The 57671-nt window shown below is 35.3% G+C and carries 40 protein-coding genes (2 of these 40 cut by a window edge); 17 read left to right on the forward strand and 23 right to left on the reverse strand.

Annotation, left to right across the window (positions count from 1 at the left end; all coding sequences use genetic code 11):
* The 3 genes from HHU12_RS03295 to HHU12_RS03305 all read left to right on the forward strand — a co-directional run.
* On the forward strand, positions 1-1944 hold the 3' portion of the coding sequence (locus HHU12_RS03295) for an MGH1-like glycoside hydrolase domain-containing protein (protein WP_169654976.1). Its footprint begins 756 nt before the window's first position; the window shows 1944 of its 2700 coding nt (coding positions 757-2700); its start codon lies off the left edge, out of view; its stop codon occupies positions 1942-1944.
* Between the two features lie 8 nt (positions 1945-1952).
* Positions 1953-2864 (forward strand): myo-inosose-2 dehydratase, encoded by a 912-nt coding sequence (gene iolE, locus HHU12_RS03300; protein WP_169654978.1) that lies wholly within the window; start codon positions 1953-1955, stop codon positions 2862-2864.
* Positions 2865-3232: 368 nt separating this feature from the next.
* Positions 3233-4840 carry a cation:proton antiporter family protein gene (locus HHU12_RS03305; RefSeq protein ID WP_169654980.1) on the forward strand — a complete coding sequence of 536 codons (1608 nt, stop codon included), beginning with the start codon at positions 3233-3235 and terminating at the stop codon, positions 4838-4840.
* A gap of 89 nt (positions 4841-4929) precedes the next feature.
* On the opposite strand, the gene HHU12_RS03310 is transcribed toward HHU12_RS03305, so the two are convergent.
* From HHU12_RS03310 to HHU12_RS03320, 3 genes are all read right to left on the reverse strand, one after another.
* Complete coding sequence (locus tag HHU12_RS03310; RefSeq protein WP_169654982.1) at positions 4930-5877, reverse strand: succinylglutamate desuccinylase/aspartoacylase family protein; 948 nt, start codon at positions 5875-5877, stop codon at positions 4930-4932.
* Between the two features lie 128 nt (positions 5878-6005).
* The gene (locus tag HHU12_RS03315; protein ID WP_169654984.1) at positions 6006-6521 is read right to left on the reverse strand and encodes a DUF3124 domain-containing protein; all 516 of its coding nucleotides are present in this window, start codon (positions 6519-6521) and stop codon (positions 6006-6008) included.
* Between the two features lie 155 nt (positions 6522-6676).
* Positions 6677-8440: an AMP-dependent synthetase/ligase gene (locus tag HHU12_RS03320; protein WP_169654986.1), complete on the reverse strand. Its 1764-nt coding sequence runs from the start codon at positions 8438-8440 to the stop codon at positions 6677-6679.
* A gap of 306 nt (positions 8441-8746) precedes the next feature.
* Between HHU12_RS03320 and HHU12_RS03325 the strand changes: the two genes are divergently transcribed.
* A complete protein-coding gene (locus tag HHU12_RS03325) occupies positions 8747-9367 on the forward strand; it encodes a class I SAM-dependent methyltransferase (RefSeq protein ID WP_169654988.1) in 621 nt (206 codons plus the stop codon).
* Positions 9368-9461: 94 nt separating this feature from the next.
* Here HHU12_RS03325 and HHU12_RS03330 read toward each other — a convergent pair whose 3' ends face one another.
* Positions 9462-9902: a BLUF domain-containing protein gene (locus HHU12_RS03330; protein ID WP_169654990.1), complete on the reverse strand. Its 441-nt coding sequence runs from the start codon at positions 9900-9902 to the stop codon at positions 9462-9464.
* A gap of 122 nt (positions 9903-10024) precedes the next feature.
* Complete coding sequence (locus HHU12_RS03335; protein WP_169654992.1) at positions 10025-11017, reverse strand: AraC family transcriptional regulator; 993 nt, start codon at positions 11015-11017, stop codon at positions 10025-10027.
* A gap of 156 nt (positions 11018-11173) precedes the next feature.
* On the opposite strand from HHU12_RS03335, the gene HHU12_RS03340 reads away from it, so the two are divergent.
* Entirely contained in the window at positions 11174-12682 is a 1509-nt protein-coding gene (locus tag HHU12_RS03340; RefSeq protein WP_169654994.1) for a DUF1254 domain-containing protein, read from the forward strand.
* A gap of 130 nt (positions 12683-12812) precedes the next feature.
* Here HHU12_RS03340 and HHU12_RS03345 read toward each other — a convergent pair whose 3' ends face one another.
* The gene (locus tag HHU12_RS03345; RefSeq protein ID WP_169654996.1) at positions 12813-13892 is read right to left on the reverse strand and encodes an LA_2272 family surface repeat-containing protein; all 1080 of its coding nucleotides are present in this window, start codon (positions 13890-13892) and stop codon (positions 12813-12815) included.
* Between the two features lie 257 nt (positions 13893-14149).
* The gene (locus HHU12_RS03350) at positions 14150-14869 is read right to left on the reverse strand and encodes a chalcone isomerase family protein (protein WP_169654997.1); all 720 of its coding nucleotides are present in this window, start codon (positions 14867-14869) and stop codon (positions 14150-14152) included.
* 255 nt (positions 14870-15124) lie between these two features.
* Here HHU12_RS03350 and HHU12_RS03355 point away from each other — a divergent pair, with 255 nt between their 5' ends.
* A complete protein-coding gene (locus HHU12_RS03355; protein ID WP_169654998.1) occupies positions 15125-15535 on the forward strand; it encodes a DoxX family membrane protein in 411 nt (136 codons plus the stop codon).
* Positions 15536-15851: 316 nt separating this feature from the next.
* Complete coding sequence (locus HHU12_RS03360) at positions 15852-17030, forward strand: MFS transporter (RefSeq protein WP_169654999.1); 1179 nt, start codon at positions 15852-15854, stop codon at positions 17028-17030.
* A gap of 88 nt (positions 17031-17118) precedes the next feature.
* On the opposite strand, the gene HHU12_RS03365 is transcribed toward HHU12_RS03360, so the two are convergent.
* The 4 genes from HHU12_RS03365 to HHU12_RS03380 all read right to left on the reverse strand — a co-directional run bounded on the left by HHU12_RS03365 (position 17119) and on the right by HHU12_RS03380 (position 22264).
* Complete coding sequence (locus tag HHU12_RS03365) at positions 17119-17931, reverse strand: DUF4249 domain-containing protein (RefSeq protein WP_169655001.1); 813 nt, start codon at positions 17929-17931, stop codon at positions 17119-17121.
* Between the two features lie 15 nt (positions 17932-17946).
* Entirely contained in the window at positions 17947-20271 is a 2325-nt protein-coding gene (locus HHU12_RS03370; RefSeq protein ID WP_169655002.1) for a TonB-dependent receptor, read from the reverse strand.
* A gap of 170 nt (positions 20272-20441) precedes the next feature.
* Positions 20442-21203 (reverse strand): LytR/AlgR family response regulator transcription factor, encoded by a 762-nt coding sequence (locus HHU12_RS03375; protein ID WP_169655004.1) that lies wholly within the window; start codon positions 21201-21203, stop codon positions 20442-20444.
* The gene (locus HHU12_RS03380) at positions 21200-22264 is read right to left on the reverse strand and encodes a sensor histidine kinase (RefSeq protein WP_169655006.1); all 1065 of its coding nucleotides are present in this window, start codon (positions 22262-22264) and stop codon (positions 21200-21202) included. The genes HHU12_RS03375 and HHU12_RS03380 overlap by 4 nt, the downstream gene beginning before the upstream one ends.
* A gap of 1311 nt (positions 22265-23575) precedes the next feature.
* Between HHU12_RS03380 and tpiA the strand changes: the two genes are divergently transcribed.
* Positions 23576-24337, forward strand: coding sequence for a triose-phosphate isomerase (tpiA, locus tag HHU12_RS03385; RefSeq protein ID WP_169655008.1), 762 nt, complete (start codon positions 23576-23578; stop codon positions 24335-24337).
* Positions 24338-24534: 197 nt separating this feature from the next.
* Positions 24535-25359: a hypothetical protein gene (locus tag HHU12_RS03390; RefSeq protein WP_169655010.1), complete on the forward strand. Its 825-nt coding sequence runs from the start codon at positions 24535-24537 to the stop codon at positions 25357-25359.
* Here the strand turns inward: HHU12_RS03390 and HHU12_RS03395 are convergent.
* The 3 genes from HHU12_RS03395 to HHU12_RS03405 are packed head-to-tail and all read right to left on the reverse strand — an operon-like array spanning position 25356 to position 28035.
* Complete coding sequence (locus HHU12_RS03395; protein WP_169655012.1) at positions 25356-26135, reverse strand: alpha/beta hydrolase; 780 nt, start codon at positions 26133-26135, stop codon at positions 25356-25358. The two genes, HHU12_RS03390 and HHU12_RS03395, sit on opposite strands and share 4 nt — an antisense overlap.
* 9 nt (positions 26136-26144) lie before the next feature.
* Positions 26145-26912, reverse strand: coding sequence for a LytR/AlgR family response regulator transcription factor (locus HHU12_RS03400; RefSeq protein WP_169655014.1), 768 nt, complete (start codon positions 26910-26912; stop codon positions 26145-26147).
* Complete coding sequence (locus HHU12_RS03405) at positions 26884-28035, reverse strand: sensor histidine kinase (RefSeq protein ID WP_169655015.1); 1152 nt, start codon at positions 28033-28035, stop codon at positions 26884-26886. The genes HHU12_RS03400 and HHU12_RS03405 overlap by 29 nt, the downstream gene beginning before the upstream one ends.
* A gap of 304 nt (positions 28036-28339) precedes the next feature.
* Between HHU12_RS03405 and HHU12_RS03410 the strand changes: the two genes are divergently transcribed.
* The 3 genes from HHU12_RS03410 (at position 28340) to HHU12_RS03420 (ending at position 34188) form a co-directional block, all read left to right on the forward strand.
* Entirely contained in the window at positions 28340-31471 is a 3132-nt protein-coding gene (locus HHU12_RS03410) for a SusC/RagA family TonB-linked outer membrane protein (protein WP_169655017.1), read from the forward strand.
* A gap of 73 nt (positions 31472-31544) precedes the next feature.
* Complete coding sequence (locus tag HHU12_RS03415) at positions 31545-32990, forward strand: SusD/RagB family nutrient-binding outer membrane lipoprotein (RefSeq protein ID WP_169655019.1); 1446 nt, start codon at positions 31545-31547, stop codon at positions 32988-32990.
* Between the two features lie 640 nt (positions 32991-33630).
* Positions 33631-34188 carry a DUF4136 domain-containing protein gene (locus tag HHU12_RS03420; protein WP_169655021.1) on the forward strand — a complete coding sequence of 186 codons (558 nt, stop codon included), beginning with the start codon at positions 33631-33633 and terminating at the stop codon, positions 34186-34188.
* A 67-nt stretch (positions 34189-34255) separates the two neighbouring features.
* On the opposite strand, the gene HHU12_RS03425 is transcribed toward HHU12_RS03420, so the two are convergent.
* The gene (locus HHU12_RS03425; RefSeq protein ID WP_169655023.1) at positions 34256-35488 is read right to left on the reverse strand and encodes a threonine/serine exporter family protein; all 1233 of its coding nucleotides are present in this window, start codon (positions 35486-35488) and stop codon (positions 34256-34258) included.
* Positions 35489-35671: 183 nt separating this feature from the next.
* Between HHU12_RS03425 and HHU12_RS03430 the strand changes: the two genes are divergently transcribed.
* Entirely contained in the window at positions 35672-38035 is a 2364-nt protein-coding gene (locus HHU12_RS03430) for an erythromycin esterase family protein (RefSeq protein WP_169655025.1), read from the forward strand.
* A gap of 31 nt (positions 38036-38066) precedes the next feature.
* On the opposite strand, the gene HHU12_RS03435 is transcribed toward HHU12_RS03430, so the two are convergent.
* Positions 38067-38426: a winged helix-turn-helix transcriptional regulator gene (locus HHU12_RS03435; RefSeq protein WP_169655026.1), complete on the reverse strand. Its 360-nt coding sequence runs from the start codon at positions 38424-38426 to the stop codon at positions 38067-38069.
* Between the two features lie 202 nt (positions 38427-38628).
* On the opposite strand from HHU12_RS03435, the gene HHU12_RS03440 reads away from it, so the two are divergent.
* Positions 38629-39228 carry a nitroreductase family protein gene (locus HHU12_RS03440; RefSeq protein ID WP_062618705.1) on the forward strand — a complete coding sequence of 200 codons (600 nt, stop codon included), beginning with the start codon at positions 38629-38631 and terminating at the stop codon, positions 39226-39228.
* A 68-nt stretch (positions 39229-39296) separates the two neighbouring features.
* On the opposite strand, the gene HHU12_RS03445 is transcribed toward HHU12_RS03440, so the two are convergent.
* Entirely contained in the window at positions 39297-40637 is a 1341-nt protein-coding gene (locus HHU12_RS03445; RefSeq protein WP_169655028.1) for an Lcl C-terminal domain-containing protein, read from the reverse strand.
* 285 nt (positions 40638-40922) lie between these two features.
* Here HHU12_RS03445 and HHU12_RS03450 point away from each other — a divergent pair, with 285 nt between their 5' ends.
* The gene (locus tag HHU12_RS03450) at positions 40923-42629 is read left to right on the forward strand and encodes a hypothetical protein (protein ID WP_169655029.1); all 1707 of its coding nucleotides are present in this window, start codon (positions 40923-40925) and stop codon (positions 42627-42629) included.
* Between the two features lie 353 nt (positions 42630-42982).
* Positions 42983-48805, forward strand: a complete 5823-nt coding sequence (locus HHU12_RS03455; protein WP_169655031.1) for an alpha-2-macroglobulin family protein — start codon at positions 42983-42985, stop codon at positions 48803-48805.
* 46 nt (positions 48806-48851) lie between these two features.
* Here HHU12_RS03455 and HHU12_RS03460 read toward each other — a convergent pair whose 3' ends face one another.
* The 6 genes from HHU12_RS03460 to HHU12_RS03485 all read right to left on the reverse strand — a co-directional run bounded on the left by HHU12_RS03460 (position 48852) and on the right by HHU12_RS03485 (position 57126).
* On the reverse strand, positions 48852-49799 hold the full coding sequence (locus tag HHU12_RS03460) for an Rpn family recombination-promoting nuclease/putative transposase (protein WP_205959764.1): 948 nt from the start codon (positions 49797-49799) through the stop codon (positions 48852-48854).
* Positions 49800-49949: 150 nt separating this feature from the next.
* Positions 49950-51182 carry an alanine dehydrogenase gene (locus HHU12_RS03465; protein WP_169655033.1) on the reverse strand — a complete coding sequence of 411 codons (1233 nt, stop codon included), beginning with the start codon at positions 51180-51182 and terminating at the stop codon, positions 49950-49952.
* Between the two features lie 21 nt (positions 51183-51203).
* Positions 51204-51641 (reverse strand): tRNA (adenosine(37)-N6)-threonylcarbamoyltransferase complex ATPase subunit type 1 TsaE, encoded by a 438-nt coding sequence (gene tsaE / locus HHU12_RS03470; RefSeq protein ID WP_205959765.1) that lies wholly within the window; start codon positions 51639-51641, stop codon positions 51204-51206.
* A gap of 172 nt (positions 51642-51813) precedes the next feature.
* Positions 51814-52509, reverse strand: coding sequence for a porin family protein (locus HHU12_RS03475; protein WP_169655035.1), 696 nt, complete (start codon positions 52507-52509; stop codon positions 51814-51816).
* Between the two features lie 231 nt (positions 52510-52740).
* Positions 52741-54258, reverse strand: coding sequence for an alpha-L-fucosidase (locus tag HHU12_RS03480; RefSeq protein WP_169655037.1), 1518 nt, complete (start codon positions 54256-54258; stop codon positions 52741-52743).
* 12 nt (positions 54259-54270) lie between these two features.
* Entirely contained in the window at positions 54271-57126 is a 2856-nt protein-coding gene (locus tag HHU12_RS03485; protein WP_169655039.1) for a glycoside hydrolase family 2 protein, read from the reverse strand.
* A 144-nt stretch (positions 57127-57270) separates the two neighbouring features.
* Between HHU12_RS03485 and HHU12_RS03490 the strand changes: the two genes are divergently transcribed.
* Positions 57271-57671 carry the 5' end (the start) of a hypothetical protein gene (locus HHU12_RS03490; RefSeq protein WP_169655041.1) on the forward strand. The gene runs 772 nt beyond the window's last position, so 401 of the gene's 1173 nt are visible here — the first part of the coding sequence; the start codon lies at positions 57271-57273; the stop codon falls past the right edge of the window.

Genomic DNA, 57671 nt, shown 5'->3' on the forward strand with positions numbered 1-57671 from the left:
TACTGTGAGAACCCTGATAAGTTATTCTTTGTAGATAACGAGACGAATAATCAAAAGCTCTTTAACTCAGAGAATAAAACACCCTATCCTAAGGATGGTATAAACGACCATTTGATTCATGGTACTGAATCTGTAAATCCAGAATTGAAAGGCTCTAAATCAAGTGCTTATTATTACTTCGAATTAGAAAGTGGAGCAACGCAAGAAATCAATTTAAGATTTACGGCGGATATGGATAACCAAGCTCCATTTGGTGATGCTTTTGAAAAAGTATTTACAGATAGAATTGCGGAAGCAGATACTTTCTATGAAAATATTTCTCCGGCTACTTTATCGGATGAGCAGAAGATGATCCAACGTCAGGCCTATGCAGGTATGTTGTGGAGTAAGCAATATTACTTGTATGTAGTTTCTGATTGGTTAAAAGGAGATCCTGTTGGACCTACACCTCCTGAAAGCAGAAATAGAAATAAAGAGTGGAGTCACTTTTATGCGGATAACATCTTAACGATGCCGGATAAATGGGAATACCCTTGGTTTGCGGCTTGGGATTTATGTTTCCAAACAGTGGTGTTCTCAAGAGTGGATATTGAGTTTGCGAAGAAGCAATTACTCTTCTTATCACATGAATGGTATATGTCGCCGAAAGGTGCAATTCCTGCTTACGAATGGTCGTTTAGTGATATTAACCCTCCATTACATGCGTGGGCTGCACTGAAGATCTATGAAATAGATAAGGAACTGAACGGTGATAAAGCTGATACTCAATTTTTGGCTGATATTTTCAGACACTGTTTGATGAACTTCACTTGGTGGGTGAATCAAGTAGATAAGGACAATAACAACTTGTTTGAAGGTGGATTCTTAGGTTTGGATAATATCTCTATCATCAACAGAAGTGACCTTTCTAACCTTGAAAGCAGACTAGGTGTTGGTGTCAATATGAATCAGTCTGACGGTACAAGTTGGGTAGGAATGTTCTGTCTGAAAATGATGGACATTGCCAATGTATTGAGTGTAGAAAATCATTCAGAATACGCTCACTTAGTCAGTAAGTTCTTCCAGCATTTTGTGTTTGTAGCAGATGCGATGAACATGAATAGAACGGAGTGCAATATCAACTTATGGGATGATGAGGACGAGTTCTATTATGACTTCCTTACGGTTTACGAACAACCTACAAAGTATCATTCTGTAAAGCTGAGATCTTTGGTGGGTGTGATTGCTTTATTCCCAGTTGCTACTATTGATTTTACAAAATTAGAAGAACACAGTGCGAAATCTTTACAAGAGCGATTGGACTGGTTCTTAGACAAGCATCCTGAACTGTTAGACTTGGTGAAAACCACTTCTGATACAGACAAGAATAAAATGTTGTTGTCTTTTGTGAATCCAGAAAGGCTTGTGAAAATACTATTAAGAGTATTTGATGAGTTAGAATTCTTAAGTCCGCATGGTATCCGCGGTATTTCAAAAGTATATGAAGACAATCCGTATACTTTGGATTTACAGCGTAATAATGTGACGCTTCAAGAGCAATATGCGCCAGCAGAATCATTGAATCACGCCTTTGGTGGTAACTCCAATTGGAGAGGGCCTGTATGGTTCCCGATCAACTTCTTGTTGATTGAAACACTATTAAAATACAATGAATTCTTAGGAGAAGATTTCCAAGTGGAATACCCTTCGAAGTCTGGAAATATGATGCACCTAGGCGATATCGCAAAAGATCTTTCGAAGCGTTTGATTGGCATTTTTGAAAAAGATCAAAATGGCAACCGTCCAGTTTTTGGAGGAAATCAGACCTTCCAAAAAGATGAAAGATGGAACAACAATATTCTGTTCTATGAATATTTCCATGGTGATATCGGTGCTGGTATCGGTGCATCACATCAAACAGGCTGGACAGGTCTGGTTGCTGAATTACTTCAAACTCTTAAATAACGAAAACAATGAAAACTCCATTCAATAAAGAAAAAGTATATATAGGAATCACACCTACATCATGGTGGAACGATGACTTTTTAGACATCGATATTGGAATTCCTTTTGAACAATGTGTATCTGAAATGGCTTTGGCCGGCTATGAAGGTTGTAGTGTGGGGCACAAATACCCTAAGGACCCTGAAGTATTGAAATATGCTTTAGATATCAGAGGACTTCGCGTTTCTGAACCTTGGACAAGTACCTATTTTACCATCAAAGATATGTATGATAAAACGGTAGAGGACTTTAATAAGTCATTAGAGTTTATCAAGTCTATGGGTGGAACGGATATAGTTGTTGCTGAATTAGGGGGCTCCTCACATCAACAGCCTATCGCATTAAAAGCCAACAAAGCTGTTTTTGATGATGAGCAATGGCAAGCATTGGCAGACGGATTGAACCACATTGGTAAAATTGCCACTGATAATGGTATGAACTTATGTTATCACCATCATATGGGTACAGGTGTGATGACAAGACCTGAAGTAGACCGTTTGATGGAAATGACAAACCCAGCATTTGTTCATTTATTATTTGATACAGGACACATTCGTTTTGCAGGTGGAGATCCATTAGAAATGGCGATGGACTATGCACATCGTATCAAACACGTTCACCTGAAAAATATTCGTCAACCGATCATGAATCAGTCAGACGAGCAGGAAATGTCATTTAAAGAATCCATAGAAGCAGGTATTTTCACTGTTCCAGGCGATGAAGAAGGTTGTATCAACTTTGAGCCTATTTTTGAAACATTAGCTGAAAATAATTTCGAAGGTTGGTTAGTGGTTGAAGCAGAACAGAATCCTGCTAACGCTTACCCTTTGAAATATGCTAAAATGGGTAGAGAGTACATCAGAAAGGTGACAGGGATCTAACAAAACAGTTTAGATGTTGTGTCATTGCGATGATGATTTGTTGTATATGAGCATATTGGACTCCTCACGGGAATTTTTCTTGTGGGGAGTTTTTTGTATTATTGATTAACGAAATTAAACAGCTTTGAAGCTCTATTTCTCGTAAAAATACAGCAGTTGCACATTTAAAATGGGGATAAGTTGGATTATTATTTTTTAGTCTAATCAAGGCAGAATAGAAGAGCATAGCCAAAGCTACGTGATGATATTCTAACGAAGAGTAGGCTAAAAAAGACAATCCAAAACTTCCAATTTTAATTGTACAACTGCTTAAGTGCACGATCGATTAACAAAATAAGGCTTTGAGCTGTTAAAACTAAAAACAATATATGACTGAAGAGATTATACTGATTGTACTTACAACATTTGTGACCGGATTCCTCGCCTTCAAATCTAAATTTCCTCCTCTTGTTGGGTTCTTGATTGCAGGTTTTGTGTTACATGCTTTTGGTGTGGAAAGCAATGACATTATAAAATGGTTGGCCGATACAGGTGTGACCCTTTTACTCTTTACAATAGGGCTGAAGTTAGATATCAAAATGCTGATTGGAAAGCATATTTGGTTGAGTGCTTTAATTCATAATTTAGGTACAACGCTTTATTTCTTCTTAGCATTGTGGGGCCTCCAAGTGATGGGCATAGATTTATTAGCATCATTAGGGTATGTAGAACTTCTTTTGGTGGCTTTCGCCTTATCATTTTCAAGTACCGTTTTTGCCATTAAGACTTTACAGGAAAAAGGGGTGATGAATGCCATTTATGGTGCTTTGTCTATTGGTGTACTTGTAATGCAAGATATTTTTGCAGTGGTATTTATGACAATATCTACCGGCAAAGTTCCTGAAATTTGGGCTGTATTATTATTTGGATTACCTCTTTTAAGACCTCTATTCTATAAAGTGATGGATACGGTGGAACACGGTGAAATGCTTGTGATTTTCGGCATTTTCATGTGTTTTGTGATGGGTTCAGGGTTATTTGCTGAGGCAGGGTTAAAGCCAGATTTAGGAGCATTGGTTATTGGTGTTTTATTATCAGGACACCCTAAAGCATCGGAACTATCAAAATCACTTTTCAATATAAAAGAACTCTTATTGGTTTGTTTCTTTTTGGATATTGGATTGTCCACCTCATTGACAACGTCCGCTTTTATTTTCGCTTTTGTTCTAGTCTTATTACTTCCTTTAAAAGGATGGCTGTATTTCAGAATTTTCGACCTCTTTAATTTCAGAGTAAGGACTTCTGTTTTCAGTGCATTGACTTTGATGAATTATAGTGAGTTTGGATTGATTGTAGGTGGATTAGGCTATAAGTTTGGATGGATTTCAGGGGAGCTGTTAGTCAGTATTGCGGTAGCCGTTTCCTTATCCTTCATTATTGCTTCTCCTATCAACAATTGGAGTAATGAAGTCTATCAATTTTTGGCTAGAATCAAGAAAGAAAATAGCCGTTTGAACAAGATGGATCAAATGCTTAATACAGGGAAGTCTAAAATTCTGATTTTAGGAATGGGACGAATCGGAACGGGGATTTACGATGAGATCAATAAAGTTTATGAAGGAACTGTATTAGGAGTTGATGTAAAAGAAGGTGCTGTTGAATCTCAGTTAGAAGAAGGCAGAAATGCAATTCAGGGTGATGCAGTGGACTGGGATTTCTGGCATAGGATAAAGAATATCAATCAATTTGAGATGATCCTTTTCGCCATGCCACACCATCATTCCAATGATTTAGCAGTAAGGCAGTTGAAACAATTGAATTTTAAAGGAAAGACAGCCGCAATTGTGGAATATTCTGATCAGATTGATCAATTGAAAGCAGAAGGTGTGGATGCCGTTTATAATGTATATAGAGAGGCCGGAAAAGGTTTCGCACAGCATGTTATTGAACATTTTTCTGACAACACAATTTCATTCGCTTATAAGGCGACAAATTAGAGATGTTTCAAATATGTGCTTAAAAAAAAGTTTCGTGTATCATTACTAAATTGATGATACACGAAACTTTTTTTATTTCCTTTCAAAAACTACTTCACACTCACATGAAAAATAGCATCTCCTTTATTGACGTTGGGAGCGGTATTTAATCCAAAAATGGAACAATCAGAAGGAGCGTAAATTTTCTTTTCAAATTCACCAAATGGATCTGAAATACGCCCGATCAACTGCTTTTTGACTACACGTGCTCCGTTTTCAACCATCGATTCAAAAATACCTGAATAAGGAGCTCTAAGCCATTTACTTTTTCTGATGTAAACAGGCTCTTGTTTTATTTCCACTTCTCCCTCTTGCATTTTCAAGTATTTCATCACATTCAATGCTCCATTGACACCAATGTTGATGACATCATCATCCAAATGAAGTGATTTTCCACCTTCAAAAAGAATAATGGTTTTGCCCATTTTATGAACGGTTTCACGAATCGATTTATGAATGTATTTGGAGTGCATCATATAAGGAGCTCCAAATGCACTTGCAAGTTCAAATTCTTCCTCTTTATCAAAATTACAACGAATGTTAGGGTAGTTACTTCTGTCGGCTCCTCCGGTGTGGAAGTCCAAAACATAGTCCACATAGGGAGCAATTTCTTTAGTGAAAGTATAAGCAAACTGACTTGCTAGAGAACCTCTTTTGGAACCCGGAAACATTCTGTTCAGGTCTCGTCCATCAGGAAAAGCCCTTGTTAAATTGAGGTAACCAAAAACGTTGAGTATTGGTATGCAAATCACTGTGCCCTTTTTCGGTTTGTGGTATTTTTTTCTGATGATATCACGAACAATAGCCACCCCATTAGATTCATCACCATGTACACCGCCAAGGAGTAAAAGAACAGGACCGTCTTCATTTCCTCTTTCCACAATCACAGGCACTTTCAAGCTATTGCGTGTATGCAATTTCGCTACTTCTAGCTCTAGGACGGCACTTTTTCCTTTCTTGATTTCTGTTCCTAAAAGAACAAATTTATCACTAGCCATTTTATAAAAACTATATTGAGAGCTTGTAATACGCTATTTAAAATCAGAAGGTTGCAAAGTGAGATAAGAAAAAACATTAATATTTCACTTTGTTGAATGAAAGTATTTCTTATGGTCAAATAGCAGGGTTATTCATTAATCAAAATGGCTCTTGATTTAAAAGAAAAACCATGCTGACTGAAATTGCCAATATTAATCGCCTCAATCAGCGCTTTGTTTTTCGGTGGAGAAGTAGTGCCGTATTCTACAATAAAATTGGCTCCCACGCCACCTAAACTTTCTCTCTTTTCAACAATATATTCCGCAGATTCAAGCGGTTTTAATTCTAAAGTTTCTCCTTTAAGATAATTGCGAAGCAGTTTTCCATTACTGTCATAATAATCCGCAGTGGTAAAGTAAAGTGTGTCAGTGGTACTTACATTCCTTAAACTTAATATCACAGTACACTGGAATTTATCATTTCCTTCCTGATAATATAAATCAGAATAAGCCGCTACATAATATTTCTCTTTAAAAGTAAGCGAGGGCATGTCACTAGGTTTTATAATTTTAGTGGTCAGATCTTCAGAGACTAAAGAAACCTGCTTTTTCTCACAAGAAGTGAAAGCGATTAGAAAAATAAGGAATATAGAAATACGACTCATGTTCAAATAGTTTTGTGTTGTTGCAATACGAAGATGAAGATCTAAGTATTTGTCAAACGAAAATAGAAAGAAAAAGCATTATTGTAAAGAAAATGACCTCATCAGATGGTACTCATGAGGTCATTCGTAAAAATTGAAATTAATGGTCAACCGAATTAATCATAAATCTCATTGATTTCACTTTCATATTTTTTGTTGATGATTTTCCTTTTTGGTTTCAAAGTAGGCGTTACCTCTCCTGTTTCCACCGTCCATTCATTTTCCAATAATTTGAACTTCTGAATCTTTTCCCAACGGGCAAAATCAATATTCGCTTTTTGAATTTCCTTCTTGAACTTATTGAAAACCTGATTATTTTTGATCAGTTCCTGCTTGGTGTCAAAAGCAATTTGCTGTTCTTGAGACCATCTTTCTAAAGCTTCGAAATTAGGAACGATCAATGCGGAAGCAAATTTTTGGTTACTGCCAATAACGGCCACTTGTTCAATGAAGAACGACTCTTTCAGTTTATTTTCTAAAAGCTGAGGAGCAATATATTTTCCGGCTGAAGTTTTGAATAACTCCTTCTTACGGTCCGTAATCTTCAAGAATTTTCCATCTACTAGCTCACCGATATCACCGGTATGCAACCAACCGTCCACAACAGTTTCAGCTGTTAATTCAGGTTGTTTATAATAGCCTTTCATAATGTTCGGACCCTTAATAAGGATCTCTCCGTCACTAGCTATTTTCACTTCAATACCCTCTAAAGTAGGACCAACAGTTCCGACCATCATTGTTTCAGGAGTGATGCGGTTCACGCAAACCACAGGCGATGCTTCAGACATACCATACCCTTCACACACTTTAATTCCTGCCGCCCAAAAAGAACGGATTAATCTTGGCTGAAGAGCGGCCGCACCCACGTTCATATTTTTGATATTGCCACCCAAAGCTTCACGCCATTTGCTGAATACTAATGAGTCTGCAATTTTATGTTGTATTTTTTGCCAGAAAGACTGTTTTTCTCTTGGATCATATTTCAATCCAAAATTCAAGGCCCAGAAGAAGATGGCTTTCTTCAATCCTTTGGTCTCCATGCCTTTACCAACGATGGTGTCGTATACTTTTTCCAATAATCGAGGAACAGTACAGAAAACATCAGGCTTCACTTCTTTCATTGCTTCACCTACTTTAATCACGCTTTCAGCATAATACACTGACATAGAGTGATTCAGGTATGAAAAGACACTTGTGCGTTCGTAGACATGTGAAAGTGGTAGGAAGCTTAGAGCTTTGCCATTTCCTTCTTCTACAGGCAATGTTTTTGAAGCGGCAATTGCATTCGTAACTACATTTCTGTTTGTCAACATTACTCCTTTAGGAGGTCCTGTAGTTCCAGAAGTATACACAATAGTGTAGAGGTCTTCTTCAGTAATATTTTGTTTGATTTGAGCAAGCTGATTGGCTTCCTCATCAGAAATATCTTTTAAAAACGTTTTCCATGATCTGATATTCTCCACCTCTTCAAAAGAGAAAATTTCTTCCAAAGCAGTCAAGCGATCTTGAATGGATTTGATCTTTTTGACAAGAGCATTGCTTTCAATGAAGGCAATTTTAATCTCAGCGTGATTGAAAATATAGTTGTAATCTTCAATGGTAATTGTTGGATAGATGGGCACAGCCACGGCTCCAATTTGAGAACAGGCCAAATCGATAAAGTTCCATTCCGGTCTGTTTTCAGAAACAATAGCCACTTTGTCACCTTTCTGAATACCATATTGTAAGAGAGAGTTGCTTACCTGATTGATAATCTGTAGCACATCATCAGTGGAATAGGTCTTCCATGTTCCTTTTTCTTTAGCAGCCAAGCAAACGTCAATACCATTGTATTTTTGTTTTTGCTGTTCAATAAAATCAAAAACTCTTGTAGGTTTCATATGGTTCGTTGTGATAAGTACAACAGTACTTAAGAATTGAAATTTATGTCTAATATGGGGGTATATAGAATACTACGTTTTACAAATAAACATAATATTTACCCTGAAATACGATGATTTACGTTAAGCTTTTTGAACAAGAAACGCTTCACCATCAGTTAAATGATATTATTCAAAGACGAAATTATACTATTTAAATGAAAATTCATTCATTTAAAGGTGTTTTACGATCGAAAGAATTACCTATTTTTCCAATATCTTTGTAGTTGAATACTAAAACAGTCGAACGGATTTAAACGCTACAAGATGTCTACAATTGATAAAAAGAAACATTGGGAAAGTATTTATGAAACAAAACCATTGGAAAATGTAAGCTGGTATCAGCCTACGCCGACAACTTCTTTGGATTTTGTGGAAAGATCATTTTTAGCACCTGATGATAAAATCATTGATGTTGGTGGAGGAGATAGTTTTCTGGTAGATCATCTATTAGAAAAGGGATTTCAAGACATTACTGTTTTAGATATTTCTGCTAAAGCACTTCAAAGGGCAAAACATAGACTGGGAGAGAAAGCATCAAAAGTGAATTGGATAGAGGCGGATGCTTCTCGTTTTGACTCAGGTGAACAGTATGCATTCTGGCATGACCGTGCGGCGTTTCATTTTTTGACATCAGAAGAAGACATTAAGAATTATAAAAATGTAGTCTCAAAAATGATCAAAACAGATGGAGTGTTATTGATTGGCACCTTCTCAGAAAATGGACCAGAAAAATGCAGTGGCATCCCTATTAAACAATACACTACAGAAAGCTTAGCCGCGTTATTTGAAGACAACTTTGATTTAGTCAACACACAGATTGTAGATCATAAAACACCTTTCGATACATTACAGAATTTTGTATTCTGCTGTTTCAGAAAGAAATAAGTACAAATATTTTTGATTTTGTACTTAGCTAAAAAAAAACTCCTTTAAGGAATTTCGCTTAAAGGAGTTTAGTCATTATTTCTATTCATATAAATTAATTAGGTAGGTTCATTCTTAACTCAGAAAACCCCTGATATGTTTTAAGTAATTCGATGACATAGTGATTTTTATTTTTTAAATACGATTCAAGCGGTAAACTTTTATCATATTCTTTGATAAATCCAGCTTCTTCCAGATCATCCCAGTGAATTTCCTTGAAAGCCATAGACCACGTATTAAAATTCCTTTCTTCGATAGTGCCTGAATAAATTTTTTGAACACTTTTATGCCTGTCATCCCTTTTGATCTTAGCATACAATTCTTCAACTTCCTGTTCATCGCCCTCAAGTACTTGTATAAACTTATCCTCCAATAAGATCAGCAATCCTGTCAATTGCTTAAGGACATTATTTTTTCTACTCAGAACGAGTATATCACGCAATACATCATCATCTAGTGATACCTCACGCGTGCTTACATAGCATAAACAATACATAGTATTTAACTAGGTTTTAGTGAATGAGAAAATAGTTTGATGAATATACTAAGTTTAAAAGGGAATGTTTTTCTGTTCATGAATATAAGTTCCTCTTTAAACAGAATATGACAACTTATCCTTTAAAGATTATATTTTATTGAAACCTCTTTGGGAGTGATATCAAATTTCTCCTTAAAGTTTTCTGAAAAGTTGGACAAGCTTTTATAACCAAAATGTCTTGCTACATCCGATACAGAAACTTTTTGTGTTTCCAGCATTTTATAAGCTGATTCAAGTCTGTAATTAGAATGAAAACGAGGGATGGTGGTTCCGAAGACACTGCCAAAATCTCTTTTAAGTTTTGATACGGAAACGCCATATTTTTCAGCAATAGAAGTCAGGGAAGGCGTATTATCATAGAGTGCAGTTAATTCTTCTTTGATCATCTGCATCCTTTTGATGTCTTCAATATGGAGATTATTATTCCTTTGACTCTGATTTTCTCTCCTGATAATCTGATCTAGAAAAAGGCCTGTAGCTTCTACTGATCTGGCTAAAATCAAACTGTTTTTTAATGGTGGAGTCATCTCATCATTGAGTGTGAAGAGGTCATCAATAAGCAAATTGATTTTAGGAGATGAAATTTCATAAATCACCCAAGGGTTTGCTGGATCAAAAACTTTCCCAATATGCACCTTCATGTGTGACATGTAATTGTTGAAGTAATCTTCGGATATCCTCAACGTCACCCATTGACTTTGATCTCCCTGTTTAGCCTTCATATTTAAGAAAATACTTGTACTCTGCATACTCATCATGGTGACAGTGTCAGTGATTTTTTGATTTTCCTTAGGTTTTTTCGGAGAGACATTGCCTTTGTATTCAAACTGAAAGTAAATGTATTTTTTCTCATTTTTATCACTTAGCACATCTACTTCCATATCACTTTTATACCTCACATTATGAAGCCCTATTTCAATACCGTCAAATGGGAAAAACCATTCGTAATGCAATTCCACCAAATGATTATTGATATGTAACGTATTTTCTTTAGAGGGCTCTTTCCCAAGTTTATCAGCAAGCTGTTTAGCTACCTCTGCAATTGATCCTGTGTGTATTGTGATTTTTTCCATAAATGTGCAATGACTCATTAATTCATTATGAAAATACGACAAAAAATGAGACATCAATAGTAATTGAACTAACGACGATATCCTTTGAACCAATGAAAGTAATCTAATGTGCCAATTACAGTGTTTAAGTAGAATGTGAATCAATCCAAAATTAAAATGAAAAAAAGATTACTAGAGGTATTAGGTACCGCATTATTGCTACAGTCAGGAATTCAATCGGCATTTGCTCAGGTCCCCCTATCAGAAGCTACATTAGAAGGTGATGAAATCATCGAAACAGTTTATGGAAATATTGAACTGGAACACAATTTCATCACAAAAGGAGAGCAGGAATTGTTTGATATTATGGACTTCCAACGTGCTTCTCAGGCTTATATATGGTCTACTCCAATTGTTTCTATGAAAACATGGGGACTACAGGAAGATAAAGCTTATGATGTGGCAGGATTGGAAAACTTTGTGGTTTTAAAATCTTTAAAAGAGAAAAGAGGTATTGTAACAGGCAACCTTACTACACCTTACATTTTTACTTTTTCCAATTTGAAAGATGGAGCTGTGAAGTTGGAATATCCTAAAGGAATGACAGCAGGTGGTTTTCTTGATTTATGGCAAAGACCGGTAGCAGATTTAGGTTTGACAGGCCCTGATAAAGGCAAAGGTGGAACTTATATTATCTGTGGCCCAAATGATGACCCAAAGAATTATGAAGGACAAGCCGATTTTACTGTTCAGTCTGAAACCAACAACTTTTTTATTGGTCTTAGAATCCTAGAGGCAGATCCGAAAGCAGAAGAGAATTTTAAGAAATCATTGAAGCTAGGTAGAGTAGGAAGTGGATTGAAAGAGGCCACTTTCGCAGAAGATAAAGATATAGAGTGGTCGGCAACGGCTCCAAGAGGGTTGGCGTATTGGGAAACTTTGCATACCATCATTAATGAAGAGCCTGTGAGAGAGCAGGATAAAGCTTGGATTGCAATGTTGAAACCGCTTGGTGTAGAAATTGGAAAACCTTTTAACCCAACAAAAAGACAAAAAGAGATTTTAGCGAAAGGTGGAAATATGGGAGAATTGATGTTGAGAAATCTTCAAACTAACCCTCGTTTTAGCACGCCTTATTGGGAAGGTACAAACTGGTACAAATCATTTGATTTCAATATTCCTCAGAGTAATGAAATGATGGTTTACCTCGATGAAAGAGCAGTTTGGTATTATGAAGCTGTAAGTTCTACGAAAGGAATGGTGGAGCCATCACCTGGGTATGGTCAGATTTATATGACATCAAAAAGAGACGAAAACGGAGAGTTGTTAAGAGCAGATAAAACGTACAAGTTGCATGTTCCTGCAGATGTTCCTGTAGATCAGTTCTGGTCAGTGACATTGTACTCTGAAAATACACGTAGACCTTATGATAATGGAGGAGGAGAGATTTCAGATGTAGGTATTAATTCAAGAAGAACTGATGTGACTTATAATGAAGATGGTTCAATCGATCTTTACATAGGTGCAGAATGTCCAAAAGGTGTTAATCCTGCTAATTACCTAAAAACGATAGGTAATGATGGATGGTTTATCTACTTCCGTCTTTACGCTCCAAGAGAAGCATTTTTCAATAAGTCTTTCCAATTAAGCGACTGGGAAGTGGTGACTACTGGTTTAAGCAAGTAAAAGTATTTATTCTTTACCCAATTTTACTCTTAGCATTTTTATAAGCACAGGAATCAAGGTAGTACTGTTAAGTAAAAAAGGAGAGACTTTTTGAGCCTCTCCTTTGTTTTTATCATGTGTTAGCTAATGCCTAGAAAGTGAAATTCAAACCTGCTTGACCTCCCACCCAAATGGCAGTTCTTGTACCGTGGCTAGAAGTTTCATCATAGAAAGCGTGTTCTGGTACATCTAAAGTACCTGCTTTTTCATTTCCATCTAGTTTATATTCTGATGTGTATACATTCAATGAAGGACCAGCGTAGATATTGATGTTTTTCGTTAATCTCACTTGAACATTCAAATCTGCTTTGCTCAATAAATTTAAGCCAGTATCTTTCAAAGTATTATCGTATACAACTTGGTTAGCAGAAAGGTCTAATGCTAAGTTCACTCTCTTTGCCAATTCGAACTGAGTACCAAAACCAGCACCAAATGTAGTTACATCTTTTTCGTTGAACTGAGTATAACCTGCTTTGAAGATGGTGTAGAATCTTTGCGTACCCATTTTGAAGTTCACATTACCCCAAACTGTTTCTCCAGCACCAACTTCAACAGCATAGTAACCATTTTTTACCACGTTGATCAAACCGATTGGAGTACCTTTAGCACCTTTTCTTACCACGTTGATCAGACCGATCTGTCCACCATTCAAGCTGTCTGTGTAGTTAATCAGACCAACCTGCACTCCTACTAATTTACCTCTTACAGTATTGGTCAAACCAATTTGAGCACCGTTCATATCACCTCCAGAAACGTTGGAAATACCTGAGATTTGTGCACCATTCACTTCATTTTTAGAAAAGTTATTGATACCCGCTAAGTGCAATCCTTTAGCAGAACCAGTATTGAAGTTGCTGATACCTGATATTATAATGCCATTACTTTCACCTTTAGTGACGTTGGTAATACCAGCAATCTGACCTCCAGAAACATTTCCGTTATTCACATTGGCAATACCACCTAATTCAAAATAATTCACACCGCCGTTTACGCCCCAAAGTATATTGAAAGAAATATCACTAGCAACATTTGTATTGGTTCCGTTCATTCCCACCGGATATAAGAATGAAACTTGGGCAACTTTAGATTCTTTTTCTTGAACTTGATCTTGTGCGAATAATGATGATGAGATTAATAAAAATGCGAAGATGTTTAAAAGTAGATTTTTCATCTGATTATTTATTTAGATATTTTTTTGTTTCAAATTAAAAGAGGGCAGGAGAGTGAACTTCACTTGACGTCATGAGTAGAAGTTGCTGTTTCTCCCGCTTCCGGTATTATGACCCGCACCCTGAGGTTTACCCCTATTCTTTTTTGAAAAAAAATCTATTTATTTTTTAATCAGCTGATATATAGGTTTTTTTAAAATAAAAAAAGGCCGATTATTTTTCAATAACCGACCTCAAATTTTCGACTTTATCTTTTTTCTTAGATCGAAAGAAGATTTTCTCTTAATGTAGCATCAATAGGAGTGTTTCCTAAATAGATGTTCATTAAAGCTTTTTTGAATGCTTTGTTATCCGTTTGGAATAACTGCTCACCATTCTTAAAAAGAGTGACTTTGTTATTCTTACTGATAATTCTGAAGTGATCTCCTGTTTCGATCAGATCACCGAAAGAAGCAATGTACTCTTTAATATCATCACTGATACTTTCTACATTACCTAAGTTAGACTTGTTGAAAGCTTCACCAAAAAGTTTTTCAACAGTTGTTACTTGAGATGTAATGATTTTGTCATGCTTTCTTAAGTCAGAAATAAATTGCTTTTCTTCTGCTGAAGCATCAGCGGCTGCTTTAAGGTCTGTGGCATAAGCGGCCTTGATTTTTTTGACAGTGTTTTCAGATTGAAGGTAATTGGATGTCATTACAAGGTCGATCACTTTTAGATCTTCACTGTAGATCAAACTGATCGCATCATCTGTACGGTTTTCAACATACAAAGCACATGAGAATACTTTTTTCAGACCTTTTGAAAATGCTCCATAACCATTGCTCTGTAGCGTTTGGTTAGTAACATTGATTGTTTCAGGAAATTCAACCTCATTAAAAAAATTAGTTTTGAAAGTAGGTTGGTTTTGTGCTTGGATCTGAAGTGAGGCAAAGAGTAAAACAATGCTTAGAAAGTTAATACGATAAACATTTTTCATGGAAGTTCACTTTTGATTTAATTATTTAAGTTAATTGACACTACAAAAATCCTAATATTATATAACTATTCAAAGAAAAAGTTTAACAATAATGTTAATGTTGTTATATGTTTTAACAAATGTTGTTGTTATTTTTGAATTGTAATTTCATTATTTTAATATTGTTTAAACAAATAAAACAAGAACAAATATTGTTTGAGTTTTAATTGTAAAATGCAGTTTTTAGGAAATATAGATTAGATAAAGCCTCAAATCATGGAAAATCAAGCATTTGTAGAAGATCAGCCGGTAGTTTCAGAAGGAAAAGCAACAATGGCAGTAAGATATTTACTTGCCTTGATGATGATTGTTTTTGGATTAAACAAATTTCTGAATTTTATCCCTATGCCCCCTGCTAGTAAGGAGGTTGCACAGGTTTTTGGAGCATTAATGCTGATGGGAATCCTTCCGATCGTAGGAATTCTTGAAATTGTGGGTGGATTGTTACTCGCAACAAAGATTGCTGTTCCTGCAACTTTGGTGGTTTTGGGAGCAATTGGTTTTAATGCTGTGTTGTTCCACGCTACACTCGATCCCGCCGGAATAGGTGGATCTATAGCTTTCCTTGGCATGGTCATTTATCTAGCTTACGTATACAGATCAAAATTTGCCCCACTCTTTAGATAGAAATATACATACCTTAAGATTAAACTTGAAGTTTTAACCCATTGAGAGAGTAGCCATTATGGCTGCTCTTTTTTATTGGACAAGTACTTAACCATTTTTTGATACTCAAAAGTCATATTCTATCAATCTGTCACTAAACAGCAACGTTAAACAAGCTGTATATAGAATGATAAAAACGTAGTATAGACAGTAGTTAGATTAAAAAATTTGAAAGAGGTTGTCCAATGGGCGACCTTTTTTGTTTAATGCCATTTGTATAACTGCTGACTATATTATTACCTTTCTTTCTCAATTCCGCTGAAACAACAAACACTTCATGAAAAATAAACTTACGCTTCCTCTTATTGTTACCGCCCAGTTTTGCTGCACTTCACTTTGGTTTGCAGGCAATGCCGTAATGAATGATTTAGTCAATAGTCTTTCTTTGTCGCCTGATGCACTTGGAGCATTGACTTCAGCCGTTCAGTTTGGTTTTATAATAGGCACACTTACTTTTGCTGTTTTGACCATTACAGATCGTTTTTCTCCCTCAAACGTTTTTCTTGTAAGCGCTTTACTAGGTGCTTTGTTTAATGCTGGGATTATTTGGGAAGCCAATACTTTGAATACATTGCTTCTTTTTAGATTCTTGACAGGCTTTTTCTTATCAGGCATTTATCCTGTGGGAATGAAAATAGCGGCGGATTATTTTGAAAAGGGGTTGGGCAGGTCATTGTCCTTTTTAGTAGGGGCTTTGGTTTTGGGAACAGCTTTTCCTCATTTATTGAAAGTACTGACAGATACAATGCCGTGGAAATATGTGATCATAGCCACTTCCATTTTAGCCACTGCAGGCGCATTTTTAATTTTCCTGTTTGTACCGGATGGACCTTTTAGAAAGCCATCGTCTCAATTCAGTTTCTATGCCATCAAAGATATTTTCAAGAAGCCTGCTTTTAGAGCTTCAGCCTTTGGTTACTTCGGTCACATGTGGGAGTTGTATACCTTTTGGGCTTTTGTTCCAATAATGCTTTACTCTTATCAAGAATTACATAGCGTACCAGCCTTTAACATCCCATTGCTTTCATTCATCATCATAGCCGTAGGAGGTTTAGCTTGTGTGATTGGTGGTTTTATTTCAGAAAAAATAGGAGTGAAACAAACGGCAAGAATAGCACTGACATTATCTGGCATATGCTGTTTGCTATCCCCTTTATTTTTCATTTTAAATGCACCATGGGTTTTCGTTACATTTTTAGTGCTATGGGGAATGTTTGTGATTGCTGATTCTCCTTTGTTCTCCACATTAGTTGCTCAAAATGCTCCAGCAGAATTAAAAGGGACAGCATTGACTATTGTCAACTGTATTGGTTTTGCGATCACTATTGTCAGTATTCAATTATTGAGCGTGTTACAAAATGTGATCAGTATAGAATACCTTTTTATCGTTTTAGCAGTAGGGCCATTGATGGGAAGAGTTTTGAATGAAGAGGGAAGAATTAAGAATGTAGAATGAAGAATGCAGGTGTTTTTTTATCGGTTTACTCAGACCTTCTTGTTACGAACCACCTGCATTCTTCTCTCTTAATTCTTCATTCTTAACTCTATTCTACTCCTACGGTGATGGATGCCGAATCGTAATTGTAAGCAGAGAAATATCCTAAAGCATTATTTGACCAGTTGGAAAGTGGATTTCCAGGAGCAGCAGAACCGCCACTTGGACCGCCACCACCACCAATGATGTCATTAAGAGAGTTGAAGTAATCATAAGAAGGTTCATCAAAGTGAATAAGTTTTACGTCTACAACATCTCCTATTTCAAAAACTTTAAAACCTAAAGAAGTTTTGGGCTGATTGCCGTTGTTTCTTAAGTCATTAAAAACTCTCAGGTCATTTTCAGTATTCTGATATTCTCCATTCAAATCATGAGTAAGACGGTAGAAGTTTTCCACGTCTCCAGGATCAGTGTATTTGATATAAACATAGTAACCCGATTCTCTTGGACCGAAGCCTTCTTCATATTCAGAATAAATAGTATCAATAGCCACTTTATCAAGCATAGTGGTAGAAGCATTGTATACTTCATTGTCTACATTGACTTCTAGGTGGTATTCTGTATTGATGACAGCATTTACAGGAACAGAGTAACTTCCATTCCCTTTGCTAGGCACATCAATAGTCTGATCATTGTATTTTAATGTAATACTTGCATTATCAATTTTTTCCGATGGAGAATTATCAAAATAGGGAGCAGTTTTAGAGATTTTTACCTCAAAATCATTTTCTCCTTCCATCAGAACTGCTTCGATTACAATTCTTGGGGCAGCATCTTTTAAGTCTACATCAATCACTTTTTCGCAAGCTGTAACCAAAAAAGCGATAACTATTACTGAAACGATGAGTTGTATAGATTTCATAATTAAGCAGTCGTTTTAGAATTTAAAATTGTAAGTAACTGAAGGAACCCATTTGAATAAAGCTACTTGTACAGCTTCTGTTTTATTAGGGTCCTCTTCATTTGGCTCAAAACTGATCGTGTAAGCATTTTCTCTTCCATAAACATTGTAAAGAGAGAAATTCCAGCTTGATTCAAACTTGTCCGTTTTCTTTCTGATCCAAGTTAAAGCCAAATCTAGACGGTGGTAATCCGGCATTCTGTATCCGTTTCTTTCTGTGTAGTAAGGCACTACTTTACCATCTACTTCATATCTTCCTGAAGGGAATGTTACCGCATCTCCAGTGTAATAAACAAAGTTACCTGATAGTGTTACTTTAGGGCTTAGTTTATAAATGGCCACTAAGTTGATATCGTGAATTCTATCTTGTCTGGCGGCAAACCACTGTCCGTTATTGATTTCATCAAACTGCTTTTCAGATCTGGCCAATGTATAACCTAACCATCCCGTAAGGCGTCCTTTATTTTTCTTGACCATAAATTCTAAACCATATGCTCTGCCTTTGCCGTACACTAAATCACCTTCCAATTGTTCATTCAAAAACACATTGGCACCCGTTTTATAGTCAATTACATTTTGCATGTCTTTGTAATAAGCCTCCACAGAAGTTTCGAAAGCATTGTCTTTGAAATTTCTGAAGTAGCCCAATGAGATTTGTTCTGCCTCCTGTGGTTTTACATTATTGGAACTCATAATCCAAGTATCCGTAGGAGAAGAAGATGTGGAATTACTCAACATGTGCAGGTATTGATAATTCTTGTTGTACCCTAGTTTCACAGAGCTTTTTGTGTTGATGATATAATTGGCAGACAGACGAGGTTCGAGCCCTCCATAATACTGCATTTGCTCACCATCACCGTATTTTTTAGCACCAATCACTTCACCTTTATCATTGTAATAGTATTCAGTACCTGTGCCTAAGCCTTGGAAAAGTGAGTAGCGAAGACCATAATTAATACTCAAACGGTTGGAAACTTTAAATTCATCTTGAATATAAAATGCCCCTTCAATACCGTATTTCTGTTCAGAATTTTTTGGGTTGACACCTGTATTGGCTCCGGCAGATAAATTGCCTGGCTCTATGGTATGATTGATGGCATTGAAGCCAAATTTTAGCGTATGTTTTGTAGAAGCATAATAAGAGAAGTCCTGTTTGAAATTGAGGTCTTTGATGACTGACTCCAAACCAATACGGTCTTCACCCGATCCAAAACCAAACTCATAGCTGTAATTACTGATAATGAAAGAAGTGTTGGAAAATAGTTTACTATTGAAAACGTGATTCCAGCGTACAGTACCCGTTCCGTTGCCGTAATTCATATTGATAGATCCGTCTACGCCGAGTTTATCTTGTCCGAAATATCCTGAAATGAAGATTCTATCTTTCTCTGAGATCCTGTAATTAGCCTTTAAATTAAGGTCATAAAAATAAAGACTGGAGTTCGAAAAACTTGGGTCATTAGAAAGTCCTAGAAAGAGGTCTGCGTATGTTCTTCTGCCCGAAATCATAAATGAACCTTTGTCTTTTACAATCGGACCCTCCACAGTCAATCTTGAGGCAATAGTACCAATACCACCTGCTACTGTATGTTCTTTGGCATTACCATCTTTCATTCTAATGTCAAGCACCGAAGAAGTTCTGCCACCATATTCAGGCATCATTCCCCCTTTATACATAGTAGCACCTTTGATGGCGTCACCATTAAAAACAGAGAAAAAGCCGAGAAGGTGAGAAGGGTTGTAAACGGGTGCTTCGTCCAAAAGCACAAGGTTTTGATCGAGTCCGCCACCACGAACATAGAAGCCTGAACCGCCTTCACCTGATGTTTTCACACCTGGCTGTGTCTGCATCACTTTTATGATATCTACCTCCCCTCCGAAAGTAGGAAGTTCTTTGATGGCTTTAGTGTCAATTCTTGTAACACTACCTTCATTGGCAGTGATATTCCTATCTTCTCTTTCGGCTGTAACCACTACTTCCTCCAAACTTTGGGAAGCAGGTGAAAGCTCTAAAGATAGTGTTACATTTTTATCCAGTACAATTGATTTTTCAATCACCTCGTACCCAATGTATTTGTAAATAACGGTGTAGTTTCCTTGCGGTAAACTCAATGAATAATATCCGTAAGTATTGGCTGTAACACCCACGCCTTTAAGTTCTTTTACTGTTACCGTAGCAAATGGCAAGTCTTCGCCATTAGAGCCATCTTTTATTTGTCCGCTTAGGGTGTATTTAGTTTGGCCAAATGAAATAGATGAGATAAGAAGTAAGATGATGAGTAAGAAAGAATTAATATTCATACTAAAATTAAGTTATGATTTAGTACAAATATTAACATTCTATCTCATTGGAAAAGGAAAAATTAACATCAAACGGGCATTTTAATACTTCAAACGGGCAGTGTATTTTGTTGTGGAAAATAGTAACCCAAATTCAGTATAACTGCGTAAAGTATGTTTCAAATATCCCCTTAGTCTTGAAGCCATTTTAAAAAATCGCTGGCTTTGGCTTTGCTGACAACGATGTCTTCTGGAATGTCGACTTGAGTTTCTACCAGCAGTTTTCTAGCAAAATATTTTGATACATGATTGATTGCATTTCTATTAACTAGGAATTGACGGTTGATTCTATAAAAATCAGAATTCAAGCTTGATTCCAAGGTATCTAGTGACTGATCTGTAGGGTATTTTTCTCCATCAAAAGTATAAATATAAGTCACGCTAGAGTCAAGGTGTATTAATGCAATCTGTAATGTATTGACAGGAATAATCTTTTCACCTTTAAAAATCAGAATATTCTTCTTGACATTTTTTTTAGGTACGCCCGATAGTTCAGCAATGATACTATTGAAATCTTGCGTATCATGACTGTTGCTTTTGATCATGCGGTCTACTTTCTGTAGCGTTTCCGTAATAGTAGTATTGTCAAACGGTTTCAAGATGTAATCAATACCGTTGACTTTAAACGCTTCCAAGGCGTATTCATCATAAGCAGTGCAGAAAACAATGGGTACTTTACAGTTGACCTCCTGAAAAATTTCAAAACTAAGTCCATCGGGAAGCTGAATGTCTGAGAAAAATAAATCAGGCATCGGGTTGTGCTTGAGATACTCTATCGCTTCGTCTACCGTGGTGAGTTTTGCTTGAATAGCATGATCAGAACTGTACTCTAAAATCAGAGATTCGAGCTCATCAGCCATCAGGTATTCGTCTTCAATAATTACAATATTCATTTTTTTAAGGTATCAAAAGTCACTTCAAATTGTTTGTCCTTGATGTTGTGGAGCACAGTAGGCTCAGCATTTCCCAGCAGTTTAAATCGTTTTTTCAAATTATTCAAACCTGTGCCAGTAGTGGCTTCAGGGTTTCTCTTTGGAATGAGGTTATTGCTGAATGTAATAGAATTGTCTTCGTTTTGCCTGATTTTGATTATGAGTGGATTATTCTTGGTGAAGGCATTGTGTTTTATCGCGTTCTCTGCCAAAGATTGAAGGGTGACAACAGGAAGATATTCGTTATTGATCACCTCATTAGGAAGGTAATTCTCAAACTGAATAGAGTTGGCAAACCTCACTTTTTGCAGTTCTATATAATTCTGGCAAAACTCCAGCTCATTCTTAATCAAAGCTTGGTCCTTTGCCGCTTCGGTGATTGAAAACCTCAAATGGGCCGATAGCCGTACAAGATAATCCTCTGCGGTTTGCTGCTCTTTTTTGATTAATAGCTTCAGCGTATTGAGAGCATTGAATATAAAGTGGGGGTGGATTTTATTTTTCAACTGCTCCTGCTGTGTTACATATTGGGCCAGTTCAAGGCGAGTTTTGGCCAGTTCCAACTGTGCTTTTTCATGTTTGCCAGTAATCAGCCAATAAATAATTAAAATAAAAGTATTGTTGGCAGTAGCAGCAATAATAGGATAGTACCCAAAAGAACCAAAATCAATTGGAGCATGTTCTGCTCGTTTCAATCTGAATAAAAAAACGATTACAAACATGACAGTGTAAGAAAAAAGGTACTTCCAGTTTTGATGTACTGTCCTGTTGAGTTGATCATCAAGGAAATGAAAGAGCCATATATTGATCATCCATTGGATAAAAACAAAAACAGAAATACCGCTCAATGCTTTCAAAAGTGTGAGATAACTCCATGAAATCATGGTTTTCTCAATTTCAGGCAAGGAAATAACGTGCAGTACCATTGGGGTAATGGTGTAAATACCAATAATGGGTGAGGTGACCAGAGCCATTTTCACCAATTCACGTAATTGAAGCTTTTTGGAAACAAACTTGTTCATGTGAGCAAAGTAACAAAAAGATAAAATTTTCAATGCCAAAGTTCTCCTAAAAACTTACCTATATGGCCTTAAATCCATCATTTGGACTTCTATACTAGAGCTTCTTACTTGATATAAGGTTGTTTGCAGTAGGGGATATTTCTGTAGGAAATCAATGTGAAAGTAATTTTTTTGAAATAAAATAAGGTGGAAGTGAACTAAAACTTACTCATGACAGTTATAAGGGTGTAACAAGTGATAAAAACCTGTAAATTTTACAAACGCATAAAAATTTTACAAGGCTTAATTTGAAAAGAACATTTGTGCAAGAATATAATATCATGATGAAAACCCCTCACACTTCTTATGTGGCATTAATTTGATGTTTAGTGAGCACTTCAGAGTATTCTGACCGATACATCTGAAAAGAAGTAGATCAGACCAACCCAGATCGTTCCAGCTTATCATGATAGAAGAATCTGTATTTCAATGGATTCAAAATGGAACATACAAACACTCTCAGAAGACATTGATCCAGTAAATTAGACGACAGAGAGATGTAAAAAAGGTTTTGCTTTAGAAGCGAAGCCTTTTTTTATGCGTTGTGTTTTTTGTTGTGATTTAAACAAAAAAGTCATTTTTTAATACTTTATAGTAATAATTTGAAAGTCGAAGGCTACTGTATGCCGTTTTTATAATCAGATAGAATGAAAATAAAGTAGTATAGACAGTAGTTAGATTATATAATGAAAAAGGTTGTCCGATGGATGGCCTTTTTTTGTTTCTAAATTTTGACTTTGCACTTAAGCTAAATATTTTTATCAAAAGTTGATCAATGAGTTATCTTCCCAAAAGCCCATAATTTCAATTATGGGTCTACGAAATACACGTTTACTTCATTTCGTGGGCTCAGCTCAAAAATGGGCATAAAAAAAACACTTGAAAAATTTCAAGTGTCTTTCCACAGCTGGTTAATGTTACTGGTGTATCATGCCATACAATAGGTGACTAACCTATGTTTCTTTACCCAATTAATCTTTATTCACTTACTGTGCCATAAAATGAAAAATTAGTTAAACCATTGTTTTTGAGTATTTTAAAAGGGTTTATCTGTTTTTTGGCATATTTTAAAGTTTCAAAATGAAACAAATATTCCATAATATGGAAAAATATAAGTCAGATAATGAAAAAAGAGGCGGAAAATCTACTTTTTTATCAAAATACCCCTCAAACTATCTGTCTGAGTATGACGAAACTCATTTTCAAAATACGGTGTGATATGTATATTCGCGACTGATTATAAAATTCATCTTATAAAAGAAAATTTACATCATGAGACAAAAAATTGTTGCAGGTAACTGGAAAATGAATCTTCTTAAGGAAGACGCTGTATCTTTAGCATCAGAAGTAGTGAATATCGCGAAAGACGAAACTCCGTCAGACGTTAAAGTTATCATGTGTACTCCTTTCATTCATTTAAGCAAAGTAAAATCATTAGTTGGTGATGCTGCTAATGTATTTGTTGGTGCTCAGAACTGCTACACAGAGCCAAAAGGTGCTTACACAGGAGAAATTTCTGCACAGCAATTAGCTTCTTATGGTATTGATTACGTGATCTTGGGTCACTCTGAGCGTCGTGAGTACTTTGGTGAGTCAAATGCTACTTTAGCTACTAAAACTGATGCTGTAATTGCAAACGGTATGTTGCCAATCTTCTGTATCGGTGAGGTATTAGAGGAGCGTGAGGCTGGTACTCAAAAAGAAGTTGTTGAGAAGCAATTATCAGAAGGTTTATTCCACCTTTCTGCTGAGGACTTCGGTAAAGTAGTTTTAGCATACGAGCCAGTTTGGGCTATCGGTACTGGTAAAACAGCTTCTTCTGCACAAGCACAAGAAATGCACAAAGATATCCGTGATATGGTTGCTGCTAAATATGGTCAAGAGGTTGCTGATGCTACTTCTATCTTATATGGTGGTTCTGCTAAGCCAAGCAACGCTCAAGAATTATTCGCTCAACCTGACGTTGACGGTGGTTTGATCGGTGGTGCTTCATTAGTAGCTAGAGACTTCATCGAAATCTCAAAATCATACTAATTTGAAATTAGGCATGCGTTACGTTACGTATTAAAGATAAACGTGTTTAAGGGGGTTGTTCTATAAATAGTTCAACCTCTTTTTTTTATCCAAAAACTTGCTTTATACCTTAACTTCAGTATATTAATACTGTGATTAAGCCATTTGCTAAAAAACATGGCTACTTGAATGAAATGGAACCAAGACTTAATTCAAAAATGCAGAGACTCTTAATATTCCTATTTTTATTTTCAGTATCAGGTACGCTTCTCTTTGCCCAGAAAAAAGACAAAAAGAAGAAAAATGATATGATTCATGAGGCTACCAAGGATTTGGAAAATCAATCGCAGAACCTCAGAGACAGTATGGTATTTTTCCATCCAGAGTGGGAAAATGGCAATTTATCATTGAAAGATGGTACAGTATTCAAAGATGTGCCTTTGCTTTATGATTTAGAAAGAGATCAAGTAGAGGTCTTACAGATTGAGGATATTGAGCTGTATGGAGGGGAAGGAATGAAGGATACAACAGTCTTGATTTTTGAACAGCATGAAATTGATGAGTTTGATTTTATAGCCCACACATTAGATGAAAATGAACAGGAAATAACTGTGCCCCATCACTTTGTAAATGCCGAACGTTTTTATAGAGATGAATTGCCTGCAATTGGTATCTATGAAATTGTGGAGGAAGGTAAGGTTGGTGTCATTGCTTATCCTTATTTATGGAAAATTATGCATAGAACTACAGCTCATTTTGACCCAGAAAGAAGAAGGGAGCTAGAGAACAGTGTGCATGATGTGAAGGGAAGACAAGCAGAGGTTTATTATAGTTTTGAGTTGAAAGAGAAACTTTACTTGCTGCTGGATGGCAAGGTGATCTATGATTTAGATGTGAAAAGAAAAACCTTCTTGAAAGTATTTGAAGGTAAAGAGGAGGAAATAAATGAGTATATGAGAAAATCGGGGCTTCAATATAAAAATAGAGAAGATCTGATTAAAATCGTTAATCACTACAATGGTCTGGCAGAGATGATGAATTAGTTTTTATCGTCAAGCCATTCCTGAATGTACTCTGCCACTTCTGTCCAATTGGGTTCAAACATAAAAGCATGAGCTCTGTTCTCAAATATTATGGCCTGCTGTCCATAAAATGTGGCCGTTTTTTCTACATCCTCAGGAAAAATAATTTTATCATCCCTGAAACCAATATGAGCCATTGGGAAATTAACCTTTGATGCATCAATTTCAAAGTCTCTCAGCATCATTTCCAGTAGAGCTCTGATAGATTCTCTCTGCATATTTTTACTGACATGTTTTCGGACTTCTAATGAAGGTAATGTGGTGTAAATCCCTTCTGGAGGTTCTGTTTCAATATATTTTCCAAAAGGAAATAAAGCGGAGGCAGCAAATTTACCCCAGCTTAAAGGTGCTGTAAGGAAGAATTCAGACATTGACCTGAAAACCCCAAAAGGAGGAACAGCCGCCAATAAAACAGCCGCTTGAAGGGAAATTTTCTGACCGACAAGCTGTGTTACAAGTCCTCCCATTGAATGACCTATAAGAATAGGCTTTTCATCCAGAGAAGTGATCAGTTTTATAACATCTTCTGTGTATTGGTCTAAACCGTATAAATTTAGGAAGAGTTTACTTTCATTATCGCGGTGGCCACTTAGGTGAACGGCGTAGGTGTCGTATCCCAATTCGGCAAAATAATCTAGAAAATTACCTCTCCATGCTTCTCCATTGAACAAAGCGCCATGGATTAGAATTAGAGGGTGTTTCGATTTTTTCTGTTTTGCGGGTTTGAAAGTAAACATCTTTATGATTTATGAGTTGGGCATTATTCCTTTACTGTAAATTGTATCCTTCACTGTTTGCTGATACAATCTGCCGATAGGAAGCATCTTTCCGTTTTTCAATTCTACCTGATTTCCCTCAATTGCATTTACCTTTTTAAGTGAAATAGCATAGGAGCGGTGTATTCTTATAAATTCGTCCTCAGGAAGATTTTCCAGAATCTTAGTAAGCGTATAGTGCACCACCATTTCTTTTTCCTTGGTGTAAATTCTCAAGTAATCTTTCAGACTTTCCATATAAATGATGTCGTCAAGAAAAACTTTCAGCATTTTCTTTTCTACTTTCAGGAAGATAAAACGCTCTTCTTCTGTGCTTGCAGAAGAGGAGGAAACAGGTGCCGCAACAGTTTTAGGAGGAGCCTTAGCCGCTTCTTTAGTGTGTATAAACTGCGCTGCTTTATTTGCCGCTTTTAAGAAACGTTGAAAAGAAATAGGTTTTAATAAATAATCCAGAGCGGAAATCTCAAAACCTTCCAAAGCATATTCTCTATGTGCGGTAGTAAGAATAACTTCCGGCTTCTGCTCCAGCGACTTCACAAAGTCAATTCCTGTAAGCATCGGCATGTTTATATCTAAAAACAGCAGATCAATCTTATTGTTTTGTAATATATTGAAAGCTTCGATCGCACTTTCGCATTTGGCCACAATTTCAAATTCATTGAGACGAAGTAGATAATTTTCAATCACCTTGATTGCTAAAGGTTCATCATCAATGATTAGGCATTTTATTTTGCTCATCTCTTGGAATTTTAAGTGTTACTTTAAAAATCTTCTCCCCATCGTTAATATCCAGAGAATAGAGGTCACCGTATAGTAAGCCTAATCTTCTTCTAGCGTTTTCTAGTCCAAATCCACCAGTCTTAGGTTTATTTTGCGTATCAGTAGTAAGATTAAACGGTAGAGGTGTCTGGTCAATGTTAGGATTTTCTACTTCAAAAGTGATAAAATCCTGTGAAATCTTCAAGTGAAGTGATATATCAATCTCATTTAATTTGTTCTTGGTGCCATGTTTAAAGGTATTTTCAATAAACGGCAACAATAATAACTGAGGAATCCGCACCCCATCGTCATCACCTTCCACTTCAAATGTAAGATTAAGTCGGTGGCCAAAGCGTAGCTTCTCAAGGTCAAGATAGTTTTGCAGATAATACATTTCATCAGAAAGAAGCACTCTTGACTCTTTTTGATAAAGCATATAACTCATCAGTTCCGAGAGCTTTATGATGGCATCCGGAGCATCATCACTCTTATCTAAAGTAAGTGAATAGATATTATTTAAAGTATTGAACAGGAAATGAGGCTGTATCTGTGATTTCAGCAAGTTCAATTCCGTCATCATATTTTGTTTTTCAAGCTCGCGTGTACGTTTCTGATTGATGATCCAGTTTCTGGTCAACGCAATAGAAGTGGTAATTCCCAGCACATATAATTCACCCGTAATAATGGCTACAACATGATTAACACTGAAAATTTCCGCCTGCGTGCCAGCTTCAGGCCATACCGGTAATAAAAACTGCTGTGTCATAAATACTTTGACATACATCATTACTACTAAAGCGCCAGCAAGGTTCAATAAATAAAGAACATATTTCTTAGAAGGAATAAACTTTGGAAGTAAATAATACGCGTGATAGTACGTAAGGGGGATATGAATCGCAAAACCTATTATATTTGATTGGAAAGAATAGGTATAGTCATCATAGTAGCTTCCCCATCTCAATCCATTTAAAAGAAAATAGATTAACCAAAATATGGTATGATGTAATATAGGCTTCTGCAGTTTAAGCGTCATCACTTCGGGGATATGTTCAAAGAAGTTTACTGGCTCATTGAACTTATTTTTATCAGTAGATATAGCCATTGTTAACGAAAGTTTAATAATATCTACTAATTATATGTTAAATGTCAATGAGACAATTAAATTAGATTTATGTTACAAATATAAGATTTTATGACATTTATCCTTAGATGAATGCAGTTCGTCTGTGAATTAACGTTGTATAACAGACGTTAATCACTGTTAATCTATTTTTTTAATTTTCCTTAAGTGTCTGTTATACATTTACGATATCAAGAAAATGCAAGGGAGTGTTTCCTTTGCTTGTGAGCAAAATTACTAATTACTCTCTGCTCACATCGTCTGTTCATCTAACCTTCAGTTCAATATGAAATTCAGACTACTAACATTAGTCATTAGCCTACTACTAATGACAAATTTCCTTCAAGCACAAGAGTCACTTGTGAAAGGTACAGTAAGTGAAAATGGCACAGGAGAGCCATTACCAGGTGTAAACGTATTAATCAAAGGTACCTCTGTAGGTACAACAACCGATTTTAATGGTGAGTTTAGTTTAACAGTAGGAGAAGGATCAACGCTTTCTTTCTCTTATATTGGTTACAAAACGCAAGATGTTGAAGTCGGTACTCAAACATCATTTGACATCTCTTTAGAGGTAGATGCCGAACAACTAGAAGAAGTTGTGGTGACAGCATTTGGTATGGAAAGAGAATCAAAAGCTCTTGGTTATGCAGTCCAAGAAGTAAAGGGAGATGATTTAGCAGTAGCTAAAGAACCAAGCGTAATTAATGGATTGTCTGGTAAAGTATCAGGTGTACAAATTACTAAAACTGCAGGTGGTGCAGGTGGTTCATCTCGTGTTGTTATCCGTGGTAACAACTCTTTAACAGGATCAAACCAACCATTATATATTGTTGATGGTGTGCCGATTGATAACTCATCTTTCTATAACACAGGAAGCTACTGGGATGGTGGTGTTGATTATGGTGATGGTATTGGTGATATCAACCCTGATGACATTGAATCACTTTCAGTATTAAAAGGACCTGCAGCAGCAGCTTTATATGGTTCACGTGCAGCAGGTGGTGTTATCTTAATCACTACTAAGAAAGGAAAAAACAGAAATGGCAAACTTACTGTAGAGTACAATGGTAACTTCACTTTCGAAAATCCATTGGTATTACCAAACTTCCAAAATGAGTATGGTCTTGGTCGTGATGGTGTAATCCCTGCAGCAGAAGAAATTCGTTCTCAACAAAACTCTCAATCAAGTTGGGGACCTAGAATGCAAGGTCAAACGTACACAGACTGGACAGGTAATGAATCACAATACACTGCTCAACCTGATAACGTAAAAGACTTCTTCAATACTGGTACTACAATGATGAACTCAATTGCAGTAGGTGGTGGAGATGAAAAAGCAAACTTCAGACTTTCATATGCAAACTTAAAGAATGAAGGTATGGTGCCAACGTCAACTTTTGAAAGAAACTCAGTTGGCTTAAGAGGTAGTATGAAGAAAGGTATCTTAACTGTAGATAGTAAAGTAAACTACTTTAATGTAAAGGGTTATAACAGAGCTTATATGGCTGAAACAATGGAGAACCCAATGTTTACTTTTATCAACATGGGACGTTCTGTTAGAACTCAAGATCTTAAGAATAACACAATGAGAGATGGAGAGCATTTCAACTTCTCAAACAATCAGTTCTTAATGAACCCATATTACGCTCTTGAAAAAGCACCAAACTGGGATGAGAAAAACAGAGTTTTAGGTTTTGTTTCTGCTAAGTTTGATATCATGGAAGGTTTAAGCTTCCAAGCTCGTACAGGTTTGGATCACTGGACACACGACAGATTTAGAACTTCACCAAAAGGTGCTGAAGGTACTGTATACAGACCAGCTGGTAGATTAGAAAAAGACGCTTTCAATGTAACAGAGCAAAACACTGACTTTATCTTTAACTTTAAGAAAGACTTCTCAAGTGATTTATCATTGAGTGCAATTGCAGGTGCTAACTTCTTACATCAAAATGTTGTATATACTAACACGTTAGCGGGTGCATTGGTAGAGAGAGATTGGTACAGCTTCAACAACGCTGATGGAGGAACTGCAACACGTGAGAACATCACTGAAAAGAAAGTTCACTCAGTATTTGGTTCAGCAAACATTGGATATAAGAACGTATTATTCTTAGACTTAACAGCAAGAAATGACTGGTCATCAGCGCTACCTAATCAATCATTCTTCTATCCTTCAGTAACAGGTGCATTTGCCTTCTCTGAATTATTAGATGTAGATGAGTCAATCTTCACTTTTGGTAAAGTAAGAGCATCATGGGCTAAAGTAGGTAAAGATACAGATCCTTACTCAACTTCATTAGCTTACTCTATCATCACTCAAGATGTTATTAATGGTCAGCCTGCAGGAGCAATTGGTACAATCACAAACAGAGGTGATATCACTTCAGTATCAGTAATTGATCCTAACTTATTACCAGAGATTACTACTTCATGGGAAATTGGTGCAGACCTTAAGTTCTTAAATAACAGAATTGGATTAGACGTAACATACTACAGCGGAATCTCTGAAAATCAAGTTATCCCAGTACCACTTCCAAATACTGCAGGAGCTCAGTCGATCGTAGTAAACCAAGGATCAATGAAAAACAGTGGTATTGAATTAATGTTGACAGCAAATGCCATCCAAAAAGGATCATTTAACTGGGATATCACAGCCAACTTCACAAAAAATACAAACGAATTAGTATCACTTTATGAAGAGGTAGGTTTGGATGAGTTATTATTAAACCAATCTGCAAGAGGTGAGGTAAGAATCTTAGCTCAAACAGGTAAGCCTTATGGTCAAATTGTAGGTAGACAATTAGTTAGAGATGCAAGCGGTAATCCTCAGTTTAATGCTGAAACTGGTGAAGACGGATTAACAGTTTATACGCCACAGTTCGAAGAAGATAAAGAGTTAGGTAACATTACTCCAGACTTCATGTTAGGTTTATCAAACAGATTCTCTTACAAAAACTTTGTAATGAATGTTGTTTTAGATGCGAAGATCGGTGGAGATATGTTCTCTTACACGAATTACAACTTACATAGAAACGGTCATCACCAAACTACTGCTGACCAAAGAAATGCAGGTGGTGTTAATGTATCTGTAGACGGATCAGTTCAAAAAATCGACACACAAGCTTACTATGATGCTATCGGAAACTCAGCAGTTGCAGATGCTTTCGTACAAGACGCTTCATATGTGAAATTAAGAGAAGTAAGTTTTGGGTATAAATTACCAACTTCATTAACTCAAAAAGTATACATCCAAGGTGCTACAATCTCATTCATTGGTAGAAATTTAGCATTGCTTTACAGCGGAGTTGATGGTATTGATCCTGAATCTTTAGTATCAAGAGGAATGTTAGGAATTGAGTATGCTGCTATCCCTTCTTCAGCAAGTTATGGTTTTAACTTAAACTTGAAATTCTAACAAAGTAATTCATTCTAAATAGTACACAGTACATTATGTATTGTGTACTTGAAATACACAAAATCTTTAGATTATGAAATTTACAAAGTCCATTAAAAATATATTAGTTGCAGGAGCCTTGCTTATATCAGGAGCTTCTTGTACAAGTGATTTTGAGGAAATCAATACAAACCCAAACATTCCTTCTAACCAACCAAGTGCGGCACAGTATTTTACATTTGCTCAGTTAGCTACTTCAGGTGTTGGTCATGAAACTCCACGTTTGAATAGCCTTTCAACAGGTGTTTGGAGTATGCATTTCACAACTTCTTTTGGTACTGACAACCAAACTTGGGTAACAGGTACTGGACCAATGTGGGTAGAAGAATACTTCAATAACTCATACATCAAAGTGCTAGGTAACTTACTTGCAGCTCAAATGCAATTGGAGTCAGAGAGTGCTGGTTATGCTATGATGGAAGTATGGAGAGTATATCATGCGCACAGAATGGCTGACTTGTACGGTCACATTCCTTATTCAGAAGCAGGAAAAGCATTGACGGATGGTATTTTGAAGCCTAAGTATGATGCACAATCTGAAGTATATTCAGATATGATCAATGTACTTTCAGCTGCTATTGCTAAGTTAAGCGGTGGAGGAAACACTTTTGGAGCACAAGACCTGATTTATGGTGGTGATCATGCAATGTGGGCAAAGTTTGCTAACTCTTTAAAGTTACGTTTAGCAAATAGAGTAGGTAACACTTCAGCAATTCAAGAAGCATTAAATGCACCACTGATCACTTCATTGGATGATCAAGCTTTAATTCCTTACAGCGGTCAAGGTGATGTATGGAACATGGGTTCTAACGGAGATGTATTCTCGTTCTCATGGTTACTTTCTCATCCTTCTCAAGGTATCTTGAATGTAATGACAGGTCGTGATATGGATGAAACAAATGACGATCCACGTTTAAGTGTATTCTTTGATAATTCTATTGCTGATTCTGATGCAAAAACACCTTGGTATACACCAACAATTTCACACGGTGAGGTACCTGCAGCAACAAATATTTTCAGAGTAAACCAAGCAAATTTAGGTGGAGCTGATTCTCCGGATTTATTGGTGACAGCAGCTGAAGTTGCATTCTTGAAAGCAGAACAATCATTATCTGAAGCAGATTTTATTGCAGGGGTTAACTTGTCACTATCACACTATGGTTTAGGTGATGATGTAGAGGCAAACTATCCTGTATTTGCAGCGAAATTAAAAGCAGATTTTGCAGCAAATGCGAAAGCAGCAATTCTTACACAAAAGTGGGTAGCTATTATTGGTAATGGCCCTGAGTCTTTTGCAGAAGTAAGAAGAAACAGAGATTTGTTTTACGGTACTATTCTTCAACCAAATGTTGATTACGTAAAAACGATTTATGATAATTTCTCATTTGATCGTTTAGACTTTCCAAACAGTGAGAAAGCAAGTAATGCAGAAGGTGTAGAACAAGCTAAAACGCTTCCTGATAATTTCTGGTGGAACTAAGTCCTCCACATTTAAAAAGAATTTAGGTGAATAATAATATAACGGACAATGAATTAAATACAAGCAGAGGAAATTTTCTCCTCTGCCTGTTTTACTAATTGTTTCAGTAAGTAAGTACTAAGCCAAAAATAATTGATTATTAATTCTTAATTATTTTTTGTAAGTACAACGCAAAAAAACGAATGAATAGTGGTTCTATTGATCGTTTTTTAAAGGCAGTAATTGCAAAACAATAATAAGAATTAGTATTAAATAATTTTGTCTTAGTACTTATATCAATAGTTTCAGGTATTTTGAACTTTGGTTTTTTTCATACAATAGTAAGGAAGACGTTGCAGTAGTAACGTCTTTTTTTGTTTTAGAGAGGTTTCAAACATTCTCTTAATCACTAAGCCAAAATTATTAACTACATTTGGCGCAGAACTTCAATAGAAACTTATCTCATGATAACATTATCTTTAGGTTGTTTAATGTTGTTAAGTTAAAATTATGTATAACCGCTTAAAGATTGTTAGGTCTTAAAACTTGCTAACGCTTAATCAGTAAACTTTAATAAAGAATTCGTGAGTATTTATAATATTTACGTATAAAATGAGATACTCGATTTTATTTCGTTCTAAACAATCAAAATATTATCATCATGAAAAACCTCAAAAAATTATTATTATCGGCTGCAATGTTGATCAGTGTTACATTTTTAGTAACGTCTTGTTCATCAACGAAAATTGTGACAGATTATAATCCTGGGACAAACTTCAATGCATACCAAACTTTTAGTCTTTTACCTTTCCAAAAGACAAACGCGAAAATTAATCAGTTTGACCGCGAAAGAGTAAAAAATGCAGTCATTGCTAACATGCAAAACTTAGGATATACTTATTCTGAGCAGGATACTACAGCCGACTTGCAAGTGGGTATGGTATTCACTACAAAAGAAAAGAAAAGCGTAACTTCTTATAATGCCGGATACGGTGGATGGTACGGCCCTTGGGGTATGGGTGCTACTCACTATTCTGAGTATGAATATACTGAAGGTACTTTTGTAATTGATATTTTCGATACAAAAGAAAGAAAATTACTTTGGGAAGCAGCGGCAGTAAGTACGTTGTCTGAAAAGCAGGAAAGCCCAGTAGTTAGAGAAAGAAATATTAATCGTTTTGTGAAGAGTATTTTCAATAAATACCCCTCAAAATCTTAAAGGATAAAACGAAGTAATATAAAAAAGAAAGCATCGGATGAAATCAATCATCCGATGCTTTCTTTTTTTAAATCACTTCGTCTCTATTATCAAGATTAGGATAGTAAGTACTGTAAGCGACAAGCATACCCACCACAATGGCACAGAACATTAATAGGCCAGAGGTACCGATACTTGGATTATCAATGATAGGATCATTTCTGAACTGATGTGATAATCCCATAAATAATCTACTTCCAGGTACGAGTATAACAATGCCCTGTAATAGGTAAACGGAAGGTGGAACATTTCTCCATTTACTGAGTAGAATGCTTAAAAATGTGATCAGAAAGGCACTGATAAACGTACCGAAAATCCAGCCAATATTTTCTTGAAATAGCATTGGTCCCCAGAAAGCGATCACAGCAAGGAATAATCCTATAAGTAGGTCTTTAAGCTTCGTATTGAACACCACTCCCAAACCAGCAGATAAAGCGGGCAGGGCAATCAAATGCATCCATTGAGGGATTTCATTGTTATAAATATCTTCTTCCAGTCCAAACAAGAAGTGTCCTAGTGCCATGCCTAAATACACTCCAATAAAGAGTTTGAGGAAAATCATAATGGCATTGAAAAGGAAGCCGGACCCTGAGTTGAACTGATTGAAGGAAATTTCTTCTAATGCAATAGAAATGGTCAAGCCAGGCACATATAAAATCACTGATGCAAGACTGAGCTCAATTACATCCAGATCAGGAATATAGTACTTGCATAAACAGCCTAAAAATGCACAGATAAAGGCCGTGTAAAATTCCACCGTATAACGTGAAGTATTAAAACGACTTACCCCTTTTGTAATAAGATACCCAATAAAACCCATCAGAAAACTAAACCAGAAAGTCACCCAACTTGCACCAATCAACCCTAAAAACGATGGAGGAATGATAGTATATGCCAACGCTAAAGTGAACTCATTGTAGATCTTCTTCTTTTGAATTACTTTATCAATATTCTCCGTGATAGTCTCATAGTCGTGCCCCTCTTTAAACGCCTTCCTAATTTGTTTATGAAGGTCAGCCAGTTTACCAAGGTTATTACTTCCTAAAGGAATGTATTGGAGCAATACTTGACGTTCTTTGGTCTGAGGGTCCTCTACCTGATAATTGAGCGTATTAGTCGTTACTTGACATGAAACCTCTACACCAATATGCTTGGCGACATCTTGAATATAGGTCTCGACCCTTAAAGATGAACATCCGAATTTATGGAGTGCATTTCCTATTTTTACTATTAAATTATATTTCTCTTCAAAGTTTTTCATGGGTATAACAAAATATTATTTTGTTTAAGTGGAGCGAAATTAATTTATTTTTTGAGGGATTGAAAACTTTTAAGGTGGAATTTATCTATTATTAATATTCTCTGAATCACTGCTTTTGAGAGATTGATATAGTTTGTTATTTTTAGAGTTCGAAAACGACTATAACTTTAAATAATAACTACAATGAGACAACAACTTAAAGCAATGCTCTCGATTTGCTTCTTACTATTAAATGCTACTCTTTTTGCACAACAAAAACTCAATTTTCATTACTATGATACGCTAAATTTCCATCATTTTTCAGCACTGAAAGAGGATATAGGAGATGCCAGAATTGTGTTATTGGGCGAGCCCGATCACTTTCATGGTAACATCTTCACTGCTAAAACGGAAGTGATGAAAATGCTTCATGAAGAAATGGGATTTGAGATCGTAGCCTTTGAAAGTGGGTTTTATGATTTAAACAAATCGCATGAGGCAATTGCAAAAGGGGAAAATGTAAAATACGCCTATACAAAAAGTATTTTTTCAATTTGGACTTCTCAAGAAGAGTTCCATCCATTTATGGATTATGTCGCTGAAAACTATGAAATGCTGAAAGTACATGGTTTTGACAATCAGATTAGTGGTCATTATGCTCAAGAAACATTGATCGAAGATTTTGCTCCTTACTTTGAAAATGAAGGAGATTATCAGATATGGCATAATAACATGAATTATATCCAGGATTATTACTTCCCGAAGTTTTTAAATCTAGCCGATTTTCTAAGTAAAAATGAAGCATTGAAAGAAGCTATTTCAAAATCTTCTAATCCTCAAAAGGAAGATCTGATCCAAACACTTTCTTTTATTTCTGAATCGGCAAAAGATTACTATCACAATGATCCCGGAAATAAATCACAAGAAGATTTCAAAGCCAAAGACAGTAATATCAGAGATCAATTAATGGCTGAAAATCTATTGTATTTAGCCGAGAAATACCCAGATAAAAAGATTATTGTTTGGGGTGCGACTGGTCATCTGCTGAATAAAATAAGAGGAGCTCTTGAAGAGTTGGATGAGTTTAACCCAATGGGAAGTTATATTAAAGAGAAATGGGGAGATAAAGCTTATATCTTAGCCTTTACAGGACAAGACGATGATATCTATACAGAAGATAATATTGAGGATCATTTTTATGAATCAGGAAATGCTTTTGCCTTTTTAAGTTTAAATGAGAAAGCTATTTTCAAAAGCAATGTTATTGGTACTGAAGGTGGAGGAATCGAAGAACTTGAAACAGATTGGTCGAAGGCTTTTGATGGGATGTTTTTTGTCAATCAGTTACAGAAAGGTACTTATAAAGAATACAATTGTGGTACTTCAACACTTCCTGAAGAAAGCAATCAAACTGACGATAATGGAACTACATTTTCATTTGAATTAAAAGAAGGAGAGAAAAAAAGTATTCCTTCCCATTATCTAAAAGACAATATTTCTTTCAATAAGCAAAAAGGATTGGTCTATGATCAAAATACTAAAGCACCAATCCCTTTTGTGAATGTCATTACTTCTTATTCAAAAATAGGAACATCTACTAATGAAAAAGGAAGTTTTGAAATTAGTATACCCTCAGAACAGGATTCTATCTTACTTTCATCAATAGGTTATGAAACATTGAAGATTGCAACTTCTGATAACAACCTTGAAATTTACCTTCAACCTAAAGTAGAAGAAATGTCCACTTTGAACATTTCAAGTGAGCCATTGACAGCGAAGAGTATTATGAAAAAAGTAATTCAGAATATTCCTAAGAACTATAACCAAGGAGCCTTTTCTTATATCATAGAGGGAGGTATGGTATTTAAAGCATTTAATGGAATCACCTATTTTGCAGAAAGAAAAATAGATTTATATAATCATGATGGTTATCAATCTACTTCTTTATTTGGACTGCAAGATTTTAAGAGTTTTAATAATCTTTTTAGTGTAAAGATATGTGAAATGGATTCTATAAAGAATTCACCTCCACCTTTTAAGAAGGTTGATCCCAAAAAATCTCCTGGGTGGCAACGATTTTATGTTTCTTATGATATTATGGATGTCCGTCATAATAACTTTCTAGATAAAGGGAAGTTATCGAAATATGATCTTGAGTTTTCAGATGTCAAAATAGAAAATGGGAAAGAGATTTTTGTGATTAAATTTAAAGCAAAAAATGTATCGTTCAGAAGTAGTGTTTTCCTTGATATGAAAACAATTAATGGTGTACTCTATATTAATGCGGAAGATTATGCATTATTGAAAGCAGAATGTTATGTGACTCATGAGGGGGAAGAGATACAGAAGTACTATGATAGTGATAAAAGATTAAGGAAATTAAAATTGAAAGTGCCATCAATGCCTTTTACTCAACAGGTCACCACTTACAAAAAAAGTAGTGAGGGGTATTATTATATGGATGAAATTATATCGGAATCTAATCTGCCACTTAAACCTTCATTTGATCACTTAAAAGTGTCTGAGATAAAAATTGGAGAGCGAAACAGAGAAAATGAAATAAACTAAAAGGTAAGGTGAGTCAAAAGGCTCACCTTTTCTATTCCTCAATTTCTTCAATTTTCGGATCCCATTTCACCGCTTCTTCACCCCATTCAGAAATCATGACCAATAAAGGAATAAGTGTTTTCCCGAAATCAGTCATGCTATATTCTACTCTCAAAGGAGGTTTGTCAGTAGGGATCACATTCCTTTCAATCAGTCTATCCTCTTCCAATTGCTTCAGTTGAAGGCTCAATGTCCTTTCACTTACCGTAGGAATTAATTTTCGAATCTCATTATACCTTAAAGTACCATTTTTTAGATGAATCAAAATCACTGATTTCCATTTTCCACCTATATATTTCATAGTCAAGCTCGTACAACAAGGGTACTCTTTTCCGTCTACCTTAAATTTCATGCTTGTTTTTATTAAATAAACGTTAAAAATAGATACTTACATTTTTGCCCGTTATTGATTTCTATAACAACACTAATTATGTTTGTAACTATCAAAAGTAAAGTTACTAAAATTTATTTAGATACTTCTTCTAAAACAGAATTATTAGCAACTGCTTTTCAATTTAAAGTTCAGAAAATCAAACAATAAAAAGATAAACATTATGGAATTCTTAGAAGTAGCAAAATCGAGATACACTACAAAAAAATACGACGCCTCTAAAAAAGTAAGTGCAGTTGATATTGAAAAAATCAAAGAAATCCTTCAATACAGCCCCTCTTCAATCAATTCTCAACCTTGGAAATTTACAATTGTAGGTGATCAAGAAGTAAAAGAGAAATTAGGTAAAGCTTCTTACTTCAATGAGGAGAAATTAGTAGAAGGAAGTCACGTTGTAGTATTTAGTGTAGTAGATGATTTGGCGAAGTTTGAAGGCAAAATGGAGTCTTACTTAGCGGAAGGTGCAGTTTGGTACTACAATAATTTCTTAAAACCTCAAGGTGAGGAAAAAATCAAAACATGGATGTCTGAACAAGTGTACCTTGCAGTAGGTTATTTCTTGTCAGCAATCGCTTCTATGGATATTGATTCTACACCAATGGAAGGTATTGAAAATGATAAATACAAAGAGATTTTAGGTTTGGAAGGATATCAGCCACTTGTAGCCGTTATGATCGGTTATAGAGATGAGGAAGACGGTAACCAACCTTCTAAAACTTCAAAACAAAGATTAGAAATGCAAGAGGTCGTAGAGTTAGTCTAACCTCCGAAGTTGTATAATAAATGATAGATGAGTATAGCCTTCACTGTTTTGTGAAGGCTATTTTTATATCAAATATTTCTAACTAACCGAACATAATTATTAATTCTGATAGCATCTCCCTGAGGTCCTCTACCATTTTTATATTTTGAAGAATCACCAGATTTAGGATCGCTTCTTTGACTGCCGGCACCATGAATATCAATCCAGTTAGGAGATTGATTACTGTTATTTTGTCTCATAGGAGGGCCTTGCTGTCCTTGACCTTGTGGAGGTCTACCGCCAGGAGGAGGTCCCATAGGTCGTTGTCCATTTCCATTACCTCTTTCAGGTCTAGCCGGCATATTCCCTAGTGATTTTCCAAAAGCTACATAGACTGCAGTACCACCACCATTTCTACCACTCCTTTCATGTGTGGTGTTGGACCAATAAAAAGCAAAGTCCTTTTCTCCTCTTTCATTTTGGATAGAAGAAATCTCAAAGATAGGATCAATGGCAGGGTGATCATCATTCTTCGCTACTCTCTCATAATCGACTATTGATTCCAATTCCTTTGCATCAGGCAGTCTCCAATCGGAGTGATTGCCGGTAGTATTTTCTTGAGCATATTTTAATGCCTCTTCCCAGTTCATTCCCTTTTTAGAGTCGGCCTTCATCCACATCAAACCTGTATTTATGTCAGAGATAGTACCATCACCATTATCTTTAAAATCATTAGTACCATAATCTGCATTTCCTCTCACTAGAAAATACCCAAAAAGCTTTTCCTTATTACGAAGCTTCTTTCCATAACCTTTGATTCGTCCATCAGCAAAATTGACCCCAAATACCAATTCCTGTTCACCGTAATAGATCGTGCTCGTTGCACATTGCTGGTCAATAAGTCGTTCGCCAGCATCAGTATCACCATAAGCAAAATCAAAATAATCAGTATTGATAAAAGGCTGATTACCGTTTACACTTTTCGCTTGAGGATTGATGTCTTGTCCACTAAACATAATTAATGAATACAGTTCCTTAATGGTAGGTAATCGCCAATCGGTATAACCTCCCGTATTCTCCTTTTTCACTTGTTTTAGAAGGTCTTTATAAGACAATTTATCTTTTACATCAATTTTACCATCACCATTATGATCCAAAGATTTTTGCCACATCAACCCTGTAACCAAATCAGTAACAGTACCATCGCCATTGTCTTTATACTTTGGAGTGTTCCCCAAGAAATTAGCATTCTGACCATAAAAGGAATCACCTTCCTTGGGCAGTTTTATTTCCTTTTTATTATCAAAAGCTTTGCTCTGATTAGTCCCAACAATAGGATATTTCAAGTTGTCTTTTGATTGACGGTTGATGGTATAAGCGGAGCCTAGAATACTCAATGCCATCAATAGGATTATATATTTTTTATTCATGTTTCTTTATTTTTTTGATGAGAATAAAGTTAGAAACTGTGGGATAGAATAGGATATGAAATCTACGAATTGGGTGAAATTATCTGCGAATTAGGAGAATATTTGAATGCTTAATTCAAATAATTTGATAGGAAATAAAAAATGAGGGTGAATAGTTTTAAATGAATACATAGTCGGTTAGTCAATTATTAGATAATTTAAACATGTTGTGAAAATTTGCTAATAAGTAAAGGGTCATTTATATTTATGGCTAAGCAAACACTTTTTAGTCCAAACAATTTTATCATGACATTTTTTTTAAAAAGTAAACCATTTTTTTTATTTCTACTTCTTTCTATCTGTGCAGTAATTTTTCAAGCATGTAATGTAGATAACGAGGAAACTATTCCAGATGTCGATTTCAATTTATCATTGAGTGGACCTTCTTTTTTAAGGGGAACATCAAAGGTTGAGCTCAATATAGAAAGTAAAGAAGACGTTCCGTATGAGTTGAATAATGTACAACTCTTCAACAATGGAAATGAAATAGAATCAGAACTCAAGAAGGAGAGTGGTAAGTATTTTCTTGAATTCGATTCAAAAGAATTAGGAGAAGGAATACAGCAATTATCTATTGAGGTGCCTGTAGTGGTATCTGGAGTTACGTCCGATGCTTTATCTAGCAGTTTTCAAGTTGAAGTAGATAATTTCTTGCCTCCATTTCAGTTTACATCAGCATTTGTGAAAAACCTAGAATATACTGAAGAAACTGGATCATTGGGAGATTGGAACTATTATTTTGATAGTGAAACAGATTTTGAGTATAGTATTTATTTTACAGATCATCAGGGGAATCCAATTTCTGAAGCAATAGATATTATGACTTTTAATGATGAAGTGAATGTAGAAATACCATCATCTGTGGAAGGTCAAAATTTCTATTTAGCTAAAGTGAAAAAATTTAAAAAAGATTATTTTGATACATATTATGATGAAGTGATTAATGAAGATCACCTTTATTTGATTTATGATTTTGTATCATCTTCAGACATGGAATTACATTTGTATGATTTTGAAGACCAAGAAGACTATCAGATAACTATAAAAGTTCCTGTTTCAATATCAAATAATTATGAAATGAGGGGGTCTTTCACATTAATCAGAACAGAAGACGACTATAATTATTATGAAGTTTCTTATACTATGACAGATGATCATGGTTATATTTCTGGTATTAATTATATATATTCTGATGATTTTCAAAAGGGGGTAGTGATTATTCCAGAACTTTACGAAAACGGAGCTACCGTTACTATTGAAGAAGGTGATATTAAAGATTTTGTTGGAGAGCAATCTTATGATATGTATGGTGATTTCATCAATATTTATGGTGTGATTGATATAGACAATAAAGAGGTGTATTATCCAATACTTGTAAATAAATATGATTTTGATGCTGAAATTAGAACAAGATACATGTATAGTGTAAAAGACGGAGAAGATCGAGTATATGCGGTGTCAAGGTTTAGAATAGAAGATACTAGAGATTTATATATTACTAAGCATTTTGAATCTTTGCCAATCGATATTTCATCATTTGATTTTCCAAATTCATACCACCATAACTTATCAGTAGAAAATGATGTGTATTCTATCGAGAGACAAGATTTTATGGAAGATGATGATAGACTTTATATTATAGCCGAATTTGAAGGTGGGATGAATGGAGAAAGAAAACAGGTTGTAGAAGTATTGTTATTATCAACAGCTTCTGCTGGAGCTCAACTAGATCTTTCTACTGGTTTAGATGCTCATAATCTTTATGATGGTCATTTTGAGAACTTAAGAACTAGTCAGCTTACAAAGACTCTTTCTTATTATGAAAGTGAAAAAGCAGTAAAAGAAGATGGTTTTACTTCTTTAAGATATACTGATCACTTTAATAGCAGTTCGCGAGTAAGAACGTCTACAAAACGAATAATGGATCAAGAGTTGGAAATTATTAAAAGGTAATTTCCTCTTATAGTAAGATCTAAACAATGCACCTATTTAATTATGAAAATTAATAGGTGCATTTTTTCTATACTTAATTCTTTGATCATAGAAATGATTTGGTGGTATAAATTGTATGTCATAAAATTATTGATGCTAAAACTATGATTTAGCTCCAATAAAAATTTATTTCCATATATAAAAGAGGGATTGTTTTACTGAAATAAAGGTTGTAAAACGATTTAGTATCAAAACCAATTTGGGAATACTTTAAATAATAAGATATAATTACTTATTTCACTTTTTTATTATTTAGAGTGTCTTAATTAAGACGGAGTATTTTTTTTAAAACTAACGTAATTCATACTATTGTAATGGCATACAATCTAAAGTTATTATTCTTCACTTTATTGATTTCTTCATCTGTTTTCTCTCAAGACTTATTGAAATCACGTAGATCGAGTTACTACACTTATGTCTACAAAATCACGAACCAAGAGGCCGAAAAAATTTATAAAAATGGAATAGAAAAAGTGGATGATACTTTTTTTCATTCTTTAGTCGATTCAGTAGCCAAGGATTTCCAAACCGAAGAGAAACGTTACCCTGTAGGTCATTATTTATTTACTCAAGTTGTTGGAAGTAATCAACATGTAGAATTACATTCAGAAGAATCAGTAGATGTTTTTGTACTGAACAATGATAAAGATCTAGTAGTACAGGTCTATAATTTGGAGGGAAATAGTATTGAAGATGCAAAGGTAAAAGTCAATCAGAAAGTACTCCGTTTTGATAATGAAAGACATGCTTATGTAGATCAGAAATCAAATAAAGATGGATTGCTTAAGGTGACTTATGGTGATTATACCAGCTTTGTTGATTTGGAGAAGGATTTGAAGAACTCAGCTTTCAAAAGAGCTTATAGAAAAGTAGTTTATAGCTTTCCTTTAAAATACATTTATTTGCCAGTACGTTATGTTGTTTACCTTCCTATTGATGGTGTAAAATCCATTAAGCGTCATTATCCTCAAGGAGTAATCTATTCCACAACACAATTCTTTACTAAAAAACACTATTACCAAAATGACTATAAAGGGTATTTTGTATTCAGTAAACCAAAATATAAACCGAATGAAACGGTAAAATTTAAAACGTTTATCGTCCATAAAAAAACAGGAAAGCCTTATGACAAGCCTCTATCAGTTTATATTGGAAAGTATAAAAAGGAAAAGAAGATTGGTGAAATAAAACCTTATGAAAAAGGTGGATATACATACCAATTTGATTTGGTGGATTCTTTAGGTTTAGCTTTAGATAAAGTGTACTCTATTTATTTGCTTGACCCAAAGGAGAAAAACATAGTCAACAGCACATTTAAGTACGAAGAGTATGAATTAGGAAAAAATGAGTTAGCAATTAGGGTAGATCAGAAAACGCATTTTAAAGAGAAAAATGTAAAACTTTTTATCAAGGCTACTGATGAAAATAAGTTGAATTTGATGGATGCAAAAGCTGAAATCATATTAACTTCCAGTAAGGTACATGAATACTATGCAGACAGTGTTTTTGTAGCTGATACCCTTTATACCTTAAAAAAGGATTTATTACCGAAAGGAGAAACAGAAGTTGTATTGCCTGATAGTTTATTTCCAAAAGCCAATTTTGATTACAGATTGAAAGTGGTAATGCGTACTTCTGACAATGAGACGCAAACTAAAAAGGAAACGATCAATTACAAATATGAATTACAGCAGATCGCTTCAGATTTACAGAAGGATTCCATTCAGTTGAGTTATTTGTTGAATGGTGATACTGTTCAAAAACAAGGTAAAGTGTATGGCGTGGATGGTTTTGGAAATAGGACGCTACAGAAAGAAGGAACATTACCTTTCACACTTCAAATCTCTCCTTTTTATTCAAGTTATAAAGTAGAATTAGAAGATTATGAAGAGGAGATTAAGATTAGTTATTTGTCGTCTTCATTGCAGGTGTATACTGATAGAACTGCTGATTCTCTAGAAGTCAAAGTAGAAAACCCTAGAAATATTCCATTTGTCTATACTTTTTACGAAAAGAATTCTGAAAAGCTAAAAGGTTATACCAAGGACTTATCCTTCAAAAAGGAAGTAAAAGACAATCAAAACTACTACTTGACCATCAATTACCTTTGGGGAGGTATTACAAAAAAAGAGAATTATTTAATTGCACCTGTCAATGAACTTGAGCTAAAGCTTGATGTCGATGTTCCTCAATTAATTACACCGGGCCAAAAGTCAACGATTGAAGTACAGGTCACTGATGTAAAAGGACAGCCCGTTGAAGGGGTAGATATTACCGCCTACGGAATTACAAAGAAATTTAAGTATCATCAAAATCCACCAGCAACTTTTACCCAAAAGAAAAAGGTTAAAACTGTAATCAATAATTTTGAAATCAAGCATGATGATAGAGCAGGACACCTTTCTTTAGATTATACTACTTGGAAAGCATTGGCAGGGCTAGACAGTATTCCTTACTATAATTTTTTATATCCTGAAAAAGGGATTTATAAAGCTACTTTTCCTGCGGAAAATAAAATCACACAGTTTGTTCCTTTTGTTATTCACAAGGGGGAAATAGAGCCTGTACATGTAGTTTATGTAGATAATGTACCCGTTTACTTTGGGTGGGTTACTGTTGATCAGCCTTATGCGATCAGCATTACGGAAGGCAAGCATCATGTGAGGTTAAGAACTTCTAATCATGAAATATCTATAAAAGACTTAGAATTTGATTCTGGAAAAAAGACAATTTTCAGTGTGGATTATTCTTATCCTTTAGCTAATGTGAATGTAGAAAAAAAGAAGAAGGAATATACAGAAGAGGAGCTTGATTTGTGGTCGAGATATATTCTAGCGTATAAAAAAAGAGGGTTTGAGAATTACACATTCTTAGAGCAAAAGGATAAAGTATTCTTCTTGAATACATCTTATGATTACAATTACTCACAGTATAATTTAGTAGGGCCAATTGTAGGTCAAACTCAGCTGACGGTATTGGATGATTATAAAAAGAGTTTTTATGTTGAGCCGAATAAGAAGTATGAGTTTTCGAGTAGGAACATAAAAATAAACCCTTTTGATCTTCATACGCATTCATTTCAGAGTAAACTGCCTGTAAAAGACTTTTATGATGAGGTCTTGACAAAAGAACAAATCAAAGAAAATTGGAAGCAGTATATAGAAAAAAGAAGAAAAAATAATGCTTATTATTATTTCCCAAAGCGAACACAAAAAGGGCAAGCACAGCTATTAATTAGTATGAAGGAGGAAGAAAATACAGATGTTCTTTTCCCTCTCAATAAATTATTAATGAAGTTAGACGATCCGGAATTTATAAGAGTTTATCCTGGAGGTATCAATACTTTCCATGCTTTGGACAGTGGCTATTATCAGTTGATTTATTTCTATTCTGAAAATAGATATCATATTCAAGACTCGTTAAAAGTACATGCGAGTGGTGTGAACTATTATACTTTTGAACATCCAAAACAATTTAAACAAGATCAATTTGGGAAGGAGTTTTCTGAGATTATAGAGAAGACGATTTATCAGAGAAATGTTCGTGATAAAAGAGCAGGATATCTCATTCAGATACAGCAAAATTATCGTTCTTTTTTTTCTTACAAAGGTGAAGGAAAGACTGTAAAAGGGAAGGTTTTTGAAAAAGACGGAAAGACTCCAATTTCAGGAGTGGATGTATTTGTTGTAGGAACAAACTATGGAACAATAACGGATATAAATGGTCATTTTTCAATAAGACTTCCTAAATATAAGGATGTATTGAGGTTCAGTTCTCCTAACCATGAAGAACGTGATCTATTTGTGAAAGAAAGTTCACTAGATGTCATATTAGATGAATTTAGGTACGATGAATTAGAGGAGATTGTTGTGATAGGTTATGGGGAACAAAAAAAGAGAGAGGTGACTGGGGCAATTGTATCAGGTAGTTCAGAGATAATGATAAGAGGTGTTAGTTCAGTCAGTGGAAATGCTGAACCTTTATATGTGATTAATGGTGTGCCTTATTTAGATGGTAATCCTAATATTGCACCTGACATGATTAAAAGTATTTCGGTCCTACAAGACGCTGCAAGTGCATCTATATATGGCAAAAAGGGAGCAAACGGTGTGATTTTGATTGAAGTATCACCTTCTGATTTACATAAAATAGGATTGAAAATGGGAGAGGGGAGTGAAATGTCAAAAGATTTCCTTGCTCAAGCTCAAAAGAAGAATACTATAAGAAATAATTTCCATGATGATGCTTTTTGGGAACCTCAATTGAAATCGGATAAAGAAGGAAAAGTGAAGTTTGAAGTAACTTTCCCTGATGATATAACAAGCTGGGATACACATTTTCTTGCTATGAACGGTAAAAAGCAATCGGGTAAGGCAACAAAGAGTATCAAATCGTATATGCCACTCGCGGGACAAGTCAATTTGCCAAGATTCCTAGTAGCTTCAGATCAGGTGAAGGCAATTGGAAAGTCATTGAATTATGTAGGAGATACTTTACAGTCTGATATCGTTTTCTCAGTAGATAAAGAAAAGCAATGGGAAAAGACAGTAGCGATTTCAGATGCACATATCGATACCTTGGCTTTTACTTCCACAAATGATAGTGTGGCTTTGAGTTATACCGTCACTTCTAAAAATGGTTTTTTTGATGGAGAAGAACGTACTATTCCTGTTTATCCGTTAGGTTTAGAACTGGCTAAAGGAGGGTTTTATATCATGGAAAATGATACGACTATCCATCTGAAAAGTACTGAAGGGCCTACAAAGATTTATGCAAAATCAAGTTATTTAGGAGCATTAGAAAGCGAAATAGATCATGTAATTGCCTACCGCTATTTATGTAATGAGCAATTGGCCTCTAAATTAAAAGCTCACCTTTCTGCATATGCGATCAGCCATCAAAAAGGAGAAAAATATAAGTCTACTCCACAGATAGAAAAGCTCATTAAAAAGCTTTCAAAAAATAATAATACTGAGCAACTATGGGGATGGTGGGAAGGAAATAATACTTCTTACTGGATTTCAATACATATTTTAGAAGCATTTGCCAAAGCAAACGAATTGGGTTTTGATGTACCGATAAATTCATTTAGTACAGTAGAAAAATTATTAGTAGAGTTTCAGTCTGAGGAGTATGAAAATCGAAAGTTGAGAATTCTGAATCTTATCTATCAATTAGATCCTGAAGGAAATTACCAAAAGTATGTTTCGGAGCTGGGTAAACAAGAAAAGCCTTCGTTGAATGATCAATTACAGCTGATGCAATTGAAACAAAAGGCAGGGTTGCCGATTGCATTAAGCAGTATTGAGAAGTATAAGAAGGAAACAATGTTTGGTAATATCTATTATGAAAATGAAGCCGAAAGAATAACACCAAGATGGGGCAATAGAATCATAAATAATGATCTTCAAAATACGCTATTAGTATATCAAATTTTCAAAAACGATTCCCTGAATAATCATGAGAATGAACTGAAGAAAATCAGAAATTACTTATTGGAACAAAGATCTACAGGGTATTGGGTAAACACTTATACTTCTTCAAAAGTGATAGAAACTATACTGCCTGATGTAATCAATGACCATGGAAAAGTAACTTCCTCTGCACTGACGCTTTCGGGAAGTAAAAATGAAACTATTACACAATTCCCATTGGAGTTGGACTTACAAAAAGGAGAGGAATTGACGATATCAAAAACGGGTGATTTTCCTGTTTATCTTACGCAATACAGCAGATATTGGGAGAACTCTCCACAAGAAAAGAGTGATCACTTTGAGGTGAATACTTATTTTGAAGATCAAAATACTCAAGCTTTAACAGCAGGAGAAAAGGTAAACTTGGTCGTAGAAGTGGATGTAAAGAAAAGTGCTGATTATGTGATGGTCAATGTGCCAATTCCTGCCGGCTGTTCGTATGCTTCCAAAAAACGAGGATTCTATAATGAAGTCCACAGAGAATATTTCAAAAATGAAGTAGCAATCTTCTGTAAAAAACTTAAGAAAGGAAATTACACTTTTAAAGTAGAACTATTACCAAGGTATACTGGTAACTATCATCTGAACCCTGCAAAAGCAGAATTGATGTATTTCCCTACTTTTTATGGTAATAATGAGTTGAAGGAAGTGGGAATTCAGTAGTAACAAAAACGGCATCTAATTTTTCAAGGTTAGATGCCGTTTCACTTTATTTCAGTTTTTTTATTTGGTCTACAGTTAGATTGGTAGCCTTTGAAATATCTTCAAGAGGCAGGTTCATTTTTAGGAGGTTGAGTGCAATTTCGACTTTGCCTTTTTCGATCCCTTCTTCTAAACCTTTTAATCTCCCTTCAGCTCGTCCTTCAACTATCCCTTCTTTTCTACCTTCGGCTCGCCCTTCTTCCCTTCCTTCATCTTTAGCAGTGTCCAAAGAGTTTTTCAAATCCCTGTAATGCATTAAACTTCTTTCATAAGTTTCGTATTCATCTACTGTCATTTTGCCAATTTCAGCAGTTTGAAAAAATTGTTCGAAAATATTTTCTTGTAGTTCCACAGGGTATTTATCTAGAATTTCAAGGTTTTTGATGACATACAGCCATTTTTCAAATTTAGACTCTAATTCGTGAATCTGTTTTTTGAATTTAGGCATTTCAAGGTAGATAAAAGTTAGTTTATCATAAAACACTTTGCAAGTGTCTTCATCAATTAGTTTTACATCATAACGATACTTTTCTTCTTGATGTTTATCTTCTTCAAAAACAAAGTCAAGTATACCTACTGTATAGACTGACTTTAACTCAAAATCCCATTTTCCCTTTTTTGCTTGTTCTCGTATAGGGAAAGTAGAATAATAAACAGATCGGTCTTTAAAGAAAGTTTGTCTGGATTTTTGTAATTCAACAATGAATTTCTCCCCTTTCTCATTTTCACAATAGATATCAAAAATAGCCTTTCTATCAATCTCTGTGTTACCTAGATGTTCATTTTTCATATAGGTAATACTCTTGATTTCTCCTTCTTGCTCTCTCAAAAGTTCATTCAGAAAGTCCAAAAGGATAGCCTTACTCGGTTCTTCACCAAATAAACGTTTAAAACCAAAATCAGTAAAAGGATTGATATAACGCGTGTGCATGCTCTTCTTTTTGTTGTCTGCCATAAAGTTAATCGTTAAGCAATGAATAATTAGTTTTGTGTAAGTTAAATTATGAAGTAGCAGTCTAATTATCAAGTTTGTTAAAAAAATAACTCCCTTATAATAATGTCTAAAGTATTATAAGGGAGCGGTATATTTATTTCTTTTTTTAATCTAAATTCCAGCTGCAAGAATCAAATCCAGATTCTTTAATGGGAGATCAAACTTCTCAGCAATCATTTGATTCGTCACACAACCTCTGTAGGTATAAACACCTTTAGTAAACCAGGAGTGTCTTCTCATCATGGTGTCAACACTACCTTCATCATTCAGTTTCATTAATGTAGTAGTGAAAATATTACTAATAGCTGCAGTGGCTGTTCTTGATACTCTTGACGCAATGTTAGGAACACAATAATGGATGACGCCGTGTTTCTTATAAACAGGGTGCCTATGATTGGTCGGTTCCGAAGTTTCAAAACAACCACCCTGATCAATACATACATCAATAATGATAGAATTTTCTCTCATACTTGCCACCATTTCTTCCGTAACGATAGAAGGTGTTCTTGTACCGTGGGTATGTACCGCCCCAATCACAATATCTGCTCTGCTTAGAGCTTCTTGAATAGAAGTACTATCAAAAGCAGATGTAAATAAGTGAGGAAGGTTAAGCTCTTTTTTAAGTCTTCGAAGCTTATAAATGGCATTATCAAAAACTTTTACCTCAGCACCCATACCGATGGCATTTCTAGCTGCATATTCTGCAACTGTACCCGCACCAAGAATCACTACTTTTGAAGGAGGCACACCTGTGATCCCTCCAAGAATAATTCCTTTTCCTCCGTTATAGCTACTCAAGTATTCGGCAGCAATCAGCATCACAGTACTTCCTGCTATTTCACTCATTGCTCTCACCAAAGGCAAACCACCCACTTTATCTTCGAGTAACTCAAATCCCAGGGCGGTAATTTTTTTTGCATTTAATGCCGTTAAAACACTTTTCTGAATATCTCTCATATGAATGGCCGAGATGATGGCTTTATTTTTTTTCATATAAGAAACTTCTTCCACTGTAGGTGAGGCTATTTTGACTACAAGGTCAGCTTCCATGGCCTCCTTGTGTGTGTAAACGATAGTTGCACCAGCATCAGCATATTCTTGATCAAGATGATTAATATGCTGACCGGTTTTAGATTCAACTAAAACTTCAATTCCATTATTAACTAATATAGAAACCGCTCCAGGCCTCAAAGCACACCTTTTTTCATCTGGATTTAGTTCTTTTGGTAAACCAATTTTCAGAGGAGATCCTTTTTTACTGACAGGACCTTCCATCACCTCTTGAGGGTGAAACTGAAAATAACTCTCGGTAGCTTTCTCGAAGCCTTCACGTTGCTTTGCCATATGTTATCTAGAGGAGAAAGTTTAATTTAATCTAATAGAAATTTCTCTTGAGTGTTCGTCTAAGACTTTGATGTCAATATCAATACAGTCTTCTGGTAATAGTCTTTCTACTTTTGAAGGCCACTCAATTAAGCAAAGATTTTTGCTGTATATATATTCTTCAAAACCTATATCAAATGCTTCTGTTTCATCTTTGATTCTATACATATCAAAGTGATAGATAGTATCAGCCTGATCTGTCATATATTCATTGACCAATGCAAATGTGGGGCTGTTTACATGATCCATAACGCCCAAAACATCACAAATGCTTTTTATGAAAGTTGTTTTTCCAGCTCCCATTTCACCATGAAAAAGCCAGACATTGGATTTGCCTTTCGTAAAGTCAATGACTTGCTGAGCGGCCGATGCTAAATCATCTATGCTGTTTGTTTTGATTACCAACTCTTTAGAATTCATGTTTAGTAAATATAAATCATTTGACGGTTTTATAGTACAGGTTCGGGACGAATTTATTTAAATTATTCTTTTTGTGGTTATAATCTTGTGATAATTATAGTTGATAACACACAAAAAAGGCTACTTCGCCTCTATTTTTAGCGAAGTAGCCCCTCTTTAAGGTATTATTCTTTTAGAAATTAGAAACTGTAATACCAATTGTAATTGGCCTGTCAGTTCCTGTGAAAGCAGTACCATCAGTATTCAATAATTTTCCGCTTTCAAAAGTATTTGTTAGACCATAGTAGCAGAAGAAATTGATCCATCCATAGCCAATTCTACCTACTAAACCAGCCTTGAAAAAATTCATATTAAAATCTCCTTTATCTTTTGATACACGAACATCACCATTCTGATCTTCATATTTAACTTTGGTATGACTATCCACAAGCATGCTTAATTTAGCACCTATTGCCAACCTAAAAGCATTTCTTCCTGGGTGATTTCTAAATCGGAACTCCAAAGGTATATCAAGGTAGTTGCCAACTATTTTACTTTTTCGTGTTGAAATTCTTGTGCCATGAGCTGGATTAGGATCAACAGGCACAGTATTAGAACCATCATTGACTAAAGTCTTTCCTTGTTTGAAAAATAAATTATCAGCAGTGTAACCGACACCTGGGTTAAAAGTAAACTGACCGTTTTTATCCAAAACCAATTCATACATATAAGCTAAGGAAATCGATCTTGATTGGGTTTCTAATTCAAGTCCTTTATCATCCTGCCACATAGTAGCTCCAAAATCTACGTAGAAGTTTCCTGGTATATTTTGCCCGTAAGAGTAAAGACTAAAAAATAAGAAACAGAAAAAGAGATTGATTTTTTTCATTTTGTAATTGATTAATTAAAAAGACACATTTCAAAAATCTATTCAAATATAGATCAATATGAGTAGTTAGAAAATAACCACGCTAATAAAAAGTTAAGAATTAAACTTCTTAGTTGTCAAATTATGTTTACTTATTGATGAATACTTGATGAGATGTAGCGTTATTTTAATGAAAAATGAAATGCAAAAGTAGACAATCTCTCTTTCAGTTTTTAAGGACAAATAACACTATTACTCCAACTCTAGTTTATACACATTCGCCATCATATTATGATCAGCATCTGGAATTGTAAAATAAAAATTATCCGTTTTCATTTCCCATTTCACCTCTTTACTAGTACCTAAATCAATCATTCTTTTGATAGGAGTAGGAGTGCAGTTTCTATGTAAACCCAAAGGTCTTACCTTCATTCTTTTTCCCGTTTTTGGTTTTCCTAGTACAAACAAATACACCGATTTATTGTCTTTTGAAATGGTGAAACGGACATCATTAGCCGTATATTTTACTTTTGCCGATTGACCATCATGTGAGCTTTGAGAAGGTTTTGCATTACCGTACCCAAACACATAATAGGGACGTGTACCGTATACTGCCTCTCCATATATTTTAAACCAATCACCAATGTCCTTTAGTATGCTTCTTTGTTCTTGATTGATAATGCCATTGGCTTTTGGTGAAACATTGAGAAGTACAATACCATTTTTACTCCATACATCAATCATATTTCTTAAAACCAGTGAGGAAGATTTATATGGATGCCCTTCTACATACATCCATTTATGTTCACCCAATGTAATGTCAGTCATCCAAGGAGTAGGGTAGATATCCCTTCTTCCACCTTGTTCAAAATCTAAAACACTAGATTCCATCGATAAGTCATTTTGCTTATGACAACTGACGACCTCTTGACCATTTTTAGCACCTTCATTGAAAAAATGAGCTAACATTTCTTTTCGGTAAGAGGCAGGGATGAAATTCAACCAAGAGTCAAACCAAATCATATCAGGTTGGTATTGATCCACCACTTCGTTGACTTGCTGAAGCCAATACTGATTGAATTCCTCTTCCGTATCAAAATTACCAAACAGCATTTTTAGTTTTGGATCTTTTGTAGCTGTGGGTAAATCCGGGTGATAGGGATAATGAGAGTTGAAACCATTTCGACCCCAATTTTCAGGGGTAGAAGCATTTCTTTGTCCATTACGGGCATGATGAAATGTAGCCAATGTTTTCAAGTTTCTTTTTTTCAAAGCTTGAAACATATCACCCAAAATATCTCTTTTTGGTCCCATTGCTTGAGCATTCCAAGGGTTCACCTGACTATTCCACATCGCAAACCCATCATGATGCTGTGCTACCGGACCAGCAAACTTTGCACCTGCTTGTGAAAAGAGTTCAGCCCAATCTTCCGGATCAAAATGCTCGGCGGTAAACATTGGAATAAAATCTTGGTATCCGAATTCGTTTATATCACCAAAATTCTCTTCATGAAATTTATTGACATTAGATCCTTTGATATACATATTGCAAGGGTACCAAGCACTGCCATAAGCTGGAACGCTGTAGGGACCCCAGTGGAAGTAGATACCGAATTTTGCATCTTGAAACCATTCGGGAGTAGCATCATGTTTGGCTAAAGATTCCCAAGTTGCTTCATATTTTTCTGGATCATCAGCAGTACTGTTTGTACAGCCAAAAGCAATTCCTGTAACTAGAATTAAGTTTGTAATTTTTGATAGTATATTCATTTCATTGTTGGTTTAGAATTGGAAAGTCAATGCGATTTTCAAAGGGTCGTCACTATTACCGTAGTAGATTTCGTCATTGCCATGAGGGCCGGTACTGTTTGATTCTTGGAACTTGGTGCCAATACCAGGGATATTATACACGAATGAAATATCACCTTTAGGAAAAAATGGAGTGACTCTGCCTTTGGGATCACCACTTGGTTTTTCAGGAGTAAGCATTCTTAAGAACACATCAGGAGAGTGGCAGTAAACTTTAAATCCTTCTGTCGATTTACTTTTCAATTCAACCCAATACAAGTGAGAGAAGTAGCCTTTGAACTCAGGGTAAACAAAACCTGATTCACCAGTGATGGTATTGTTGTAATCATTTTCCCAAACTTGAAAACAAGTACCTTTAGTTCTATTTCTCCAAACTCTGTAAGGACCATCACCTAGCCATTTCATACCTGCCACATCACCTTCGTCATAATTAAATGTGATCCCTAAAACATCTTTCGTCCTTTTCTTTCCTTTAAACTCAGCTTCAAGATCCAATAGTCCATTTTGATGAACACGCCACTTTATACTGTCTGAACTTAAAACCACAATTTTCGTCCATTCCGGCATTTTATTTTTAGGCTCAAAAACAGCGATAATATCAATGTAATTGTCCTGTTGGATAACTTTGACAGTATCTACTTTATTCTTGTTGCCAAGGATTACAGGACCGTTTGATAATGGGATAATTTGATTGTTTTTAATGACCTTTTTTAATACACCAGTTTTATTCGAAAAAGTAAACTCGCATTCATTTGAAGCAACGATGATATTGCCTTTTTCATGCTTTAATTGTAATGCACTCTTGGTCTGTTTTGAAGTTTGATCAAGCAGTTTTTTTGAAATAATTTTAGGGCTTTCAATCGCATAAGACCAAGTAAATATTTCTTTTCCATAAGGATCATAAGCGGTAAGATGAAGTGCATCTGCTTTTTCCCAAAGTGGAGTTTTATTGACTCTAAATATTCCTTTTTGATTGGGAGATAAAGGAGGAAGTTCAACGGGTTTTTCTTCTATTACTGTTAATTTGTTTTCTTGGAAACTAACAAGTTTAGCAGTCATTTTACAAGAAGCTAGAGAAGTATAATGGTATCGGTTTTCTATTCTGAAGATTCCATTAAAGTCACTTTTGATGGTACGATCCTCAATATAAATTGGAGACCATATTTCTTTGATCGTAAAGTAACTTGCTTCTTTTTCTCCATAAGGTCCTACAATTCCATCGGAAGCATGATTGCCGTCTGTATCTAACACGCCATTTTTATCCGTTCTTACGACGGCTTCATCAGCAAAGTCCCAAAGAAATCCACCAGCACTATTTGGCATATTCCACATATTTTCCCAATAATCTTCCAAACCGGCACCATGTCCACCATCATATAGGCCATGAAGGAATTCCGTAGGAAAAAAGACTTTATCAGTGGCAGGACCATCATTTGCTAATCCATGGAAATGGAAATAATGAAGTGTGTTGGTCTTATTAAAAATGTTCCAAGGGTGAATAACTTCACGTTGCTGAATATCCCAAATTGCATAATCATCATCTAATTCTGTATTCCATCCCGATTCATTTCCATTAGCCCAAAGCAAAATCGAAGGGTGATTTACATCTCGAATCACAGTTTCTTTCACGATTTTCTCCCCAACCTCAGTGTCTAAGGCAGGGGAATGCCAAGTACAAACCTCATCAATCACAAAAAGCCCTAAGGAATCACAGACATCTAAAAAATGAACATCAGGCGGATAATGCGACATTCGAACAGCATTCATATTCATGTCTTTCATCATTTCCACATGTTCAATACTCAAAGCTTTACTTGTTGTTCTTCCTGAAGAAGGGTAAAAAGAATGTCGGTTTACCCCTTTAAACTTAATACGTTCACCATTGACATAAATTCCATCTCCCTCTAATAGTTCTACAGTCCTAAAACCAATACGTTGTTTGATTTGGTGTTGTAACTGACCTTTTTTATTGAGTAGTGAAAGTTCTAATTGATAAAGGTGAGGAAACTCGGGGTTCCAAGTATTAATGTTATTGGCTTTAGTTTTTACTCTAAATTTTTGATCTGACTTTGAAGCCTCAAGATTTAAGTCTTGGACTAGGTCTCCTTGAATATCTAGTAATCGAGCTTTTATATTACCTCCTGTTTTCTTTGAAAGAAATACATCGGTGATAATCTGTCCATCTGCCTTTGCATCAATAGCTACTCTTTCGATATGCTGTTTCGGAAGGGCCTCAAGGTAAACGGGACGATAAATTCCACCAAAAACCCAAAAATCTGCTTTACGTTCCGCATGATTGATGGATTCATTGGCTGAAGCTTTATTTACTTTGACCTCAATAAGGTTTTCATTTCCATATTTAAGCAGATGAGTGATATCGTATTTAAATTCATAAAAAGCACCTTGATGAATCGGTCCTGCGAGTTTACCATTAACCTTTACTTCAGCATCGGTCATTACACCCTCAAAAACGATTTTGACTGTTTTATTTTTCCAATCCTTAGGTACGGAAAACTTATGCTTGTATAACCCATATTCATTGACTCTTTTCTCAAATGGATCATGACCGTAATTATAGTGACCAAATCCTTGAAGTTCCCAGCAAGATGGTGTTTCAATGGAAGTCCACTTTTTACTATTCTGACCTGCGGAACAATAGAAATCCCAAGTCACAGTGTTGTCTTTATCCGTTCCTGTTAAATATCTTTTTTCTGTTTGCTGAGTATTCTGAGCAGTTGTAGATCCTAAGAAAAATAGGGAGTAAATTATAAATAGACTCAAAAAAGAAACTATCTGTCTCTTGAAATTAATCTGTTGTTTTATCTTCATAATACTTTGTGATTTGATTTCAAATAACAGCCTAATGGAAGGAAATCTATATCTACAACATCATCTTAACGGTCTCTATAACGGTTAAAATGATCGTTACAAAACCTTTCGCCCCCTATTTTTTAATCATTTTATACTTTTTAGATGAGGAAACTAGAACTTACTATAACACAGAAACAACAGATAGTTGACACTATACTACAGAGTGATACTTTTAAAAATGCACCGACATCAATTGCTTTATTGAAGTATCTTTCTGAAGCTACATATAATGATACTCCTTTGAAGGAAGGGGTGATCGAAATGGAATTCTTTAGAGGGGATCCTGATGGTAAATCGAATTCAAGGGTGAGGGTCAATGTGTACAATTTGAGAAAAAAGTTGACAAACTATTATTCTACTGAGGGTGCTAATGACGATTGGGAGTTGATGATTGAAAAGGGACAATATGGTGTGAAGTTTCAAAAAAATACGAGTCAGCAATCAAATGATGTATCTCTACTGAATTCAGTCAGATGGGATTCTAAATTTATACCTTATATAGG

Source organism: Flammeovirga aprica JL-4 (genome assembly GCF_012844305.1).
Taxonomy (GTDB): Bacteria; Bacteroidota; Bacteroidia; order Cytophagales; family Flammeovirgaceae; genus Flammeovirga; species Flammeovirga aprica.

Excerpts from the sequence above, each read along its gene's own strand:
- iolE (WP_169654978.1), top strand. The coding sequence starts at position 1,953 with ATGAAAACTCCATTCAATAAAGAAAAAGTATATATAGGAATCACACCT.
- HHU12_RS03305 (WP_169654980.1), top strand. The coding sequence starts at position 3,233 with ATGACTGAAGAGATTATACTGATTGTACTTACAACATTTGTGACCGGA.
- HHU12_RS03310 (WP_169654982.1), bottom strand. The coding sequence starts at position 5,877 with ATGGCTAGTGATAAATTTGTTCTTTTAGGAACAGAAATCAAGAAAGGA.
- HHU12_RS03315 (WP_169654984.1), bottom strand. The coding sequence starts at position 6,521 with ATGAGTCGTATTTCTATATTCCTTATTTTTCTAATCGCTTTCACTTCT.
- HHU12_RS03320 (WP_169654986.1), bottom strand. The coding sequence starts at position 8,440 with ATGAAACCTACAAGAGTTTTTGATTTTATTGAACAGCAAAAACAAAAA.
- HHU12_RS03325 (WP_169654988.1), top strand. The coding sequence starts at position 8,747 with ATGTCTACAATTGATAAAAAGAAACATTGGGAAAGTATTTATGAAACA.
- HHU12_RS03330 (WP_169654990.1), bottom strand. The coding sequence starts at position 9,902 with ATGTATTGTTTATGCTATGTAAGCACGCGTGAGGTATCACTAGATGAT.
- HHU12_RS03335 (WP_169654992.1), bottom strand. The coding sequence starts at position 11,017 with ATGGAAAAAATCACAATACACACAGGATCAATTGCAGAGGTAGCTAAA.
- HHU12_RS03340 (WP_169654994.1), top strand. The coding sequence starts at position 11,174 with ATGAAAAAAAGATTACTAGAGGTATTAGGTACCGCATTATTGCTACAG.
- HHU12_RS03345 (WP_169654996.1), bottom strand. The coding sequence starts at position 13,892 with ATGAAAAATCTACTTTTAAACATCTTCGCATTTTTATTAATCTCATCA.
- HHU12_RS03350 (WP_169654997.1), bottom strand. The coding sequence starts at position 14,869 with ATGAAAAATGTTTATCGTATTAACTTTCTAAGCATTGTTTTACTCTTT.
- HHU12_RS03355 (WP_169654998.1), top strand. The coding sequence starts at position 15,125 with ATGGAAAATCAAGCATTTGTAGAAGATCAGCCGGTAGTTTCAGAAGGA.
- HHU12_RS03360 (WP_169654999.1), top strand. The coding sequence starts at position 15,852 with ATGAAAAATAAACTTACGCTTCCTCTTATTGTTACCGCCCAGTTTTGC.
- HHU12_RS03365 (WP_169655001.1), bottom strand. The coding sequence starts at position 17,931 with ATGAAATCTATACAACTCATCGTTTCAGTAATAGTTATCGCTTTTTTG.
- HHU12_RS03370 (WP_169655002.1), bottom strand. The coding sequence starts at position 20,271 with ATGAATATTAATTCTTTCTTACTCATCATCTTACTTCTTATCTCATCT.
- HHU12_RS03375 (WP_169655004.1), bottom strand. The coding sequence starts at position 21,203 with ATGAATATTGTAATTATTGAAGACGAATACCTGATGGCTGATGAGCTC.
- HHU12_RS03380 (WP_169655006.1), bottom strand. The coding sequence starts at position 22,264 with ATGAACAAGTTTGTTTCCAAAAAGCTTCAATTACGTGAATTGGTGAAA.
- tpiA (WP_169655008.1), top strand. The coding sequence starts at position 23,576 with ATGAGACAAAAAATTGTTGCAGGTAACTGGAAAATGAATCTTCTTAAG.
- HHU12_RS03390 (WP_169655010.1), top strand. The coding sequence starts at position 24,535 with ATGCAGAGACTCTTAATATTCCTATTTTTATTTTCAGTATCAGGTACG.
- HHU12_RS03395 (WP_169655012.1), bottom strand. The coding sequence starts at position 26,135 with ATGTTTACTTTCAAACCCGCAAAACAGAAAAAATCGAAACACCCTCTA.
- HHU12_RS03400 (WP_169655014.1), bottom strand. The coding sequence starts at position 26,912 with ATGAGCAAAATAAAATGCCTAATCATTGATGATGAACCTTTAGCAATC.
- HHU12_RS03405 (WP_169655015.1), bottom strand. The coding sequence starts at position 28,035 with ATGGCTATATCTACTGATAAAAATAAGTTCAATGAGCCAGTAAACTTC.
- HHU12_RS03410 (WP_169655017.1), top strand. The coding sequence starts at position 28,340 with ATGAAATTCAGACTACTAACATTAGTCATTAGCCTACTACTAATGACA.
- HHU12_RS03415 (WP_169655019.1), top strand. The coding sequence starts at position 31,545 with ATGAAATTTACAAAGTCCATTAAAAATATATTAGTTGCAGGAGCCTTG.
- HHU12_RS03420 (WP_169655021.1), top strand. The coding sequence starts at position 33,631 with ATGAAAAACCTCAAAAAATTATTATTATCGGCTGCAATGTTGATCAGT.
- HHU12_RS03425 (WP_169655023.1), bottom strand. The coding sequence starts at position 35,488 with ATGAAAAACTTTGAAGAGAAATATAATTTAATAGTAAAAATAGGAAAT.
- HHU12_RS03430 (WP_169655025.1), top strand. The coding sequence starts at position 35,672 with ATGAGACAACAACTTAAAGCAATGCTCTCGATTTGCTTCTTACTATTA.
- HHU12_RS03435 (WP_169655026.1), bottom strand. The coding sequence starts at position 38,426 with ATGAAATTTAAGGTAGACGGAAAAGAGTACCCTTGTTGTACGAGCTTG.
- HHU12_RS03440 (WP_062618705.1), top strand. The coding sequence starts at position 38,629 with ATGGAATTCTTAGAAGTAGCAAAATCGAGATACACTACAAAAAAATAC.
- HHU12_RS03445 (WP_169655028.1), bottom strand. The coding sequence starts at position 40,637 with ATGAATAAAAAATATATAATCCTATTGATGGCATTGAGTATTCTAGGC.
- HHU12_RS03450 (WP_169655029.1), top strand. The coding sequence starts at position 40,923 with ATGACATTTTTTTTAAAAAGTAAACCATTTTTTTTATTTCTACTTCTT.
- HHU12_RS03455 (WP_169655031.1), top strand. The coding sequence starts at position 42,983 with ATGGCATACAATCTAAAGTTATTATTCTTCACTTTATTGATTTCTTCA.
- HHU12_RS03460 (WP_205959764.1), bottom strand. The coding sequence starts at position 49,799 with ATGGCAGACAACAAAAAGAAGAGCATGCACACGCGTTATATCAATCCT.
- HHU12_RS03465 (WP_169655033.1), bottom strand. The coding sequence starts at position 51,182 with ATGGCAAAGCAACGTGAAGGCTTCGAGAAAGCTACCGAGAGTTATTTT.
- tsaE (WP_205959765.1), bottom strand. The coding sequence starts at position 51,641 with ATGAATTCTAAAGAGTTGGTAATCAAAACAAACAGCATAGATGATTTA.
- HHU12_RS03475 (WP_169655035.1), bottom strand. The coding sequence starts at position 52,509 with ATGAAAAAAATCAATCTCTTTTTCTGTTTCTTATTTTTTAGTCTTTAC.
- HHU12_RS03480 (WP_169655037.1), bottom strand. The coding sequence starts at position 54,258 with ATGAATATACTATCAAAAATTACAAACTTAATTCTAGTTACAGGAATT.
- HHU12_RS03485 (WP_169655039.1), bottom strand. The coding sequence starts at position 57,126 with ATGAAGATAAAACAACAGATTAATTTCAAGAGACAGATAGTTTCTTTT.